This window comes from Streptomyces sp. NPDC104309 (genome assembly GCF_055584025.1).
This window is the reverse complement of sequence record NZ_JBVJMV010000014.1, coordinates 56,289-112,711: the sequence shown is the minus strand read 5'-3', so window position 1 is coordinate 112,711 and position 56,423 is coordinate 56,289. Positions and strand designations below refer to the sequence as shown.

The following is a 56,423-nucleotide window of genomic DNA, read 5'->3' as shown; positions in this document are numbered from 1 at the left end:
GGGCCGCCGGCCTGGACCACGGCATGGCGAACCGGCGGGTGATGTGCGCCTTGATCTGCGAGCCCAGACCGATCACGGCGCGACCGCCGGAGAGCTGTTGCAGTGTCCATGCGCTGGATGCCAGCGTCATCGGGGTACGGGCGAATGCGATGGCCACACCGGTGGCCACTTCGATGGCGGAGGTGCGGGATGCGGCTATGGCGAGCGGCTGGAAGGGGTCCTGGGTGGTCTCGGGTACGAGGACCCGGTGGACGCCGTGCCGTTCGGCGGTGACGGCGGCCTCGATCATCTGTGACGAGGTGCCGATCGCGGCGTCCAGCTTCAGAGGCTCGGGGGCGTGCGGAACAGCGGTCATCGAACGGGGTCTCCTTGGTTGTCCCGGTGTGGTGCGGGCAGCAATGGCGTGGCAAGCGGTGGGGCTGCGGGCAATGACGTCGGCGGGAGCGAAGCCCGGCGCAGATCGAGGGGCTCGGGGCCGCGAAGTCCCTGGCGGTGCCCGCCCCGAGGCCGGCGACAACCGCGATCGCGGCCTCGGTCGGCTCAGGGCGGCCGGCAGCCGCTCGGGGGCAGCGGGCCACAACCCGGGTGTGCCTGTTCACCATGCATGACTCGTCAGCGGTCGGCGTCGGCGTTCACGTCGCCGGACAAGGCCTCCGCACGCACCCTTCGGCGGTCGGGCTTGTTGTTCGCGGTGAGTGGGATCGAGTTGAGCAGCCGTAGGCTCTTGGGAATCTTGTAGCCGGCCAGACTCGCCCGGCACAATCCCCGTATCTCTTCCAGACCGACCGTCCTGCCGGGGACGGCCACAATGCCGACCTCGACACGCTCGCCCCAGTGGTCGTCGGGCAGGCCATAGACGATGGCGTCGACGACGTGCGGGTGGCGAAGGACGACTTCCTCCACCTCCCGTGGGTAGACGTTCTCGCCACCGCTTATGATCATCTCCTTTTTGCGGCCGGCGATGAACACCCATCCATCGTCGGTACGTGAGGCACGGTCACCGATGTGCACACCATCGGCTCGGAAGGTCTCCTCGGATTCCTTCGGCAATCCGTAGTAGCCATGGGTTTGCCAGGGGCAGGAAACCACGAGATCGCCGACGGTACCGACGGGGACGTCATGGCCGTCCTCGTCGAGTATCCGGACGATCGCCCCCGGCAGCGGCCGGCCCACACCGGTGGACCGACCTGCCAGAAGGTCTTCGTGATCGAACCCCATGACCGAGCCGAATTCGGTGGCGCCGAACCCCGCACGGATTCTCGCGTTGGGGAAGTCGCGCAGCAGGTCGCGCACGAAGCCGTCTGTCGACGGCGCGGATCCGAAGCGAATCGCCGTGACGTTCTCGCGGCGGGTGGTCGCGAAGGCCGGGTGGGCGCGGAGCGCGGAGAACATCGTCGGCGCACCCATCAGACGGCTGGCGCCTCGGTCGATCGCCGCGAGCGCCGAGCCGGCGTCGAACCGGCGCTGGATCCAGACCTCACCACCTGCGAGCAACGGAGCCAGCAGGTTCGTTCCCAGAGTGATGTGAAAGAACGGCGAGAAGAACAGTTCGATGTCGGTGGGCGTGCGTGGGTTGCCGTGTGCGCAGGTGTTCAGCCAGAGCCACAGGCTGCGATGTGTATGGAAGGCGCCCTTGGGCGTTCCTGTCGTCCCGCCGGTGGCGAAGACGACGGCCGGGGCGTCCTCGGCCGGGACCGGCAGGATTCCGCCGCGGCTGATCAGCGGGGCCATCCGGTCCGCGATGGGCATGCGGTCGGCCGCCGGCAGTTCGATGACTCGACAGCCGGTCTCACGGGCCAGGGCCGCGTGGGTGGGGTCGGCGATCACGACGCTCGGATTCAGCGTGGCGAGGTAGGCGCGCGCTTCCGGTCCGGTCAGGCGGACGTTGAGCGGTGCGGCGACCATGCCGGCGGCCAGGGCACCGAGGATGACCATGGCCTGCGGAATGGACGGCTCCATTGCCGTCACGACTCGGTCCCCTGTGCGCAATCCGGCCTGCCGCAGCCCGGCGGCCACGGCATCCATCGTGTCTACCAGCTCGGCAAACGTCAGTTGACCGAAGTCGTCCCGGAGCGCTCGTCGATGCACCCCGTGCCGTTGGGCACCGATCGTTCGCAGCCAGTTCGGCAGGGTCAGTTGATCACCCACGAAGTTGCTCCCTTGGTCGTCGGCCAGCGCAGTCCGTGCGAGGAGTTCCCTTGCAGGCTATCGCTCCGACACTGATTTGAGTACACTCATCCACTCATTTCATGGGTGATGCGGCACCGTTTCGAGGGGGCAAGCCGATGCGCGTCAACGCCGTGTCCGATCGCCGCGACCGGGAAGCGGGTGGCGGGGGGCGACTTGGTCCGGGCAGGCCAGGAGAAGCCCTTGAGGCCGTCCGGATCACCGCCGGCGCAGTGACCGACGGACGGTACGACAGGACGCACCCCCTCCCCCGCCGAGAGCGCGGTACACCTTGTCACCAACCTGAAAGAGTGTACTCTTTCAGGTTAGTTAGAGACTCCCTCGATTCGATGGGAGCGGCCAGCCCTGCTGCGCCTCTTCGCGGCGCCTTGCTGGAGACGCATGACCGCATCACACGGAGGAACTGATGGAGTTCGCCTTTAGCGAAGCGGACGCCGCATTTCGGAGCGACCTCGTCGACTTTCTCGACCACGAACTGCCCGACGCCTGGAACCGTTCCGAGTTCGGTCTCGGCAGTGCGGTGTACACCGACTTCTCACGAGAGTTCGTGCGCACGCTGGCAGCCAAAGGCTGGCTCACCCCCCACTGGCCGCAGGAGTACGGCGGCGGTGGCCAGGGAGCGTGGCAGCATTTCGTGCTCGGCGAGGAGATGTGGAAGCGGGGGGAGCCACGCGGACCGCAGTACATGAACGTGAACTGGGTCGGCCCCGCCGTCATCAAGTACGGTACGGAAGAACAGAAGAAGGCCCTCCTGCCACCGATAACCCGGGGCGAGGTCTTCTGGTGCCAGGGCTTCTCCGAGCCGGAGGCCGGCACCGACCTTGCGGCCCTGAGGACACGCGCGACGCGGGATGATCACGGTTACATCCTCAACGGCCAGAAGATCTGGACGTCATATGCCAACGCGGCCGACTACTGCTTCCTCCTTGCGCGCACCGGTTCGGTGTCGGATGGTCGGGATGGAATTTCCGTCTTCCTGCTGCCTTTGAAGACGCCGGGCGTCGAAGTCAGGAGAATTGACGGGTTCGTCGGCGAACACTCCTTCAACGAACTTTTTCTCACCGACGTCAGGGTTCCCAAGGACTGCCTGCTCGGGGAGGAGAACAAGGGCTGGGAGATTGTCCGCCGGACACTCGCCTACGAGCGGGTCGGTGCCCCGCGCTACGCACGTGCGGCCCTGGTTCTCGACGGACTCGCCGGCTGGTGCCGAGCGGCCGACCTGCTCACGGATGCAGGGATTCAGGAGCAGTTGGGCGACGCCCGAGCCCTGTGTGAGGCTGCTCGTGTCCTCGTCCACCGTGTCATCGACGAGCGAGCCAAGGCCAAGGAACCCTCTCCCATGGCCTATCAGGCCCGCGCGGCAATGGTTCAGGCCGAACGTGCGGTCGGCGACCTCGCGCTCGACGTCATGGGAAGCGAGGCACTGGCCGAGCAGTCGTTGGGCGATGCGCAGTTCCGCAACTCGCTCGGCGCCGGCATCGCAGCGGGCAGCTACGAAGTCCAGCTCAACCTGATCACCCGGCTGATCCTGAAACTCCCGAAGGAATAGACGTGGATTTCGAACGATCGGATACGCAACGCGCACTGCTGGAGGCGCTGGGAACGTTGCTGAGCCGGCACGCCGGGACGCAGCGATGCCGAGAGCTCGCCGAACGCGGGGCATACGACCAGGTGCTCGAGTCCGAGCTGCGCGCGGGTGGGTTCCTCGACCTGTTCGCTGACGCCAACGCGGGACCGCTGGAAGCCACCTTGGCCATCGAACAGATCGGCGCTGAGCTCGGCGCGATCACACCGGTACCGCATCTTCTGGTGCTGCCCGCACTCGGGCTGCCGGTTCCCGAAGGTCCGGTCGTCCTGGCCACCGGCAAGGACTCAAGCCCCGAACGGTACGGCAGCGAGGCCCGCCACATCCTCATATCCGGAGCGGATCGGTGCACTGCCGCGGAGCTGCGTCCACACGACGCGACGCCGGTTCCGTCAGCATACGGTTACCCGCTGGCTCGGGTGGTACCGCACCATGAGCAGGACCTGGCTCCCGGAACGTCGGCGAACATGCTGAACTGGTGGCGTGTCGGTGTTTCCGCCGAGGCGCTCGGGATGATGCAGAAGGCATTCGATCTCACCGTTCAATATGCGAAAGACCGCAAAGTGTTCGGGCGGTCCCTCGGTTCGTTCCAAGCGTTGCAGCATCGCCTGGCCGAGTTGAGCGTGCTCCTGGAAGGGGCACGCTGGCTCACCTATGAGGCTGCGTTCCGGGGCGCACCCAAGGAGTCCTCGGCTGTCGCCGCCGCACACACGATGGCCACACTGCACCGGTTGACGCGGGAAACGCATCAGATCATGGGGGCCATCGGGCTGACCCGAGAACACGATCTCCACCTCTGGACGCTTCGCTTGCAAGCGCTCAGAGCCGAGCTCGGGGGCCTGCGCGAGCATCGGCGTGCCGTGGCGGCATCGCGTTGGGGAGCATCAGCAGCATGAGCAGTGTTGGCTTCACCCCGGAGCAGGAGGCACTCGCCGAGTCCGTCCGACGCTACTGCCTGGCCAGGTGCACGGACGAAGTGCAGCGTGCGAGTTCCAGCTCGTTTCCGCGGGCCTTCTGGCAAGGGCTGGCCGGCCTCGGCGTGCTGTCGTTGGCGATGCCCGACGAGGGTGGCGGTGCGGGCGAGATTTCCGCCGTGGCCATGGAGTTGGGGCGTGCCTGCGCCCCCGGACCGTTGGCAGGGACCTTCTTCGCGACACACACTCTGCCCGCGACGCACGCACGTGCCGTCTCTCGTGGCGCGAGTCTGGTCTCGTACGGACGTCCGCCGCTGATGCCGTGGTCGCCGATCGCCGACCTGTTCGTCGAGTCGGACGGCGAGCGGGCCTGGCTCGCGCGGGCCACCGGGGCGGTGGACTCGGTGGAAACCCTGGGCAACGAGCCTTGGGGGCGTGTCTCGCTGGAGCGTGTTCTGCCGCTGGAACGTGTACGGGAGGGAACCAACTTCTCGAACATGGCGCTCGCGGGGTACCTGTGGGGTGCCGGGAAGCGCGTCCTGGACGCCGCGGTCGAGCATGCGCGCACACGGCGTCAGTTCGGTCGTGCCCTCGGCTCCTTCCAAGCCGTCGCACATCCGATCGTGAACGCCGGCCTCGGTCTGGAGGCCGCGGAAAAGCTGATCAAGGTGGCCGCTCAGGCGATCGACCACCAGCACCCTCAGGCCTGCGGTCTCGCGGTCGCAGCGCGGCTGTCGGCATCGCGAGCTGCGATGGAAGCGGCTTTCGTCTCCCATCAAACGCACGGTGCACTGGGCTACTCCGTCGAAGGACCGATCGGCCACATCGCACAGCGCATCAGGCAGCTCTCCCTGTTGCCGTCGCACGCAGACGACATAGCGGAAGAGGTACTGGCGATGTACTCGGAAAGAGGACAGGAATGACACATGGCCAAGAGCACACGGTGGACGCCGAGGAGCCCGAGGTGCTCTTCGAAAAACGCGAACACATCGCTTATATAACGCTCAACCGACCGCACAAGGGAAACTCCCTGACCGGAACGATGATGCCAGAGATGAAGGCGGTGTGGCGCGAGGTCCGGGAAGACCCCTGGATCCGTGCGGCCATTATCACCGGCGCCGGTGATCGGCACTTCTGCACGGGCGCGGATGTGAACGTCGTCGCCGGGCGGGGAGGTATGAGTACCGGCACGGGGCCCTTGACCGACGAGGTCTTCTGGTCGCCTCGACAGAACCGGGTGTGGAAGCCGGTCATCTGCGCGGCCAACGGCCTCGTGGCCGGAGCCGGGCTGCACTTCGTGGTCGATGCCGACATCGTGGTCGCCTCGGACCAGGCGAGTTTCATGGACACCCACGTCAATGTGGGCCTGGTGGGGGCCATGGAGAACATCGGTCTCGCCAAACGCCTGCCGCTGGGATCCGCACTGCGCATGACCTTGATGGGCAAGAGCTACCGGATGCCTGCAGAGCGCGCGTACCAGCTGGGACTGGTCGACGAACTGGTCGCTCCTGACCAGCTCATGGCCACCGCAGAAGAAATGGCTCGCTGCATTGCCAAGAACTCGCCGGCCGCGGTGTCGCTTTCGCAGCAGGCGATCTGGGGGTCACTGGAAATGGGATACACCCAGGCGTGCGAGTACGGGTGGGCGCTCCTACGGATGCACTGGGCGCATCCCGACTCCAAGGAAGGCCCCCGGGCATTCAGCGAGCGGCGCGAACCGAAGTGGACCACGGCTGCCCGCGAGGAAGACTGACATGGACTTCGGATTCACCCGCGAGGAGGAGGAGTTCCGCAGCGAGGTACTCGAGTTCCTGGCTGACCATGAGGGGCTGAACGGATACTTCCATCGTGGTGAGAACACGGCGGAGGGGGTGCGCAGGCTCTACCGGGCGCTCGGGGAGCGTGGTTGGCTCTCGCTCTCCTGGCCAGTGGAGTTCGGTGGCATGGGACTGCCGCCTGCCTATGAGTTCATCCTGTGGGACGAGATGGCCTATGCGCGGGTCGCCCGGCCACCGATGGGTCCGGGATTGGTCGCCAAGGCGCTCATGGCTCACGGTACGGCCGAGCAGTGCGAACGTCTTCTTCCAGGACTGCGACTCGGACAGATCAACTTCGCGCTCGGCTACTCGGAGCCGGATGCCGGCTCCGATCTGGCGGCAGTTCGCACCCGGGCCCGGGTGGTCATTGACGAGTACGAGATCAACGGCGCAAAGTGCTGGACGTCCAATGCTCACTGGGCCGACTTCATCTGGTTGCTCTGCCGGACCGGCTCGCCGGACAGCAGATCGCGTGGACTCAGCGTCCTGATCGTTCCATTGGACCATCCTGGGGTGTCGATCTCCCCGATCCCGACTCACGACGGCGGACGCCTGAACGAGGTTCGGTTCGACGGTGTGCGGGTGCCCGTCGAGAATCGCGTCGGCCTCGAGAACGAGGGATGGCAGGTGGTCGCATCCGCGCTCGCAGTCGAACGGCATGTCCAGTTCCCACCGAAACGGCTACGACGTGACCTGCAGGACCTCATCGCCTGGGTGGAGACGTCGGGCCTGGGCCGAGATCCCTTCGTCCGTCGGCGGCTGTCCGACCTCGCCGTGAAAGTGGCGGAGGTCGAGGCACTGGCGCTGGCATTGCTCGGTGACATCACCTCTGGGCAACCATCGGCGGTTCCGGCGGCCTATCACAAACTGGCCGGCACACTCCTCGTCCAGGAAATCGCGCGTGCGGCAATGGAGTTCGGATCGCCCGAAGCGCTCGTCAAAGGCACCGATGTCGAGTTCATGTGGCGGCAGGCGATCCTGGAAACCATCGGCGGCGGAACGTCGGAAATGATGCGTGGACTCGTCGCACGGCAGGCGTTCGGTCTTGAGAGCAAAGTCTGAAAGGTCATCGCGCAACCGCTGAACAGAGAAGAAACGATCTCGTTCGGCTGAGCGGCTCACTCTCCCGGATACCACTCCGGAGAACGAGCCCTGCACCACCGCGGAAGGTACCTCGCCGTTCACCAACCCACAACATCCCTACCGCTCAAGGGAGTCAGCCATGTCTGCTGCACCCTCCGCGTCGTCCCCGCAGAGCCCCCGGACATCCGGGGGCGCCGGGCAGCCACCCACAGCGCCGGACACCGCCCTGCTGCGCAAGGTGGCGCTGTCGAGCCTGCTCGGAACCGTCATCGAGTACTACGACTTCCTGCTCTACAGCACCATGGCCGCTCTGGCCTTCGGTCGGCTGTTCTTCCCCGATTCGAACCCAGTGGTCGGCACGATCGCATCGTTCGGGACACTGGCCGCCGGCTACGTCGCACGACCCATCGGGGGTGCCGTCTTCGGGCACTTCGGTGACCGGCTCGGCCGCAAGGCCATGCTCATCCTGACGATGCTCCTGATGGGGGCCGCGAGCTTCCTGATCGGAGTGCTGCCCACGTACGCGACCATCGGCGTCGCGGCTCCCGCCTTGCTGGTCCTGTTCCGCATCGTGCAGGGCGTCGCCATCGGCGGCGAGTGGGGTGGCGCCACGCTGATGGTCGTCGAGCATGCCGACGCACGGCGCCGCGGCCTGTGGAACGGCGTGATGCAGATGGGGTCACCGATCGGATTCCTCCTGTCCACCCTGGCGGTCACTGCGACCACGATGCTCCCCCAAGAGCAGTTCATGGCCTGGGGTTGGCGCATCCCGTTCCTGTTCAGTGCGCTGCTGCTCGGCATCGGCCTGTACGTGCGCATCAGCATCACGGAGAGTCCGCTGTTCCAGCAGGCGGTGGAGACTCGGAAGCAGCAGTCCTCAGCCGAACCGCCGCGCATCCCCCTGGCGCAGGTGCTGCGCAGGCCGCGGACCCTGGTCCTTGCCTGCGCGGTCGGCATCGGTCCCTTCGCCCTGACCGCTCTGATCAGTACCTTCATGCTCACCTACGCCACGGGCGTCGGGTACGCCACCTCCGACGTGATGTCCGGACTCACGGCCACCTCAGTCACCGGGCTGGTGGCCATACCACTGTTCTCCGCGCTGTCCGACCGCCTCGGACGCCGGGCGGTCTCGCTGGCCGGCGCCGTAGGCATCTCACTGCTCGCCTTCCCGATCTATGCCCTGATCAACACGAAGTCCGTTCCCCTGCTGATCCTCGGTATGGTCATCGGCCAGGTGGTACAGAACGCGATGTACGCACCGCTGGGCCCGCTGCTGTCCGAGATGTTCGGCACCAAGGTCCGCTACACCGGAGCCTCCATGGGCTACCAGCTGGCCGCACTGATCGGCGGCGGCTTCACCCCGCTCTTCGCCAGCAGCCTGCTCTCCGCGTCGGGCCACATCTCCAGCACCCCTCTCGCCGCCCTGGCCATAGGCTGCGGGCTGATCACCGCACTCGCCATCTGGCGCACCGCCGAAACCCGCGGGCGGGACCTGTCCGACGACCCGGACACCTCACCTGGGCCAGGGGCTGGGCGCGGTGGAAATCCCTGCTGACGTTGACCAAGTGCTCCGATCCCGGGGACGGGCGAGTCACCATCCATCTCGATGTGATCGACGCGGTGCCGGCCGACCACGAACGCTTCGCGTAACCCGGACCGACGCCGGCGCACCCCCACCGCCCAACGCCACCCTCCAGCAGACCGCTCCGTGTCCCATGAGACACACCGAAGCCTGGAGAACAACGGGCACTGGACCATGCTGCGGTCCGACCCGGAGACGCAGAATGACCGAAGGACGTGGGGGGGTGCACATGCAGCGAACGTCCGACCCGGGCGCCGGCCCGGTGGATACCGGTGTCAGTCCAGACGGTCGTATGCGCCCGGCTCCCAGTCGGCGACCAACGTCAGCGCCTCCGCTGTCTCGGTACGCTCCGGCGCCGCAGAGGTGGCCGGGCACCAGTTCTCCACCTGATGAGCGTCCACGAGAACGAAGCCCCGGTATCCGTTGCCGGTGGAGACACTGCTGCGCCCCGGGCCAGAGCACTGATCCGGGGGCACCGCGGACGCGATACGCAGTCGTGGCTGGTTGCTCGCCTCGGATCGGGAGGCGTGTCTGTCAGGCTGGTGACAAGCCGCTGGTGTCCAGGTCCACGCCGAACGGCTCCGGCAGACGGAGCACCACGCCGAGTGGGTGAGCAGCTGAGGTCGGCTGGACCATTCACATGCCCGCAGGGGTGCTTGGAGAAGAGGAGCACGGGGGGCTCCGACCTCACGGCTGCGCTTGCTTCGGCAAGGTGAGGATTTCGGCTCCGTCGTCGGTGATAGCGATCGTGTGCTCACTGTGTGCTGTCCGGCAGCCTGTCGCACTTCGGAGCGTCCACCCGTCGGCGTCAGTGACGAGTTCAGCGGTGTCCGCCATGACCCACGGCTCCAGTGCCAGCAGCAGTCCAGGGCGCAGTTTGTATCCACGGCCAGGCCGTCCGGTGTTCGAAACGTGCGGGTCCTGGTGCATCGTTGATCCGATGCCATGACCTCCGAACTCGGTGTTGATCGGGTACCCCGCCTCGCTGAGGACCGTGCCGATGGCATGGGAGATATCGCCGATGCGAGCCCCGGGCCCGGCAGCGGCAATCCCTGCGGCCAGCGCGCGTTCGGTCGCACTGATCATCGCGACGCTCTCCGGGGGCTTTGCGCCGCCCACGATGAAGCTGATGGCAGCGTCTGCAGCGACTCCGCCTTGGGAGACGGCGAGGTCGAGTGTCAGCAGATCGCCGTCGGCAAGCGTGTAGTCGTATGGCCTTCCGTGGAGCACGGCGTCGTTGACGGCCGTGCAGATGTAGTGGCCGAACGGGCCGCGTCCGAAGGATGGCGCGTAGTCGACGTAACAGGACAGCGCTCCCGCCTCGACGATCATGGTCTCGGCCCACCGGTCGATGTCCAGAAGGTTCGTGCCGATCGTGCTACGGCTCTTCAGCGTCTGCAGGATGTCAGCGACCAGGGCGCCTGCGTCTTTTGCTCGGGCCAACAGGGTGGGGTTCAGGATCTCGATCATGCGGCGCCCTTCTCAGCAACCAATAACTATACCGGCATTACTATACCGGTACGGGAATCGACATGGTCGGGTTGCCGCTCACTCCCGCAGAGGTCGAACGCGGACAGCGCCTCGGCGCCCTCCTACGCCGGGCCAGGGCAGAGCGCTCGATGCTCGATATCTGCCCGGCGGCCTGCGCCCCCTGCGCGACAAGGACGCCGCCGCCGACGAATGACCGCCAGTGCGCGGGGACGGCAGCGGGCCCGGTCAGTGAGAGGTGCGGCAGTTCGGGGCGGTACAGCCGCTGGCCGGCGCCAGCGAGCGGTCCTCTGGGCGGTCAGCGTACTGCGGGGCGTGTACGGCGTGCGGTGTGTACGGGCCCCTCCGTTGCGGTGTACCAGAGCAGGGCCGCGCACAGGAAGGCGGCTGCTGCGAGGACCAGCGGTCCTGTGACGGAGTCATCCCGTGCGCCGGCGGCGAGCCCGCCGGCCGCTGACAGTGCCAGGGCGATGGCCGGCAGCGCACGAGGGCCCCGCGTGGCGCCTGATGCGCCCGGCGGGGAGCAGCAGCCGGGCCGCGACTCCCCGAAGGCAAGGTCGTCGAACACATCCCAGGTGTCCTCGCCGCCACGCGCCCTGCCGAAACTGGATGAGCAGATGGTCCGTCTCGAACGGCACATGAAAGACTTCGTCACCTCCCCTGCGACGGCTGAGGGACGGAAAGTCCTGCAGCGTCAAGCGACTTGGCACCTCCTGCGTCGGCTTCACCGACGCGGCCGCGGAAAGGAGATCACGCACTACCAGCTCACTGTCGCCCGCCGGTATCTGCGGGGGCAGCCGTCTATCTCCTGAACCGACTCGAAGGACAGAACCTCACCCTTGCCACCTCCCGCCAGAGCAACCTCGAACGCTGGATGACCAGCGACGACGTCCGCCTCCGCCAGGAGGCAGGCCACTTCGTGCGCTGGGCCCTCGCCCAGAAGATGACCCGCGATCTCAGCTTCCCGGCCGAGCGACTGTTGCTCCTCCATGCCCAGTGGCTCGCAGCGATCTCCCGGCTGACCGTCAACCACATCGAGGAGACGGACGGAGCGGTCCACATCCACCTCGGCGCTGTTCCGGTTGAGCTGCCCACGCCCGTCGCTGACCTGGCCCGACAGCAGGTCGTGGCCCGCCGCAGCCATGCCGTCCTCGCCCCGACGGATGCATCCTGGCTCTTCTCCGGCGGCCAGCCCGGCCGCCCGATCAGCGCCTGGGCCATGGGTGAACGGCTCCGCAAGCTCGGCATCCGGCTCGCGGAGGCCCGCTCGACCGTGCTGTTCCAGCTCGCCACCGAGCTGCCCGCCGCGGTCCTCGCCCGCACCCTCAGCATCCGTATCACCGTCGCGTCAAGTGGCAGCGAGCCGCCGGCGTCGACCGGGCCGCCTACGCGGCTGAGGTCAGCCGCCGCCAGCCATGATGTCCATATCCAAAGGGAAGGGAACAACACAGATGCTGCTACGTGATGTTGAGTACGGCGACGTCGACGCCTACGTCCGGATGCGATGCGACCCGGTCATGATGGCCGAACTGGGCGGCCCGCTGCCTCGCGCAGGCATGGAGGCGAAGGTCCGACGTGATGTCCGACGGGCGGCGGTGGGCACCGACTGGACCAAGATGATCGTGCCCGATGCGGCCGAGCCGGACGTGGTCGCGGGAACCGTGACCTTGTGGCCCCACGACAGGGACGGCGAGCGCATCTCCGAGATCGGCTGGATGGTGCTGCCGGAGTTCCAGGGACGGGGACTCGGAAAGCAGGGCGTCCGCACGCTGCTCGAACTGGCCCGCGACGACGGCCGGTGGGGGCTCATACACGCGTTCCCGGCAACAACCAACGCCCCGTCCAACGGCATCTGCCGCACCCTCGGTTTCCGACTCCTGGGCAAGCAGGACGTGACCTTCGCCGGTCGAGTCCTGCAAACCAACCACTTGGTTATCGACCCTCGCACCGACCTGATCTGATGCCGGGCCGCAGCACGCCGGAGACCCCTGCGGAGCCCCGAAGGCGGGGGCATCAAATCCTGTCGCAGCGGATCTGCGCACCGTCGGCCTGCCAGCGCGAGACGGCCGGGCTCGCCACCGGCGAGTGAGCGGTGATCTTCGTGGACAAGTCGAGCGTGTCGGCGTTGTTCGCCGCGCTCCAGGTGTGGTCGATCTTCCCGACCGCCGAGTGCGAGAACGGATCCGCACCCAGCCACTCCAGCGCCCCGTCCCACTGCTGCGGACCGTTGGTGCACCGGTCGGGCATCATGCAGTCGAACCGCACGTCCAGTGTCACCGACACGAACTTCGCATCAACAGCCACCGGCACGAAGGTGAGTTGCCGGGTGAACGTCGCCGAGTTCCCTGACACCTTCACCTCCTGGCCAAGGGCCCACGAAGAGTTCAGGACTTCACCGGTGGGCTTACCGTCCTTGACGACCCACCGTTTTCATGGCGCTGGGTCCAGGCTCCGTCGCGACGGCGGCTGGTGTGAATCAGCCGCCGCCGAGCCGTGGTGGGCAACCGTGCTCGGCTGCGCCCGTGATTGCTTCAGAGGGGGTGCGTTGGATGGCGATCATGGCGGCGTCGTCGGCCAGGTCTCCGCCGACGTGGGCGAGCAGGTCGCTGCGCAGGTAGTGGACCAGCGCGGAGGGGCTGTGGTGGGCCAGCGCCGAGGGACTGTGGTCGGTCCAGGAGGCGGCGCGTTCGGCCAGCGGGTAGAACACGCCCAGGGGGTCCCGGGCCTCGATCACTCCGTCGGTGTGCAGCAGGAGCAGGTCTTCGGGCTCAAGCGTGAAGGTGTCTTCGTGGTAGGTGGCGGCGGTCAGTTCGCCCAGGCCCAGCGGTGGCGCGGGGTGGGTGGCGTGCAGCGTGGTGACCCGCCGGCCACGCAGCAGCAGGGGCGGCGGGTGTCCGCAGGTGACCATGTGGATGTGTGGCAGCGCGTCGGGGATGTCGAGGATCGCGGCGGTGATGAAGCACTCCCCGGCCTTCTCCGCCTCGGTGGGGTCGACCAGGTTCCAGCACACACTTTGATCCAGGTAGGCCGCGAGGTCGGCCAGGGTGGCCTGTCGGTGCGATGCCTCCCGGAAGGCGCCCAGCAGCAGGGCGGCGTCGCTGATCGCGGTCAGGCCCTTGCCCATCACATCGCCGATGATCAGCCGAGTGCCCGTGCAGGTGCGGGCTGCCGCGTACAGGTCACCACCGATCAGGGCCTGCTCCTGCGCCGCCAGATACATCGACGCCACCCGCAGCGGGCCGATCCTGTGGGGCAGAGGTCGCAGCACCACCCGCTGCGTGGCCTCCGACACCATCCGGACCAGTGCCAGCTCACGGGCATGCCGCTCCCGCAGATAGCGGAATACCGTGACGATCAACGAAACCGCCACCAGGGCGATGAACTGCGAGTCGAAGTCCAACGTGCCGAGCAGGTGGGCGTCCAGGCCGATGACGAGCATGCCCACCACCGCAACGGCGGCGACCGCCCCGGTGGCGAGGGTTGAGGCGAAGGACGCGGTGAGTGCGGGCGCCACGATCAGCAGCGACGGACCCAGTGGCAAGCCGATCGCCACTACGTCCACCAGCACGATGACCACGATCAGGCTGAGCGGAAGCACCAGCAGGGCATAGCTGGCCTGCCGCGAGCGATGGCGGAGCGAAAACCGCTGCCAGACGCGCATATTCCATGCTTACACCCGTCGGGGCAACCACGCAGGTGCAGGAGCACGCACACCCGTCACAGCTTTCCCGCCGCTGCCCGCCAGGTCCTTTGCCTCGGGCTGCTGTGGACCGCGATCAGGAGGGACGCCTCCGTGAGTGCGCAGTCGGGACGGCGGAGGATCCAGCCGGTGATCGTACAGAGTGACAGCGGCCGCGCGGTGACCCGGCGGGACCCGCGGTTCAGCGCGGGTCCTCGTAACGGGTGAGCTGAGCATTGATCGTCTCGTCGAGCTCTGCCATGGTCCGGCGGAAGGCAAGTTCAAGATCCACGTTGTGGCGATGGGCCAGGATCAACACCGACCACAGACAGTCCGCGAGCTCATGCTCCAGAGCTGCTCGACCGCCAGGGACGTCTCGTGCTCCTTCCTCCGCCATGACAAGCTTGGCCAGGTCGCCGACGTCTCCCATGAAGCCCAGCATGAACTCGTCGCGGGTCCAGACCCGTCCGTGTCTACGGCGGTTCAACTGGTCGTAGAGATCATGAATCCGGATCGCCCGGCTGTTCAGCTCGCCAAATTCCACAGGCCGTCCTTCCCGACTCCACGTGCGATGAAGATCCGACTCTCTGGTCAGGGCACCGATCATTACCACTACCACACCCCTGCCTGGACAGTCGGCACAGCCAGAGAGATCGGTCGGCCGACGGCAGACTCCCGGAGCCGCGTCGACTGCTGCTCTCTCGATGCTGGACGAGGCAGTCGGCCGAGGACCGAGGGCTGTGCGGGAACAGATCGGGTTGGAGGCTGCCGGCGGCTTCAAGGGCGTGGAACCGGGAGATTGCTGCCGCGCCGCGAGTGCGCGAACGGTCGGTGGAACGCCGGCGGCGTCCGTGGCAGGAGCGTGACAAGGCCGCTTTCCAGTCGAAGAGTTCTCCTGGGCGCGCATGCCGACCGAGCTGCGTGCAGCCGGCCCGCCGGCGATGGACGACGCCGCGATCGACGCCTCGCATGTCGGGCCAAGGCGCGGACGGGGACACGGACTCGGACGGGCCGACCGTGGTCCGGGCGGTTGCCGAACGGTCCGTGGATCCCGCGAGCAGTCCACCGGTGCCGAGCAGCAGTGAACGTCGGCCGGGTGGTTGCCGGATGCGATGCCCCGTTCCCGTTCGGAGTCCTCATCCACAGGGATTCGGACCCGTAGAGATTTCGATGGTCAGGCATGAATAGCTTCATCATCTTCCATTCACCCGGGCGCGACTGCCAGCATCGGCGCACCGCCACCCCGTGAGGGAGAAACCTGATGAATCGTCCCCGTTCTCTGCGCTGTCTGGCAGCCCTGGCCGTGGTGGCTCTCGCGGCCACCGCGTGTGGACGCTCCGGCCAGGGCGACGCCCCGTCCGGCAGTTCCTCGCAGGCCGGCGCCGGCCGGACCGCAGCCGAGCTGCTCCCCGCGCAGTACCGGCAGAAGGGGGTGCTGCGGGTGGCCACCGCGGTGGGGTATCCGCCGATGGAGATGTACGAGCCCGGGACCACCCGGCTCACAGGTGTCGACCCCGACCTGGCCAAGGCCATCTCCGAGCGGCTGAAGCTGAAGCTCGAACTCGCCAACGCCGCATTCGACGGGCTGATCCCCGGTCTGGAGTCCGGACGTTTCGATCTGGTCATGTCGTCCATGACAGACAGCGCCCAGCGGCGCCAGGCGGTCGACTTCGTCGACTACTTCCGTACCGGCGGCGTCATCATGACGAAGAAGGGCAACCCGCAGGGCATCAAGTCCCTCACGGACCTGTGCGGAAAGACCGTCGTCCTCGCCAAGGGCAGCTCGAACCTCCACATCGGCGAGGAACAAAACGCCAAGTGCAAGCAGAAGATGCAGATCTCGCAGAGCGAGGACGCGCCGACCGGGCTGCTGCAACTGGACAGCGGACGCGCGGTCGCGACCATTGTCGACTATCCCGTCGCCAGGATGTTCACAAAGAAGAGCAGCGCGTACGAGGTTCTGCCGACGCAGTACGGCACCGCCCCCTGGGGCATCGCGGCCGCGAAGAGCCAGGGCGGACTGCGCGACGCCGTCCGAAAGGCCCTGCAGGAACTGATCGACAACGGCGGCTACCGGAAGATCCTCGACACCTGGGAAGTCGGCGACAGCGCCGTGCCCGAGGCCACCGTCAACGACGGGCAGTGAGTGCGGACATGACCGACCGGAAGAAGCCAGGCGCCACCCTCGGTGCCGCAGCGGCAGCCACCACCGCCGTTACGCCACCGGAGGACGACCTCTCCCTCCAGGTGACCCGGCGCCCCCGTCCCGGACGCTGGCTGGCGGTCCTCGCCTCCGCACTGTTCGCGGTGTGGCTCGCCTACACCGTCATCGTCAATCCCAACCTGCACTGGGACATCGTCGCCAAGTACCAGCTCGACGGCGTGATCCTCAAGGGCCTCGGGGTGACCATTCAGCTCACGCTCGTCTCGATGGCCCTCGGCATCGTCATCGGGGTACTCGTCGCGGTGATGCAGCTTTCCGACAGTCCGGTCCTGCGTCTCACCGCCGGTGCCTACACCTGGTTCTTCCGCGGCACCCCGCTGCTGGTCCAGCTCATCTTCTGGTTCAATCTGGCCCTGTTGTTCCCGGTGATCAGCATCGGTGTTCCGTTCGACGGCCCGAAACTCATCAGCTGGCAGTCCAACCAGGTCATCACCGGCTTCGTGGCGGCCCTGCTCGGCCTCTCCATCAACGAGGGCGCCTACATGGCCGAGATCGTTCGAGCAGGCATGCAGAGCGTGGACCCCGGCCAGCGCGAGGCGGGTGCGTCCATCGGTATGTCGAACCGTCAGATTCTGTCCCGGATCATCCTTCCGCAGGCGATGAGGGTCATCATTCCGCCGTTCGGAAACCAGTTCATCTCCATGCTCAAGACGACCTCGCTGGTCTCTGTCATCGCGGGGGCCGACCTGATGACCGTCTCCCAGCACCTCTACCTCGCCAATTTCGAGGTGGTGGCGCTGCTGCTGGTGGCTTCCCTCTGGTACCTGGTGCTCACCACGATCGCCAGCATCGGCCAGCATGCCGTCGAACGCCGCTACAGCCCGGGCGCCGCCCGGCCGCTTCGGCGCAGGGTCCTGACGAATCTTGTACCCGGGCGTGACAGGAAGGAGGCGGCGGCATGAACGAGGTGATCCTCAAAGCCCGTGGGGTCCGTAAGCATTTCGGTGACACCGAGGTGCTGAAAGGCATCGATCTCGATGTCCGCAGCGGTGAGGTGCTGTGCGTCATAGGCCCTTCCGGGTCCGGGAAGTCGACGCTGCTGCGCTGCTTCAATCACCTTGAGCGGATCGACGCTGGGCGGGTATGGATGGACGGTGAGCTGATCGGCTACGAGCAGCACGGCCCGTCCGGGCGCGTCCTGCGCGAGCGGCGCCCCCGTGACATCCGACGCCAACGCGAGCGGATCGGCATGGTGTTCCAGCGGTTCCACCTGTTCCCGCACCGCACGGCGGTGCAGAACGTGATGGAGGGGCCCGTCGCCGTCAAGGGTCTCTCCCGTGCGCAGGCCGAGAAGCAGGCCCGGGAGCTGCTGGATCATGTCGGTCTTGCGGACCGGGCGGACCACTACCCGGGGCAACTGTCCGGTGGGCAGCAGCAGCGTGTGGCAATCGCCCGCGCATTGGCCATGGAGCCGGCACTCATGCTCTTCGACGAACCCACCTCAGCTCTCGATCCCGAGCTCGTCGGCGAGGTCCTGGGCGTCATGCGCGACCTGGCCCGCAGCGGTATGACGATGGTCGTGGTCACCCACGAGATGGGCTTCGCCCGCGAGGTCGCCGACCGTGTCCTGTTCATGGATCAGGGTGCCGTCGTCGAAGCCGGGAGCCCGAAACTTCTGTTCACCGACCCGCGGCACGAACGCACGCGGGCCTTCCTCTCGACGGTGCTGTGATGGGTCGGCCTGTGGATCTGCTGCTGCGCGGCGGCACACTGGTCGACGGAACCGGCGCGCCCGCCAGGGAGGCGGACATCGCGATGGTGGGCGGACGGGTCGCCGTGCTTCCCGCGGGCACTCCGGCCGCGGCGACGGAGACGCTTGATGTGACCGGCCAGGTCATCACGCCCGGCTTCATCGATGTGCACACACACTCCGACGCCCTCGCGGCATCCCACGGCACCGAGCGCACCGCGGAACCGGTCGACGACCTTCGCCTCGCACCACTGCTCCAGGGCGTCACCACGGAGATCTGCGGCAACTGCGGGACGAGCCTGTTCCCTTCGCTACAGGAACGGCTGCCCTCACTCACCGAGCATCTCAGGGTGACGTTCGGGCTCGGACCTGTCCGGCCCGCAGTGGACTTCGACTCATTCGCCGCCGGACAGGATCCTGCTCTGCGCCACACCCACATCGCCTCGCTCGTCGGCCATGGCACGCTGCGCGCCGGGGTGATGGGCTTCGAGGCCCGCCCGCCCCGGCCCGACGAGCTGGACACCATGTGCGCGCTGCTCGACCGGGCGCTCGGCCAGGGTGCGGCCGGCCTGTCCACCGGGCTGATCTACCCGCCCGGCACCTACGCCGACACCGAGGAGATCGTCGCGCTGGCCACAGTGGCCGCGCGTCACGGGAAGCCGTACGTCACCCATCTGCGCGACGAGATGTCACAGGTGGAGACCGCCCTGGAGGAAGCCCTGGAGATCGCGGTGCGCTCCGGCGCCCCGCTGCAGATCTCCCACCACAAGACCGCGGGCCGGCATGCCTGGGGCGCCACGCTTCGCACCCTGCCCCGGCTGGAACAGGCCCGAGCCGAAGGGGTGGACGTGCTGTGCGACGTCTACCCGTACACCGCGGGCAGCACCGTCCTGCACGCCATGCTGCCACCATGGACGAGCGAGGGCGGCGTCGGCGCCCTGCTGGAACGGCTGCGCCGGGCCGATACGCGCGACCGGATCCGTACGGACATCGCTCAGGGCGTCAAGGGGTGGGAGAACACCGTGGGCAACGGTGGCTGGGACCTCATCACCGTGGCCGCCGCGCAGGCTCACCCGGAGGCCGAGGGCCGCAGCATCGCCGACCTCGCCGCCGCTCGCGGCGTCCACCCGGTCGACTACGTGTGCGACCTGCTGCTGGCCGAGCAGGGCGAGGTGACCATCATCAGCCACTCCATGCGCGAGGACGACGTGCGACGGGTGCTTGCCAGCCCGCTGTCGATGATCGGCTCGGACGGCGTCCCCAAACCCGGTCGCCCGCACCCTCGTTGGGCGGGAAGCTTCGCCCGCGTACTCGGCCATTACGGCCGCGATCAGCAGCTGATCCGGCTGGAGGAGGCGGTGCACAAGATGACCGGTCTGCCGGCCCGGCGGTTCGGGCTCACCGGCCGCGGTGTGGTCCGCGACGGCGCCCTCGCCGATCTGGTCGTCCTCGACCCGGCGTCGGTACGTGACACCGCCACCTTCGACCGACCGCTGCTGGCCCCCGAAGGCATCGATACCGTCGTGGTGGCGGGACGGGTCGCGGTGAGGGGCGGTTGCCCGACCGCGGCGCGGGCGGGGGAAGTGGTGAGGATCCGATGAGTCTGGCCCAGGTGGCCGCGGCGGCGCGGCGTTCGGCCGCGCTGCCGCTCACCCTGGCCGTCGCCGCCGTCGACATCGACGGCGGCGAGACGGCGGGGGCCGACGAGTGCACGGTGCTGCCGGTCGCGTCCGCTTCGAAGCTGCTGCTGCTCGCCGAGGTCTCGCGCCGGCTGGACACCGGGGAGCTGCTCGCCGACCGGCCGGTCGAGGTCCTCGACGAGGACCTGGCGGACGGAACCGGGCTGCTGCGCCGGATGAGCAGGCGCGGCTGGACCGTCGAGGATCTGGCCTGGCTGACCGCTTCGGTCAGTGACAACACCGCCACCAACGCGCTGCTCCGCCTGGTGGGGCGCGAGTCCACGGCCCGGCTGGCGGAGGAACTCGGGCTCGACCACCTCACACTCCATGACAAGGTCCGTGACATCCGGGGCCCTGACGTGCCGCCCGTCTTCGCCACCGGCACCGCACGGGGCCTGGCACGGCTGGTGACACATGCGGTGCGCGGCACGCTGAGCTCCCCGGCAGCCTCCGCGCGACTCCTGCAGTGGATGCGCGCCAACACCGACCACGGCCTGGTCCCCGCCCTGGTGGACCACGACCCGTACGCCCCCGGCTTCCCGAATCCCCTGCCCGACGGGCTGCTGGTGGCCAACAAGACCGGCACCGACGCCGGGGTCCGCGCCGATGCCGGTGTCATCGTCGGTGTGCGCCGACTGGCGTACGCGGTGGTGGCGCACTGGGACCCGGTGCTGGGGCCCAGCACGGAGCGGGCCGCGGTGCACGCCATCCGGGACGTCGGGCGCACCCTCGCGGCGTGTGCCCGACGCCGCGCCGGCGAATGAGAGCGGTGCGCCCCGCCGGTCAGGACCACTGCATATCCAGCAGCGACCGGATCTCCTCGGCCGCCGACCGCAGCTCCGCGAGGAAGATCCGCAGCAGCGGGTTGCGGTTGGTGGGCCGGGTGGCGACCCCGATCCGCCGGTGCAGTCGGGGATGGTCCAGGCGGCAGACGTGCACACCCGTGGTGTCGCCGAGCCCGAGGGCCGGGACGAGCGCTATACCCATGCCCGCGCGGGCCAGGTTGATCGTGACCTGGTAGTGATCGCTGCGGCAACGGACCCGCGGCCGGAACCCCTCGGCCGCACATGCGCGTTCCAGGACCGGTTCGCCGGTGTGGCCACCGTGCGTACCGATCCAGCTCTCCCCCTCCAGAGCGGCGAGCCGGACCGCGGTGCGCCGCCCGAGGCGGTGCCGCAGAGGGAGGACCACCAGCTGCGGCTCGTCGAAGAACATCTCCACGTCCACGGCCGCATGCCGGCACCAGGGGTCCAGCGGATGTTCGAAGACGACCGCCGCATCCAGCCGGCCCGCCTCCAGATCGGGCACCAGCTCGTGCGGTTGCCCCAGGATCAGCTCCAGCTCGACCTGGGGCCGCTCGGCCGCGAAGACCGACAGCGCCCGAGGAAGCAGCTCCAGGCCCGATGAAGCGAAGAAGCCCAGCCGCAGTACCCCGGCGTCGCCTTGGGAGTGCGCCCGCAGATCGTCTTGTGCGACGGCCATCAGGTCTGCGACGGCCTGTGCGTGCTCGGCCAGTCGCACACCGGCCGCCGTCAGCCGCAGGCTCTGCGGCTGACGTTCCACCAACGCCACCGCGAGCTCCTGTTCCAGCCGGGCGAGTTGATGAGAGACCGCGGACGGGCTCAGATGCAGCGCCTGGGCCGCGGCCACGATGGTGCCCGTGCGGGCGATTTCCAGCAGGACGAGCAGTCGAGCACTGTTCAGCATCGGGTCAGGTTAGGCCGTGCCGACACACCGCGCCGCCCCGGCACCCGACGCTACCGTCGGCGGCGGCGCGACGGGCCGGGCGGGCTCGTCCACGTCCAGGCGCAGCAGGTCCTCCTCGGTCTCCCGGCGCACCACGGTGCGCGCACGGCCGTCGGACACGAAGACAACAGCAGGACGCGGCACCTTGTTGTAGTTGGACGCCATGGCATATCCGTATGCACCCGTGACAGGCGTGGCCAGGAGATCACCCACCGCGACCTCGGCCGGCAGGGCGGCGTCGTCGACGATCACATCGCCGCTCTCGCAGTGTTTGCCGACCAGCCGTGCCCGCAGCGGTCGCGGCGCGCGGGGGTGGCGCGGCAGGAACGCCTCGTAGCGGCTGCCGTACAGGGCGGGGCGCAGATTGTCGCTCATGCCGCCGTCGACGCTGACGTATGTCCGCACGCCCTCGATGCGCTTGATCGTGCCCACCCGGTACAGGGTCAGCCCTGCGCGGGCGGCGATGGACCGGCCGGGCTCCACTGTCACGTCGCCGCCCCAGCCCACATCGCGCACCGCGGTGCGCACCCGGGCCGCCCAGTCGGCGAACGAGGGTGCGGTCTGCCCCGCCTCGTACGCGACACCGAGGCCGCCGCCGACGGTGAGCCGGTGCACCTGTGCCTCCGCGGCGAACCGTGCGACGGCCGCGGCTCCTGCCGCGAGCTCCGCCGCGTCCAGCACCTGGGAGCCCACATGCGCGTGGACGCCCTCCAGGATCATCGCCAGGGAACCGGCGGCCCGGCGCACTGCGGCGGCGGCGGTTCCTCCGACGAGGCCGAAGCCGAACTTCGAGTCGTTGCCACCGGTGCGGATCGCCTCGTGTGCGCCTGCGGCGACACCGGGCGCCACCCGCAACTGCACCCGGACGGGTGGTAGTTGTTCCTCGGCATGCAGGCGCTCGATGCGGTCCATCTCGTCGAAACTGTCGACCACCACGTGCCGCACCCCGGCTGACATCGCCGTGCGCAGCTCCGCCTCGTCCTTGTTGTTGCCGTGCAGCACGATCCGTCCGGCCGGCACATCCGCGTGCAGCGCCACCCGCAGCTCGCCGCCGGAGGCCACATCGAGCAACAGCCCTTCCTCATGGGCCAGTCGGGCCATGGCCGTGCACAAGAATGCCTTGGAGGCGTACGCGACGTTGTCCCGGCCGAAGGCCGCGACCGCTTCCCGGCAGCGTAGGCGCAGGTGATCCTCGTCGTACACGAAGAGCGGCGTCCCCGAACGCTGCGCCAGTTCGGTGAGCAGGACCCCTCCGACGGCAAGCCCTTCCGGGCGGATCTCGGAAGTGAAGGGCAGCAGACCCGTTTCGATGGCTGACAACATGGTTCCTCCCCGCAGGCCGGTTCTCCGCCATCCTGCGGCCTGCGGGAGGGGTCACAAAAGCGCATTCTTCTGTGGCTGAGCCTCATGAATTTCGATGCTCAGGCCGCGTCGAGGGGCGCGGGAAGGGCCTCGTACCGGGCCGAGGAGGTTCCCGTCACAAGGTTGTGATCAGTCCTCCGTCGATGACGAAGTCCGATCCGGTGACGTTGCCCGACCGGCCACTCGCCGGCAGAACCACCGGATCGGCGACGTATCCGGCCGGGTGGACCTCTCGGTCACCGCATGGGCCGCGAACCCTGGGCGACAGTGTCCGGTGCGGTGCCGCCGACCGCCGCGGCGGCGGTGACCGCGATGTCTCCCTTCCCCAGCCAGGGATCCGTGGCAACGGGTCCGCTGCAGCGCCGTCACCGCCGCCCGCGCCACCGCCCAGGAGTGCGCCGCCGAACTGGTCGGTGGCGCACTCGTCCGGCTGTTTATCAGGAGGTGTTGTGCCCGGTCCCCGGTGAGCGCGGGAGATTCGCGGGGCGCCCGCGCCGGCGAGAGAAGTCACCGGCCGGGTTCACCGGCCGGGGGCCTGCGGCATCCACACGGCACCCCGCATGCCTGCGGGGCGCGCCGGCACGTCCTTCATTCCCCGCAGTCGGTCACTGGTTCCCCGCCGCGAAAGGGCCGTTGCCGAAGGCGAGGTGAGCGAAGCGTTCGCCGATGCGCTGGTGGGTGGCGGGGTCCGGGTGCAGATCGTCGGGCAGCGGAAGTTCGGCGTAGTCGGCCTCGCCGTAGAGATCGAGGCCGTCGAGGTAGTGCAGGTTCGGGTCGGTGGCGGCTCGCTGCTGGACGATGCGGGCCAGCTCGTCCCGGATCACGGTGAGGGTCAGTTTCCCGGCGGCGCTCTGCGCGGGATCGCCGGTGGCCACGAACCGCAGCCGCCCCTCGCTCACCGCGCTGAGGTCCGGGGCGCTGGGTCCGGGCGTGTTCTCGTGGATGGCGCAGTAGATGGGCGAGATGACCAGCAGTGGGGTGGTGGGGTGTCCGTCGCGGATGGTGTCGAGGAAACCGTGGACGGCCGGGCCGAACGCGCGCAGCCGCATGAGGTCGGCGTTGACGATGTTGATGCCGATCTTGATGCTGATCAGGTCGGCGGGGGTGTCGCGCATGGTGCGGGCGGTGAACGGGTCGAGCAGGGCGCTGCCGCCGAATCCCATGTTGACCAGCTCCACCTTGCCCAGGGCGGCGGCCAGGGCGGGCCAGATCCCGGTTGGGGTGGCGGCGTTGGAGCCGTGGCTGATCGAACTGCCGTGGTGCAGCCAGACCTTGCGGCCGCTGGGCGGTGGCGTGTGGACGGGGGCGTTGGTGCGCAGGGCGGCCAGCTGGGTGGTCTCGTCGTGCGGCAGCCAGATCTCGACATCCTTCTCGTCGTCCGGCAGGCCGGTGAAGCGCAGGGTCTCCACCGGCCCGGGACGGGTTTGCGTGGTTCCGGAGGTCATGTCGATGATCAGCGTGTCGCCCGCGGTCGCGCCGGCCCGGCCCGCGAGCCGCCCGTCGACGAGGAGCTCGTACACCCCGTCGGGACGTGGCGGCGCTCCGGCGTAGACCCGTTTGGTGGCCACGACGTCCAGCTCGACGGCGGTGGCCCGAGTGCGGAAGGCCAGCCGCACTCCGGAGGGCTGTGACTCCGCCATGGCCAGCTGGCCGTCGGGGATCTGCTGCCGGGCGCGCGCAGGCAACCGGTGGGGCAGTACGCCTCGTTCGGTGCGCTCCAGGTCGAGGGCGCCGCGGAGGAGGCCGGCGGTGATGGGAGTGGTGGTCCAGTCGTGCTCGGTGTTCATTTCTTCGGTCTCTTCGATCAGAAGGGTCGGTTGGCACAGGCGCCCCGAAGGGTTGGTCAGGAGCTGGTGGGCCAGGTGCGCAGCAGGGCGTCGAGCGCGTTGAGGATCTCGGTCCAGCTCTCCTGCGAGTCGGGGGCGCTGTGGCTGAAGCCGCCGGCGGTCTCCAGGCCGACGTACCCGCTGAAGACGCTGCCCAGCAGCCGCACCGCGTGTGTCTGGTGCGGTTCTGCCAGGTCGTATCCGCGCAGGATCGCCCGTGTCATCTGGGCGTGCCGGACGCCGGCGCTGGCGGCCGCCGTCTGCGGGTCGAGCCGGAACCGGGTTGCGGCGAAGCGCCCCGGGTGTTTCAGGGCGTAGTCGCGGTAGACGTTCGCGAAAGCGGTCAGGGCGTCTTTGCCGGCCCGTCCGGCCACCGCGGCGGAGACCTGGTCGGCGAGTTCCTCCAGGGCGAGCAAGGCGATCTTGGTCTTGAGGTCGTGGGCGTTCTTCACGTGCGAGTACAGGCTCGCGGTCTGCACGCCGAACCGCCGGGCGAGCTCCGCAGGGGTCGCCTGTTCGAAGCCGACCTCGTCGGCCAGCTCCGCCCCCGCCCGGACCAGGCGCTCCGTCGTCAGTCCTACCCGTCCGGCCCGTGCCATGTTCATCCTCCGAATCGCTCCTCATCCCTGACATCGACGATTATGCACTTGCCTAATTCTATTAGGCAAATTAGCGTGCCTATTATGAAACGGCTGACTGAGCAAGAGATTCGTGCCGCGTTCGTGAACTGCACCAAGGGCAAGGCCAAGCGCCTGAGCGTCCCCCGCGACCTGGCCGAGCAGTGCTGGGACGACCTGGACTTCCTGGGCCGGCGAGATCCCCAGGCCCCCGACCGGGCCTACCTCGTGACCGAGCTCGACGGCCGCTCGGTCGGCATCCAGCTGCGCTCCTGCGGCGTCGGCTCCTGGCAGATGCGACGCAGCATGTGCTCGGTGTGTGTGACCACCCACACCGGGGGCGTTTCCCTGATGGTCGCGCCGAGGTCCGGAAAGGCCGGGCAGCAGGGCAACTCGGTCGGCGTCTACATGTGCAGCGACCTGGCTTGCTCCCTCTATGTGCGCGGAAGGAAGGACGCGGGCATAGGCGCACGCCTCCACGAATCCCTCACCCTGGAGGAGAAGGCCCAGCGGACCGTGGCGAACCTCGCCGCGTTCATTGCCAAGGTGACGGCGTGAGCAGCGCTCCGATCCGGCCCTTCGGCGTCCTTGCCGGCACGTTGCCGCTCATCCTTGCCTTTCGTGAGTACCGCTCCGGGGAATCGACCCTCTGGATCGGGGCCGAAGCTGCGACCCTCCTCAGCGCCTTGCACACGCCGGTGCGGGACGTGCAGCGGCTCCGCACAGGGCCGACGACCTGACGAGCGAAACCGCTTCCGACCGACGCCTCCGGTCGTTGTTCAGGTGTGCCGTCGACTGACGCGCAGCGGGCGCGGATCGACCCGTTGCTTCCGGCTCGGACACCGAGCAGGGAGGGGCCCCGGCGGACGAACCGGACGACCACGCAATCGGCCGGCCCTGCGGCGGACCGACCGCGAAGAACCACCCTCAGCGCATCTCAGGATCTCGCCCGGATCGTGTACCCCCGGGCCTTCCGCCATGGCTCAAGCGCCGCCGATATCGCCGCCTCCAGACCGGTCTTGCGGACCGTCTCGACCAGCAGCACACTCCGACCTGTCGCGCGAGTGCGTCGACGGAGGGGTGGGCCAGTGACGAGCGCGAGCGTGAGGGCCTGAGCCCGGGTCGGGGCGGCCCGCCGTGCCCCGGCACCGGAGCACCGCTCGCCCGCCCCGGCCCCGGTGGCGGCGCGGACCAATGGGCCGGGCGAGGGCGGCACAGCGACCAGGTCGCTGTGCCCGAGCCCTCTCCTCAGTGCTCCCGCGCGTACGTCACGATCCAGGCAATGGCGATCGCAACCCCGAGAACCCCTACGCCGAAGATGCCAAGGGCCGTCCAGATCCCCTTTCCGTCCACCGCAGAGCGCACCCCGCCGGCGAGCCCGCCGACAGCCATGCAGATACCGAGGACGAACGTCCGCGAACTCCGAGGTCGTAGCCAGTGCCCCACGTTCGGGCGGCGGCGACCGGGCGGCGGCGGGCCTGCGGAGTGCTTCACCGGTACCTCACCTTTCCTGGTTCTGCTGGTGCTACCACATGGGTGTCACCGGGTTCCTTCTTCGACGGGGTGTAGTAGAAGTCGATTCCCGTCGCCACCACGGCCACCGGCGCGCCGAATATCTTCCCCCCGAACTTACCGATCGTGTTGATGAACGTGGGGCGATGGTGCTTCCCCTTTACCTCGCTCAGGATCGATCCCTTCTCAAGATGCTTGCTGGCCTCGCCGGCGGCGTACGCGGGCGTGCCGCCGATGAATCCCTGCACCGCGCCGTTGATGTCTCCGTGCAGGAGTGCCTCACCGCCGCCCATCCAGGATCGGTAGCTGAGGAACTCGGCAATGGGCTTGATGGTGCCGCTGCCCCACTTCTTGGGGGGCTCGTACTCTGTCTTGTCCAGCTTTGTTCGTTGTTCTTGCACCATGCCCGTCTTCGCGTCCTTCAGCGAGCCGTAGTGCATGCTGCTGAACTCGTGCGGGTCCTTGGTGAGATCCCTCAAACCCCAGGCACAGAGTGCGTCGGCGTCGACCGCACGCTGGAGAATGGCCTCCAGTCGATCGACGAGTGCGTCGACGTCACCCTGGGCCGCATGGGAGCCCTCCGGGTGCGTGATGACTCCGTCCGGGGCGATCCCGAGGCCGTGCGGCGGATTGTCGTAAATCGTTTCGAGGTCGGTCTTGGCTTTCGTCAACTCACCGTAGGCGTCCTTGAGTATGTTGGTGATGCTCTCGGCTTGGGTCACCGCATCACGGAACTCGGCTGCCGTCCTCGTGACGAACGGCTTCGTGACGGAAGCATTCTCGCCCTTCCAGGCCGTCCCTTCCGCATAGGAACTCATGTCTCCGGCATGCTTGGCGAGTTCCTTAAGCTTTTTGACCATGACAACCCAGTCGTCGATCGCCGAATCGAGTGGCTTGGTCTTCAGGTTGAGAAGCTGCTGGAAAACCAGCATCGGGCACCTCGCCTGGGTAGGGGAAGAAGGGAAGTAAGGAGGAAGGTGGATGAATGATCGGAGAAGGCTGGATCAGATGATGGGACCCTGAGCCTTCGGTATCGAGGGCTTGGTGTCTTCTTCGGGGACGTCGTAGTAATCGGCAATCTTGGACGCGCTGACCTGAGTGGCGACCCATTCGTCGTCCTTTTCCTTCGACGCCTTTGTGTAGTCGAGATGATTGGAAATGTGTGCGCAGGAATCGACCAGTGTCCCGACCTGCTTGTCCCACGCCGTGGATGCGGCGGTCAGTGCCTTGCCCATCTCGAACCCGTCCGACTCCAGACTCGTACCGGCAGCCTCGGTCGTGGTCCGGGCGTGCTTGCCGTCGGCCTTCAGGTTGTTGTGCAACTGGTAGGCGAAATGGCCGATCTTGCCCAGTTCGTCGTCGTAGATGACAAGGTCCCCGTCGGACGGTGCCGGGCCCGGGTCCGCCGTCGGCGCACTGTTCAGCTGCAGGCGGGCGGCAGCCTTGGCCTTGAGGTCGGCCCATTCTTCTTCGAAGGACATGAAGCCTCCTGTGATCGCGATGGCCGGTGCCACTGACGTACAACATCCGATTATTGACCGAACCTGCGGCATGCCGCGTCCAGCGTCTCGGGTCATAACCTCGGGAGTCCGGCATGCTGGCCTCGATCGTTTATGAGGGTCCGTCAGCTCGCTGGCGGACCCTTTGTGGTGAGTGTTGATGGGATGCTCGGAGTCTGGGCGGGTTGGGTGCCCGGCTGTCGCGTCGGGTTCCACGGCTCAGGTGGGCTCGTGCTGCTCGCAGGGATGGGAAGGTGCCGGTCAGCCGGGGTTCGGGAGGGCTTGCAGCCGATCCGGAGCGCGGGTGAGTACGTCGGTCCAGGGCCAGTGTCCGGCGAGGCAGGGAATGCGGCGACGGAACGAGTCGGGCGGCGGAGAAGAGGCGGAGCCGCAGGCGGCGGGGCTCCCGAAGCCGGGCGGCGCCGGTCGGGGCGAGCAGGCGCATCCAGGCGAGCAGGTCCAGGGCGATCTGGATGATCGCAAGCCAGATCCGGTTCTGAGCCGTATCGTGGAGAGGGGGGTTGCGCAGGCCGATTGCGCGGGCGGCGCGTTATGCGATCCTCAGCCCGGGCCCGCTGCCGGTGGCGCAGTTCGAAGGCGACGATCGCCTCGCTGGCCGTGTTGGTGGCTTTCTCGGAGTGCGCCAGGACGAGGAAGCCGTCGATGTCCACGATCACTTGCCCGTCCGCGTCCGGCGCCGCATCCCCGGCCAACCGCCGGACGTGTTCGCGCACTTCGGCGCGGGCGGTGCGGAACGCAGCCAAGACCCGCTTGCCGCCCGACGCCAGCCCGCCGACCAGGCGAGAGACCATCGGGTCGGAGGACACCGGCCCGAACACGGCCGACTCGGCCCGCAGCAGGCCCACATCGGCCAGGCAGTCCCCGCCCAACGCGACAGCGAGCGCCACATCCAGCAGGATCTCGCCCGGATCGTGTACCCCCGGGCCTTCCGCCACGGCTCAAGCGCCGCCCATATCGCCGCCTCCGACGTTGGCGAGGGGTTGACCAGACCGGCCCGCCCATCCCGAAGAACCGCGTCACCCCGGCGCCATGGAACTCCATGGTCATCCGAGCCGACACTCGGACCCCGCCACACCCGCACGACAGGACACGCCCATCCACAAAAGCCCGGGGCCCGCGTCAGCAAACTGACACGGACCCATGAACGATCGAGGCCGGCCCCGGTTCAGGCCCTGGCGATATTCCTGCCCGGCATCGGCTCCGCGAGTGCTGTCCGCCATTCAGGCGAACCGAAGCCATCCGCGAAGTACTGCGTCTCGTGCACTACATGCTCGTGGGCAAATTCCATCATGCTCACTGAGTAGGTGGGCACCCCGTCGTACGTGATGAGGCATTCGCTCACCCACAGGTTTCCGCTGCCAACGATCCGGTGGACGGTGAAGTGCCGGTTGGCAGGGTGCCCGCCACGTTGCGCCGAAATCGTCGCGCGGCCCCGGAATCGTTCACCTGACTGGGGGTAGTCGAGGATCGCGTCCGCAGCGTAGATGGCGTGCTCGGCTTCGGTATCCCCACGTTCCGATGCCCGCCAGTGTTCCTCGATTGCGGCCCTGGTCCGGATATCAGGATCCATTGCATTGTCCCTTCTGCAGGCGGTCGGAGCGATCCGGGGACCTCGGAGCGCTTCGCGGCTTCCTCCCCGGGCGCTGGGACCGTTGAACGTAATGGGCAACGGTGACAGCGTAGACGTTCCGAATTTACTTCTCCGGCGCCTGGAGGGAATTGCGGGTGTCGCGCCGCATCGGCTTGGCCGTCAGGAGCCGGAGCCACCGCTCGACCTGGTTGAGCCAGGAGGAACAGGTGGGGTCAAGTGCATGTGGAACCGGGGGTACCCGAAGCCGCTGCCTGACGGCCGGCGGTGCATGCATGCTGTCGTCGGACAGCTCGAACATGCCGACCTGGTGCTGCTTCAGGCCGAATGCCGTCCAGGTCCAGCCGACGCTGGAGCTCGACGTGCGCGGGCGGTGCGGTGAAGTCGTCGGCGGATCTGGCGCTGCTGCCCGAGCACCGTCGGCGGGCACGGGGCGATGTACGGCGGCTTGAACCACGTCCGGATCTATGTGGACCGGCTGCGAACGGTACTGGCTGGGTCACCCGTCGAAGCAACGCGGTGCCCCGCCCGCCTGGTGGTGGTCCTCGAAGACCGGCGTTGCCCCGACGATGTCGACCTTTGCCGTCAGGCATGTCTACGCCGCTTCGCCCCTGAGCACACCTTCCGCTTCGCACGACGGACCCTCGGCTGGACCACCCCGAACATCCGCACCCCAGAGGCGGCGGACCGCTGGACCGCAACCCTGATCGCCGCCCGCACCCAGCTCCGACTCGCCCGACCGCCGGCCGCGGACCTACGCCGTCCCTGGGTGAAACCCGCCGCCTCGAACAAGCTCACCCCCGGTCCGGGTCCGCCGAGGTTTCCGGGACATCCGGGCTCACCTCCCCTGCCCGACCCGTGTTCCCAACCCACCGGCACGGGCCCCGGACGACCACCCGGCGCGAAGAACGAGCGCCGGGCGCCCCGCTACAACGTCGGCAGAACCGTCAAGCGCGAACTCACGATCACCGCACATCGAACCGCCGGAAGACAAAGAGCACGCCGAGGAGGTGGCGGCGGAACCACTGGCCGCCCCGAGACCGGCGAGCGACGCCCGGCGAACGCCGCGGCACCTCGCGTCGGTCGCCGTCCGCCTCACCGAAGCCGGTGGGGCATTCCGGTACGCGAGGGGCCGCTCATTGCTCATCCTCGGCGGTCCCGACCTTGCCGACGGTCCGTACCGGAAAGAGCGCGGACCAACGGGCTTCCTCCTCACGCTGCTCCCGGCCCCGTCGCCGCCACGCCTGGACGGTCAGGGACCCCACGGCGGTGGTGGCCGCGACCGCCAGCAGCGCGATCGCACTCGGATCGACCGGCATGAGCAGCAGAAACATCGTGAGGGCCGCCGATCCCCAGCCGGTCAGCACAGCGGCCGCGGCCAGCCGCCGGGAGCGAGGCCGGTCCTGGCCCGCCCGCAGATCGATATACGCGGGCAGGTACCAGACGTTGCCGGATGCGAGGAGCACGACGACACCGACCGCCAGAACACCGTGGGACATCGGGCAACACTCTCCTGAGGGCGGGGCTTGCGGGGGGGGGGGGGGGGAGTTGGCAAGGTCAGTGCGGTACAGCGGGTTCGAGTTCGAGCGCGGCGATCTCCGGATGGTGCAGATCGAACGCCGGGGACTCGCTGCGGATGCGAGGCAGGGAAGTGAAGTTGTGCCGCGGCGGAGGACAGGACGTGGCCCATTCCAGGGAGCGGCCATAACCCCAGGGGTCGTCGACGGTGACCTTCCTGCCGTACTGGCTGGTCTTCCAGACGTTGTAGAAGAAGGGCAGGAACGACAGTCCGAGGAGGAACGAGCCGATAGTGGAAAGCGTGTTGAGCGCGGTGAAACCGTCAGCGGCGAGATAGTCCGCGTACCGGCGCGGCATTCCCTCGGCTCCGAGCCAGTGCTGCACGAGGAACGTGAGGTGGAAGCCGACCGTCAGCACCCAGAAAGTGATCTTGCCGAGGCGCTCGTCGAGCATCCTGCCGGTGAACTTCGGCCACCAGAAGTGGAATCCGGCGAACATCGCGTAGACGACCGTACCGAAGAGCGTGTAGTGGAAGTGGGCGACAACGAAGTACGAGTCGGAGACATGGAAGTCCAGCGGCGGTGAGGCCAGGATGACTCCGGTCAGACCGCCGAAGACGAAGGTGATCAGAAATCCGGTGGTCCACAGCATCGGTGTCTCGAAGGACAAGGATCCCTTCCACATCGTGCCGATCCAGTTGAAGAACTTCACTCCCGTCGGTACGGCGATCAGGAAGGTCATGAAGGCAAAGAAGGGCAGCAGTACCCCACCGGTCACATACATGTGGTGAGCCCAGACGGTGACGGACAGTCCGGCGATGGCGCTCGTCGCTGCGACGAGACCGATATAGCCGAACATCGGCTTACGGGAGAAGACCGGAATGATCTCGGAGACGATACCGAAGAACGGCAGAGCCAGTACATAGACCTCCGGGTGGCCGAAGAACCAGAAGAGGTGCTGCCACAGAAGCGCGCCTCCGTTGGAGGGATCGAAGATGTGTGAGCCGAACTTCCGGTCCATCTCCAGCGCGAAGAGCGCCGCGGCCAGGACCGGGAAGACCAGGAGGATGAGTACGGCGGTCAGCAGTACGTTCCAGGTGAAGATCGACATCCGGAACATGGTCATTCCTGGGGCACGCATGCAGATGATGGTGGTGATGAAGTTCACCGCTCCGAGAATGGACCCGAAGCCGGAAAGTGCCACCCCCATGATCCACATGTCGGCGCCGATGCCCGGTGAATGCGTGGCGTCGGACAACGGAGCGTAGGCGAACCACCCGAAGTCGGCGGCGCCCTGAGGAGTCAGGAACCCCGCGGCGGCGATCAGTGAACCGAAGAGGAACAACCAGTACGCCAGCATGTTCAGCCGCGGAAACGCCACATCGGGTGCGCCTATCTGAAGCGGCATGAGCCAATTGGCGAATCCCGTGAACAGCGGCATCGCGAACAGCAGCAGCATCACCGACCCATGCATGGTGAATGCCTGATTGAACTGCTCGTTGGAAATGATCTGCGTTCCGGGACGGGCGAGTTCGGCGCGCATCACGAGTGCCATCACGCCGCCGATCAGAAAGAAGACGAACGCGGTGACGAGATAGAGCGTGCCGATCTGCTTGTGGTCGGTCGTCGTGAGCCACGAGACGACGATCCGCCCGCGGGACGAACGGCCCGGCAGACGGGTGCCGGGGTGCGCCGCCGGCTCCTTCGTGTCGGCCCGGGTGGCCCGGTGGCCGTTCCTGGTGGAGTGCGCGTCGGCAATGGCGGCACCGGGGTCGGGGGGCATGGGCCCCTGTGCGGGGGCGGTCTGATTGCCCTGCGATTCCATTGCGTCCACCGGACCGTGTCCTCCAGCTGTTGCGGTTCTTCGAGCGCTCCCCCGGCCGGACGGGGCGAAGGGGAGCGGTCGGAAAGGTCCGGCGGATCACGAGGGGACGGACCGGACCTTCCCGGCCGCACCATCCTGGCCGTGCCCCTCGAAGCCCTCCAGGGACCGACAGGTACCTTCCACGGGGCCGACCGGCCCTACTTCGGATCCGTCAGACAGCCGACCGGCCTCACCCGAGCCGGTCCCCGCGGCAGGGCACCGGCGGGCCCTCGGTCCCGTGGCTGTCGTAGGCTGACCGTCCGTGGACCGGTCCCAGCCCTGCGGTGATCCGGTGAGCAACTTCCCGGCATACGGCACACGGACCCAGAGAGCGGCGCCCCGATGACAGAGACAGCACCTACCGCGCCCGACTCCTGTTTCGGAGTCTCGTCTCCCGGCTCCGTCTCCCCCGCCCTCGACGCGCCCGGCGCCTCCTGCCCCGCCCCGGCGACCTGGCCCGAGCCCAGTCGGCCGGACAGGATGCGCAGCCTGCTGGATGCCGTGATGAGTCTGGGGCGAGGCCTGGAACTGCCCGAGGTGCTCCGCGGGATCGTGGAGGCCGCAGTGACCCTGACCGACGCGCAGTACGGAGCGCTCGGCATCGTCGGGGACGGGCAGAAGCTGCTGGAGTTTCTGCCGGTCGGCATATCGGAGCAGCTCGCCGCCGTGATCGGCCAGACGCCGTGCGGGCGCGGAATCCTCGGCGAGCTGATCCATCACCCGGAACCGCTGCGGCTCACCGATCTGAGCAGCCATCCGCGCAGCTTCGGATTTCCGCCCCATCATCCCCCGATGCGCACCTTCCTCGGAGTGCCGGTGCGGGTTCGCGACGAGGTGTTCGGCAACCTCTACCTCACCGAGAAGCAGGGCGGGGTGAGCTTCGACGCCGAGGACGAGGCGGTGCTGACCACCTTGTCGATCGCGGCCGGGGTCGCCATCGACAACGCCCGCATGTACGACGAGAGCCGTCGCCGGGAGCGGCGTCTGGAGGCACTGGGCGAGATCACCCGCACCCTGCTCTCGGGGACGGACGCCGACGAGGTGCTGCATCTGATCGCTGAGCGGGCGATGGAGGTGGCGGGGGCCGACCGGGCCGCGATTCTGCTGCCGACGCCTTCCGCGCCCCTCTCCGGATCTTCGGAGACCCCCGGGGCTGAGGCACGTCTCACGGTTGCCGTCGCCCACGGCATGGACGCCGAACGCGTGACGGGACTGTCCGTACCCGCGTGGGGATCACTGGCCGGACTCGCCGCCCGCACCGGGACACCGGTGCACTGCGCCGATGTCCGTACCGATCCCCGGGCCCACCCGTTCGGCGACGGTGCCGAGGACGGTCTGGGTCCGGTGGTGACGGTGCCTTTGCAGGTCGACACGGGAGCGAGAGGCGCACTGCGCCTGGGGCGGCCGGTGGACCGTCCGCCGTTCGACGACACCGAGGTCGCGCTCGTATCGGGCTTCGCCGACCAGGCGGCCATCGCCCTGGAACTGGCGCGCAGGCGGGCGGAGTCCGAGGAACTCGCCGTCATGCACGACCGGGACCGGATCGCCCGCGATCTGCACGATCTGGCGATCCAGCGCCTCTTCGCGACCGGGATGACTCTCCAGAGCACCACGCGTGCCATCGCGGACCGGCCGGACGCGGCCGAGCGGGTCAGCCGGGCGGTGGATGATCTGGACACCACGATCCGGATCATCCGGTCCACCATCTTCGATCTGCGGACAGCGGACGGTTCGGGCCGTGGCGGGCTGCGGCACCGGATGACGGAGACCGCTCGCGCGGCGGCACACGCCCTTGGCTTCCGGCCCTCGGTGCGGATCGACGGGCCGGTGGACACCACGGTGCCGGACGAACTGGCCGAACACGTGGTGGCGGTCGCCGCCGAGGCGGTGTCCAATGCCTCTCGCCATGCCCGTGCCACGCGTATCGACATCGTGCTGTCGGCCGACGACGCGGTGACCCTGACCGTCACCGACAACGGCATCGGAATCCGGGACGGTGTCACGACCGCCCTCGGGACAGGGACAGCGGTCGATGCCGACGAACCGGCGGCCGGGCGCCTCGGGGGGCTGGCGAACATGCGTACGCGGGCGGAGCTGTGCGGCGGCACCCTTGCCATCGAACGGCCGGCGGACGGCGGCACCCGGATCGTCTGGCGCGTGCCGCTCCACGACTGACGCCTGAGCGCCTGTCAGCTCCCCCGGGCCGGGGTCAGCCCTGGCGGTCCTTGATCCGGCCGACGAGCATCGCGGCCTGGATCCGGCGGCCCACGCCCAGTTTGGCAAGGATCGAGGAGATGCGGTTCTTGACGGTCTTCTCGGCCAGGAAGAGGCGTTCCGCGATCTCACGGTTGGTGAGGCCCTCGCCGATGAGATCCAGGATCTGCCTTTCCCTGGGCGTGAGCGCATCGAGTTCCGACGCCTCCGACACCTCGGCAGGGGTTCGCTGGGTGCCGCGCAGCCGCGCCATCACGCGGGCGGTCGTCCGTGGATCGAGCATCGAGGTGCCTGACGCGACCGTCCGTACAGCGGCGATCAGATCGGCTCCGTTGATCTGCTTCAGCACGTAACCCGCAGCGCCCGCCATGATGGCGTCGAACAGCGCCTCGTCATCGTCGAACGACGTCAGCATCAGGCAGACGAGTTCGGGCATCAGGGCACGCAGTTCCCGGCACACCTCGATACCGGCGTGGTCACCGCCCCGGTCGTCGCCGAGGCGTACGTCCAGTACGGCGACCTGCGGTCTGCTGGCCGGTACGCGGGCCAGCGCCTCCCGGGCGTCGGACGCCTCGCCGACGACCTCGATGCCGTCCTCGGCTTCCAGCAGATCGCGCACGCCGCGCCGTACGACCTCGTGGTCGTCGAGGATGAAGACGCGTACGGGGGCCGCGGACTGCGACGGGGTCGTGCTCAAGGGGGACTTCGCGGACTCGTTCACATCATGCTCGATCGGTTGGGGGAGAGGGCCAAAACCAGTATGTGCCCGTCCGCGGGCCTGGCCCCGCCGGGGTCCCACAGCATGGCAAACAGTGTGTGAACAGGGCCGAAAGGCCCTGTGGCCGGGGCCGGTCAGCGGGCTGGACGCGGTGCCATACTGGCGCCGCCAAGATCGTCCGGGCATCACGGACATCTCCTATTCCCGGCCACCCCACTGCGCTGCACCGAGGAGTCACCGGCCCATGAACACTTCGAGCGAGGACTACCACGCACTGCTCGCACGGCATGACGCGATGCGGCTGCGACGACGCATCCTGACCCCGTTCGACAACCGTCCCGAACCGAGGAGCGCCCAGGCCCCGCAGGCGTACGACGGAACGGCCGACCAGCTGCTGATCAGCGGCTCCCTGCCACTGGTGAGCCCGCTGGAGGAGCTGATCGCCGAGCTGTACCGGCTGCTGTTCGAGCGGCATCCGTATCTACGGTCGTTGTTCCCCGAGTCGATGGCGTTCCAGCAGGTCCATCTCGTAAGGATCTTCCGCTATCTGATCGGCAATCTGCACCGTACGGACGAGATGATCGGCGTCTTCGAGCAGTTGGGGCGCGACCATCGCAAGCTCGGTGTGCGCCCCGCGCATTTCGAGGCCTTCGAGGCAGCGCTGATCGAGGCACTGCGTGTGCGCGCGGGCGCCCGGTGGACCAGTGCCCTGGAGCATGCCTGGCTGCGGATGCTGCGGCTGGCTGTTACGGCGATGGTCAGGGGCGCGGACGAGGCGATCGCCGAACCTCCCAGCTGGGAGGCGACGGTGACCTCGCACGAACTCCGCACGCCCGGTCTCGCGGTGCTGCGGGTACGGCCCCATCAGCCCTACGCCTTCGAGGCCGGACAGTACGCGTCCCTGGAGTCGCCGCTGCTGGAACAGGCATGGCGTCCCTACTATCTGGCCCGCGCGCCGCATCCGGACGGTGAGCTGGAGTTCCATGTACGGGCGCGGGGCGCCGGCGGGGTGAGCGATGCCCTGGTGCACGGTACGCGGGAGGGCGGCGTCGTCCGTCTCAGCGCCCCGCGCGGCGCGCTGGCGCTGCCCGATGACACCCCGTCCGCGGACATTCTGCTGATCGCCTCCGGTACGGGCTGGGCTCCGATGAAGGCGCTGCTCCAGCGGATCGACGCCGACCGGTCCCGTGCGCACCGGGTACGGCTGCTGCTGGGTCCCGCCGCGCCGGAGGACCGGGCAACGGCCGAAGAGATGTACGACGCGACGTATCTGGAGGCGTTCCGGCGCGGACGCCCCTGGCTGACCGTCATCGCGGCCGAGGCGACGGATGCCCGCTTCGCGGGAGCCGGGCTGCGGGCCCTGAACGGAATACTGACCCCGCGTCCCGGGGCCGCCGCCCGACAGCACGCCTTCCTGGCCCTGGCCCCCGAGGCCTCCACCACGGGGCCGGCGCGGGCCGTCTCCGAGCGGCTGGTCGCCGCCGGAGTACCGGCCGAGCACATTCATCACGAGACCACCGGCATCGTCGCGGTCACAGAAACGTCTGCCAGTACGACCAGAACCGGGTTGCTATCAGCATGACGATGGCCAGGCACCAGGTCACCGGCACCACGAGGGGGAACTCCAGCACCGCCGCGACCAGGGCGCGTGGGGCGGGCAGGACGCCATGGCGCAGATTGTGCACCGTGGTGTGCCAGAACATGAAGATGGTGGCCACCCACACGAGCACGCACCACAGGCAGAGCGCGCCTATGTCGTACAACGCCTGCGTCATCAGCCACATGCAGAAGCCGACGCCGAACAGCGTGCCGAGGTTCAGCCCCAACCAGTACCAGCGTCTGTAGCGTGCGCCTGCGAGCAGGCCCGCGCCGGCCCCCATCACCACCCCGAAGGCGACCAGCCCGATGAGCGGGTTGGGGAAGCCGAACACCGACGCCTGCTCGCTGCGCATCACATTCGTGCAGGACACCACGGGGCTCAGCGAGCAGGCGGGCACGAAGCCGGGGTCGGCGAGCAGTTCGAACTTGTCGATCGTGATGACGAACGAACCGAGCAGCCCGAGCGCGGCGGTGATCACCAACAGCCATCCGAACCCCCGCCTCGCCCCGGCGCACTCCAGGTCGTGGTCGGCCCCGGACGCACTGGCGCACTCGCGATCACGGCCCGTCCCGGACGCACTGGCGCAGATCCGGTCGTCGGCCTCGGGCCCTTGCGCCATCTGCCCGGCCTCACGCTCCGACAGTTTCATGTCCGCCTCCGTACGGAACCAACCGGCCAGACGACCTCCACCCGGATTCCTCGCGCACGCGCGAAGGCAACCAGATGTGCGGTGGCGTCCCGGCCGTCCGACGGCGATCCGTCCCATACGGCGAGCACGGTCCGGCACGTCTCCACCAGACGTTCATCGGCGCTGACACACGCGTTGCGGTCGGCCGGATCGAAAGCCAGCAGCCGTACGTGTTCGGCCAGGACCAGGAGTTCACCTGCGGCCGACCGGTCCCGCTCGGGCAGCACGGCGGGAACAGCGCCCTGGGCCGGCAGCAGCACTGTCAGCTTCCGCCCGGCCTCCCGGGCGGCCCGCCCGAACACCAGCGGCAGCCCCGCCCCGGCCCGCACCAAGGCGGCCGCACCTTCTGCCAAGCGGTCCAGCCGCGCTCTCAGTTCAGCTTCCACCAGTTCCAGGGTTCTGTTGTTGAGGTCTCTGTGCCCGACAACTGCGATCACCACGTTTCCTTCCTGCGCGCACCGCACCGTCCGAACGATCCCGCACGCCACGCCACGCCACGGCCCGGCCCGGGAACCGGTACTGGACCGGCCCTCAGCATGCGATGCACCGCAGTGAACCCATCGAAGGTCCGACGCCGCTAGGGCCGTTCGGCCCTGGGGCCGTTCGGCCCTGGCGTGGGGACGACACCACACGATGTACTCGTGCGGCAGGTGAGCAGACCAGGAGACGAGGCAGGCCCCATGAGCCACTCATGCCATCAGGCGCCCCAGCCGTCCGCGCGCACGGCGGTGACCACACCATCGGAGACGGCACCGATTTCGGGTCCGGTGGCCACCGGGCCACGCCGCACGGTCGAATTGACAGGTGCCCAGGCAATGAGCCTGCTCGGCAGGGCGCCGCTCGGGCGAATCGTCTTCACTCAGCGCGCGCTTCCCGCCATCCGACCGGTGAACCATCTGCTGGACCACGGTCAGATCGTCATCCTGACCCATGGGGACTCGGATCTGTACGCCCAGGCCGGCGACCATGGCGATCGGGGAGTCGTGGTCGCTTACCAGGCCGACGACATCGATCCTCTGACACATCTGGGCTGGAGTGTCGTCGTCACGGGGTACTGCCGCCCGGTCACCGATCCGGACGCGCTGACGCGCTACCAACGGCTGCTCCGCCCCTGGTCGGGCCCCGTGATGAACTGTGCGGTGCGCATCCGTCCGCATCTGATCACCGGAATCCGGCTGGCCGTCTGACATTTGATGGAGACTCATAGCCCTCGACATCTCTGACTATTCGTCAGCAAGGTCGGACGCAACCGGTTCCCAGGCACCGCTCCAGCGCTGGACGACCGACGAGCTCGCACCGGGCTCCGACTCGGCGGGGCCAGACGCGCCCTGGCGCAGCATCAGTACGAGGTGGCCCGTGCGGCGGCCGCGTCGCCACCCGCTACGGCACGGCCACCGAACGCAACGGAGCCACCCTCACCCCTCACGTGGGCATGACTTGTGGACGACACCTCCGGGCAGCACCCGCTCGCCCAGCAGCACCGCGTAGGCCACGACGGTCAGCAGCCCGCCCACAAGGAAGGTGCCGCGCACGTCGGCACGTGGCAGGACCAGTCCCCCGAGCGCGGCGCCGGCCGCGATACCGGCGTTGTAGGCACCGGAGTTGGCCGCGAGTGCGATATCCGTGCGGCCCGGTGCGCAGCGCAGCATCTCGTTCTGGGTTGCCATGAACACCGGCCCGAGCGCACCGCCCATCAGCACCAGGAACACCACCGCCGCCGACGGATCGGTACCGACCGCGTACAGGCCGAGCATGCCCACCGCCTGCACGGCCACGGCAGTGGTCAGCGCGGATTGCGGGAAGCGGTCCAGCAGCGCCCCGGTGATGCTCACCCCGGCCAGACACGCAACGCCGAAAGCCACGAACAGGGCGCTGACCGCGTTCTGGGAGAACCCGCTCACGTCGCCCAGGAACTTCACGATGTAGGTGTACCCCGCGAATGCCCCGGCGGCGGACAAGGCCCCTGCTGCCAGCACCGTCCCGAACCGGCGGGCGTCGGGACGTGTTCCGTAGGCGGCGCGCCCTTCTTCCGGACGGGAGGTCGGCAGCAGGGCCGCGATCGTCACGAGGGAGACGAGCCCGAGACCCGCCAGCACCGCGAGTGGCACCGGCCAGTCGCTCTGTCGGCCCAGCCAGGTCCCGGCGGGGACGCCGAGCACGAGGGCGAGCGAACCGGCGACGGACAGCGCCCCGACGACACGCCCGCGGACCTCGGACGGGAACAGGCCCACCGCGACCGGCCCCATCACGGCCCAGAACAGCGCCTGTGCGAGCGCGGTCAGCAGCCGTGCCCCGAGCAGCAGCCAGTAGGAGGTGGCCAGCGCCGCGACCAGACTGGATGTGATGAGCGCGGCCAGCAGTCCCGTGAGGACATGACGTCGGGGCATGGTCCGCGTCACGTGGGCCAGCGGCAGGGACGTCACGGCGACCGTCACACCGTAACCGGTGACCAGGTAGCCGACCGCCGACAAGGAAACCCGGAGGTCATCGGAGATGAGTTCCAGGAGGCCGATCGGCAGGTTCTCCGCGGTGTTGAAGGTGAAGGCGGCCAGCATCAGGGCCGCGAGCACCGCCTGCCTGTGCCATGGTGCCGGTTGTACCGCGACCATGCGGCCTCTTCCTGTCCTCGCCCGTCACGCCTGTGCCGTCCCCTCACGACCCAGCCGCCTTCAACCTACACACGATCGTGCCGATGCGGCTCGTTGCCGTGCGGCCGGCCACCTTGCGCACCTGGCAGCAAAGGGCTGTTGGCCCGGCCGGTACGTGAACGACGCCTTGGCCGGCCACCGGTGACGCGGGCCTCGCGGAAGGGGCCGACGTGCGCGTCCGCCGCGCCCGGCGCACGTGTACTTCGCCCCGGTCCGTCGGGCCGGTCGGTCGGGCCGGTCGGTCGGGCCGGTCGGTCGGGCCGGTCGGTCGGGCCGGTCGGTCGAAAACCTCGGCAGCGGCGCCGGTCCGTCCACTCTTTCCGGTGATCAACCCGGGGAACCGCTTTCCGGGGCCGACCGTCACGCTAACCAGGAAGCGACGGATCACCGGTCGGATCCCCGGAAGGGAACGGTATGAAGCTCCGCCGTTCGCTGTCCTCCGCTGCCGCGGCCCTCGCCGCCGCCGCTCTGTGCGTTGCGGCAGTCCACACTCCCGCCGTCGCCGCGTCCCACTGCAAGGGCAATGCCTGCACCGGCAAGAACCCGCAAGCGCAGGGATGCGGTACAGACGCGCACAATCTACCCAAGAGCACCGTCAGGGCACCGGGCGGCGGCCCCTCCGTCCGGCTGCGGGTCTCGAACCGGTGCAGCGCGGCGTGGGCCAAGGCGGACAAGGGCGGCCACGGATGGCTCTTCAAGATCGAGATCAAGGGAGGGACGTCGTATGACGGCAATCCCTCCCCGAAGGCGGAGACCTACACCGCGATGGTCGGGACGAGCCACTCCTACCGGGCCTGCATCCAGGACGTCGACAAGCAGTGGGAGTGCAGCCGCTGGTTCCAGGAACCGCCTGACGGCCCGGCAGCGCCCCATGGAACGGAGACGCGATCCCCACGGGGCCACCGGTCCCGTCGGAAGCACCCACGAGGACCGTCGTCGCATCCGGTCCTGACCGCTCGTCAGAGTCGGTGACACGGGCTGCTTCAGCGCCGCCGGGGCATCGTGACCCGTCACAGGCCGGGAACCGCTGAGGCTCTCCGTGCCGCATGCGCTACCGCGACGCGTCCGTTGGTCTCCTGAAACGAGTTGCTGGGGGTTGATACTGGTGGACTCGCGTATTTGACTGTCGCGAGTTGTCGATGCTGCTAAGCGTGGTAGTGACTTTCCGTGATCTCCAGCGGATTGTCTACCAGTCCCGCTGCTCCTGCGTCAGCTCGTGGTACCTCCGTAGTTCCGCAGGACGTTCACAGCCCTGTCGAAGGCCGAGTCCCTCTTCTTGTCGAACTCCTCCTTGGTGAAGACCGGCTCGGTGAGGTGCGGCGGAATGCCTGTGCCGTCGAAGGTCCTGCCCGACCGGGTCAGGAACTCCTCGTTCGGCAGCCAGGCCGACATGCCGTTGGGGAGCTTGCGCGGCATGACGTCCGAGAAGACGCCCTGCGTGGGCTGCCCGATCCGGACCGTCTTGCCGGGTCGGTCCATAAGGGCCTGAGTGAAGGTCTCCCCCGCGCTGAAGGTCGAGCCGCCGGTCAGCACCGCGACCGGTCCGGTGTGGCGGGGGCCCTGGGCGGGCGTGACGTACACGGGCTGGGGGCGAGTGTGCCGGGCGGGGTCGGAGGGGTCGTTGCGAGCCCGCTTGGAGTAGGCGAGGTAGGGGGTGTCGGTGAGGCGCTGGGCGATGTGGATGCCCAGGGCGTCGGAGCCGCCGCCGTTGATGCGCAGGTCGATGATCAGGCTCTTCAGGCGCTGGGTGCGCTCCTGGCCGAGGACCGAGTCCAGTGCCCTGTCGAGCTCGGCCAGCTGGGCAGCGTAGGAAGTGTCATCGCCCGCGTACCCGCCGAAGCCGGAGATCCGCAGATAGCCTTGCCCGCCGGGGAGGTCGGCGTAGGTGATCCGCCCGTGGGCGAAGTCCTGGAGGTTTCGGGCGTCCTTGAGGTCGCGCTCCACGATGAACTTCTTGACCTTGGTGTCCAGTTCCCCGGTGGGCACGACGGTGCCGGGGCGGACCTGGGCGAAGATGCGGTTGCCATCCTGGACGACGACGTGGGCGTCGTAGAGCGGCTCGACCATCTCGCTGAAGACGGCGTAGAGCTCGTCCCTCGTCGTCCCGGCGTGCACCTGAGGGCGGTACTGGTCGCGGGTCTTGTGCCAGTCGATGCCCTTGGACGCGAAGAAGGGGTAGTTCTCCTCGAAGGTCTGCCAGAAGACGTCGAAGGTCGTGCGGGGGTCCTTGGCCGTCGGGCGCGCGCAGGCGTTGGGCAGCGCCGGGATGCGCTGGAGGTTCCGGCTGCCGACGGCGTCGTCCGCGCGCAGGAACGCGTGGTCGCGGCTTTCTTGGGCGCGCACGGTCAGGACGACGCCGTCGGGCGTGGTGTAGGTGCCGGGACCGGTCCGCTGCGCAGAGTCTCCCTTGAGGCAGCTGACGGCGGTGGTCTGGTACTCCTGGAAAGTTCCGTTCCGGATGGATAACACTGTGCCGTAGCCGTCCATGCGCCAGATTCCGTCGGTGGTCGGCTGTTGGGCGTTGGCGGCCGGCGCGGCTTGGCCGGTGAGGGCCAGCACGACGGCGGTGGCCGTGATAATGCGCACGAATGTGCCTTCTCTGTGGGCGACTTGCTCGGGACAGCCCAACCGTCGCCGACGCGACGTTCTCCCGACCATCCGGCTGTCTGGTTGATCGGTGGTGGGGCCAGCCCCCCACCACCGGCAGTCCCCTGGACGATCGCGTTGGGGGGCCGACCAGCGCCGCGCTACTGGTGGTCGTGCGTATTCACCCGCTGCTAGTTCCCCGAGGAATCCAGCCCGCTGGTGACCGGCTGTGATCGCCAGCGGTGTATCGGCTCCAGGTCCCACCGGTTTCCCTGAGAAAGCGGCTGGTGGATTTGTCGTGGTAGCCGAGAGCGGGCCTTGACCCCGGATCTTGAACACGTCTATGCGGCTCGGGTCAGGGTAGTTGCTGTTGGGTGGAAGGTGTTCTCGTAAGCGATCGGGGATCGCTGGCCGAGCCGGGAATGTCGGCGTCGGGTGTTGTAGCGGGACAGCCATCGGAAGGCGTCGAGTCGGGCCTCACGTTCGTTTGACCAGCCCTTTCGCCTCTTCAACGTCTCCCTTTTGAAGGTCGCGTTGAACGATTCTGCGGCGGCGTTGTCCGCGCTGCTACCGACCGCGCTCATGCTCTGGCGGACGCCGGCGAGGCGGCAGGCGTCAGCGAAGGAGCCTCCTCGCCTTCAGTCCGAATGCAGATCAGTCGGACACGGTGAGAACGCTTCAGAAATCCCGAAGTTACGTCACAGCCGGGCAGAGCACCCGAAGGAGGAAGACCGAGTCGGCGACCGCCTCGCAGAGGAGGGAAGGATGGAGGCCTCACCCTCTGGCTTCGGCCGCAATCCAGTTCTGCCAGACGTGGACCGTGTTGGGCACGGCGGGGCGATCGAGGAGCCAAAGAACATAGCCGGCATGCCGCCGTGCCCATAGGTTGTCAGACCGAGCGGCATTTTCCAGCCTGCCGCGCAGATCCTCACCGTCAATGGCTCGAGCAACGCACAGGTACTCGCGGTCCTTGCAGCGGTAGGCCCTCTGAACGACGATCTCGACCAGGTCGGTGAGCTTCGTCCTGACTGTCTCGCCGTGGTCAGCGACCGCCACGGCCCGTATGAGGCTCTGCTTCGTGCCCCAATTCTTGGCATGCCGGGTCCACTCCTGCGGGTACCTTGCCTCCCACTCCAGGAAGAGGAGCGCATAGGGCAGCCCCTGCCATGTCCTGATGTCCCCGGGCGGGCGGTTCCACAACGCGTTGGGCAGCGAATACCTCCCGGCCTCGACGTACATCTCATGTGCCTGCAGAAAGGCCGGATCCTGCCACTGGTCCTGTCTGCCAAGCGCCAGCGTCAAGCGCCACAACTCATTGAACCGACCAAGAGCATCCCGCACGTTCCTCTGGACACCAGCAAGACGGACGAGCGCCGCAGCCCGTTCGGCGGGATCGTCGGCTATCAGCCCGAACGCCCAACCCAACCGCGCGTCCCACGCATGGGCTTCGTCAACGCCAGCACCCGTATCCGCTTCCTTCGTCACGCAGGAGATCATCCCCCAGTCACTACACTGAGGTGCATCGACCCTCGCCTTCATCCAGAGCATAGATCGCTCGGACAAGGCGAGAGTGATTCAAGAATGCCGAAGTTTCGTCAGTAGGCAGTCGTGCCCCCGACGAAGCAAGAGCCCCTGGCCACAGGGTCAAGGGCTCAGCGGAGGATCAAAGAACTCGCGGGATGTCGCACACGAGACCGGCGAAACATGGAGCCGATACGCCCCCGGGGATCACGCACGGTCACCAGCAGGCTGGGGTCCGCTGGGCACTGGCGCTGGGGCTCGACCTGGGTCTGCCGAGTGAAATCCCTTCGTCCCAGAAGGGCAAGGCGGGTGATACTCCGCGCCATGAACGAGATCATCTTGCGAACTGCTGAGCCCGATGAGGCGGGAGTGCTCACGGCGCTGACACGGCGGTCGAAGGGGCACTGGGGTTATCCACAGGCGATGCTGGATCGGATGGCGGAAATGCTGTCGGTCAGCTCCGCCACCATTCGTGACGGGCATGTCGTTGTCGCGGAGCGGGACGGTGCGGTGGCGGGCTATTACCAGATCACAGGCGAACCTCCGCACGGCGAGCTGGCAGACCTGTTCCTCGAACCTGAGGTGATCGGCACCGGGCTGGGGCGGACGCTCTGGGAACACGCCGTCGCCTCGGCCCGCAGCGCGGGCTTTCACACCTTGACCCTGGAATCCGACCCTCACGCCGAAGGGTTCTACCTGCGTATGGGAGCCAAGCGCATCGGCGAACGAGAGGTCGCCCCAGGCCGGGTGCTTCCGGTCTTGAAGGTCGCCATCCGCGCGACATGAGGGGGGACAAGTGCTTCACACTCTCGCCGAGCTGATCAACGACCTCGGCATCCCCACTCCCGGACTCAACGCGACCATCCGTCAGCATCTCCAGGAGGCCGACCCCGTTGCCGCACGCCGATACCCTGCCGGAGGTTACCTACGGTCACCATCCAGGCGGGGCTCCACGGGGAACCGGCGACAGTTGAATACGCGAGCCCACCAGTATCAACCCCCTTGCTCCGCGCCGCCATGTCCCGCGCTCGGTCCAGCGGCTCGGCGGATTCCCGGGCCGCGACGGTGATGACACAGTCGGCCGCCGACTTCCGTCGAGTGGAGTGGCCGCGGCGCATTCGACGCCCACCGTGAAACACCGTGCGGAAGCAGATCACGACCGTCCGTCGAGGGCCGCGCCACCACCGGGGGCTTCGCCGATCAGCAGGCCGACGAGCCGCTCCGCCTGATCGCGGGGTTCCGGCGTGTCGGCCCAGCCCGTCATCAGGAGGTGGTGGACGGTGCCGACCAGCGCGAGCGCGATCGAGGCGGCGTCGGTAGAGGTCCCGAGCCGGCCGAGTCGGACCTCGGCGTCCAGGTAGTCGGCGATCGAATCCTGGATCGCAGCGAAGCCCGGTGCTCCCGCTGCCAGCGCCTCGCGAATGCGCAGCGAGGTGGCGGGACGCGTCATGGCCAGGCCGGCGACCGCGGGGTCCAGGGAATCAAGCAGCGCGAGCGCGACTGCGCTGAGGTTCTCGGCGATGGTGGCCCGGCCGACTCGTCCGTGGAGTTCGGCGGCCTGTCGTGCGCTGCGTGCGAACCGGTCCAGGACCAGCTCGGCGACGAATTCGTCCAGGCCGTCGAAGTGCTTGTGCAGCATGCCCTTGGCGCAGCCCGCCTCACTGGTGATGGCTCTGCTGGTCAATGCGGCCGGGCCCTCACGGGCCAGGACCCGCACCGCCGCGTCGAAGAGCCGCTCGCGAACATCGGGGATCGCTACTCCGCGCGGTGACATGGGTCCTCTCCTGGTACGAGTCCGCGGCGCACCCCGCAGCCAACAAGGGGATTGCCAGTATGGGCGTGCGCCCATACTGTTTGGGCGAGCGCCCATTCTAGTCTGCCGGGCGGCGCGTCCGGCAGGGGGCCATGCCCAGAAGGGGCCATGTCCAACAGGAGCCACGTCCAACAGGGGGTAGTCACATGCGCGTCGTCAACACCGCACAGGCGCAGGCGTGGAACGGTTACGAAGGGGACCACTGGGCCCGGAACCAGAAGCGCTGGGACGCGGTGAACGGAGGTTTCGACCAAACCCTGATCGCCGCCGCCTCGATCGCGGAGCACGACCGGGTTCTCGACATCGGCTGCGGGGCCGGCTCCACGACACGGCTGGCCGCCCGCCGCGCAAGCCGCGGCAGGGCCTCGGGGTTTGATCTGTCGGCGCCGATGCTGGCGCGGGCCCACGAGAGTGCCCGGCACGAGGGTTTGGCCAACGTGGACTTCGAGCAGGCCGACGTCCAGATCCACGACTTCGCTTCCCACGCGTACGACGTCGTGATCAGCCGGTTCGGAGTGATGTTCTTCGCCGATCCCGTCGGCGCCTTCGCCAACATCGCCCGTGCGCTGCGTCCCGGCGGCCGCTTGGCGTTCGTCTGCGCCGCCGAGGCCGAAGCCAACGAATGGCTTCGTGCCCTCGCGGAGTTGCACGACATCCTGCCCATCGGAGGCTTCGGCGCACCCGGCAGCCCCGGCATGTTCTCCCTCGCGGCCCCGGAGAGCACCCGTGAGGTGCTGACGGCCGCCGGATTCGAGCACATCGAGGTGGCGCGTGTGGAGGCGTACGGGACTTGGGGCCGCGACGGGGAGGACGCGGCCGACTTCCTGCTCGGCTCGGGCCCTGGACGTCACCTGACGAGCCAGGTAGACGAAGACGCCCGGAACCGCGCCCGCAGGAAGCTCGCCGGCATCCTGCGCACACACGAGAGGGACGGAGCAGTACGCATGCGCAGCACCGCCTGGCTCGTCACGGCCAACCGCCCGAACTGACCCCGCCCGCGCGGCGAACCCGATCGCGATGACCCCGCCCTGCGGGAGCCGGACCGCCCTGCCGGCGCCACTGATACGTTCGATGCCGCACCCTTCACGCACCGTGATGGACCCCCTCGGTACGGGCGCGGCGGCAGCACAGCACCGATTCCCGCATCCGCACGCTGCCGGAAAGGCCAGTGACGCGGTTCTGCGCCGAAGTCCGGCTCCGCCGTGCCGGTCGCCGAACGACAGCCCGGGCCGAGCGGCTCAGTCCCGGCGGATGATCGACGAGGTCCTCCGGCCGAGTCGTGCGTGGCCGGGGGTCGGTGCACTGTGGAAGACGTGGGCCTCAGTGAACGGTTTACGGATCTGCGAGAACCATGGCGGCCGAGCCATGCGCTGCTGGCGATTCCCGTCGTGCTCATCGTCGTGATCGCCGCAGTGGACATCCTCGCGCCGCAGGACATCCGGCTGGGACCGCTGCTGGTCATCGCTCCGGCGATCACCGCCTCGTTCGCCGGCGCTCTCCCGACCGGTGTCATCGGTCTCCTGGCCGTGACGGCCCAGGCGTACATCGGCCGGCAATTCGGCGTGCTGTCCTCCCGGAGCATGGTGGTGCAGATCGTTGCTCTCGCTCTGCTCTCGGCGCTCACGGTGTGCTTCGCCCTGATACGCGAGCGGCGCGGACGGGAGCTGGCGCGCGTGCGGTCGGTGGCCGAAGCCGCGCAGCACGTCCTGCTGTGGCCGCTCCCGGACCGGATCGGCCCACTGAGGGTCGCATCGCTGTATCTGCCAGCGGAGGACGAGGTTCTGATCGGCGGAGATCTGTACGCGGCCACCCGAACGGGGGGCGGAACGCGGGTGATGATCGGGGACGTGAGGGGCAAGGGTCTGGCCGCCATCGGAGAAGCCGCCCTCCTGCTCGGCGCCTTCCGCGAGGCCGCCCCTCAGCACACCGGCCTGCCCGAACTCGCCGCCGCCCTCGAACAGAGCGTCTGTCGCTACGAGGACGACTTCGAATCGCAGGAGGCGATCGGGGAGTGCTTCGTCACCACACTGCTCCTGGAGATCTCCGACGAGGACCACATCATCCGCATGATCAGCTGCGGGCACCCCGCACCCCTGCTCCTTGGCCCGGGGCGTTCCGTCAGAGTACCGAGTCTGCGCCCGGCGCCCCCGCTGGGAGTCGGCTGTATGGGGCCGGCCGACTACACCGTGGACACGTTCCCCTTCGAGGACGGTGACACCCTCCTCCTCTACACCGACGGCGTCACCGAAGCACGTGACCGGGGCGGGGACTTCTACCCGTTCGCGGAGCGGGCCGCCCGATGGACGGAGAGCTCTCCGGAGACGCTCCTGAACCATCTGCGACGCGACCTCCTCGCCCACGCCGGTGGGCGTCTGGCCGACGACGCCGCCCTCATCGCGATCCACCGCGACCCCACCCCACCCCGTCCCGGACGCCATCCCGCGAGGACCAACCGCCACGTCGGTTTCCGGCACAGCTCCGGAACAACCGGCCCACGGCATTGACCGGCGTGGTCCGGCACGGGCGGTGATGGGGAACACCCCTGCTGTCCCGGGGTCCCCTGTTGCCTCTGGGAGACTCCTTCCGCCCCGGGGCCCCTGTCGTCCAGGGGACCACGTCTGCCGCAGAGTGCACCCAGGCATCGGGCACGGCCGAGCCACCCGAACCAGACATTCATGATCGCTTCACCGGGGAGTCGATCGGACCCCACCACGGCCTGACGCACACCACCTAACGTCTTTGGTTCAGACCGGTTATACAGCCGTTACATGACCGGACCAGAAATCCCGGACCGCATTTCCCGGGCCAGAGAACAGGGACCCCTGTGAGACTCACCCCTCTCGTGATCGCCGCGACGTCCGTCGCGCTCGTCTCCCCGACCGCCGCGCAAGCCCACTCCCCCGCCACCCCCGGCGCGCCCGGCGCGCCCGGCGTCAGCGTCCCGGGCGGACGGTACGAGCACTCGGTCGAGCTGAGGTTCCGGGCCGAGCGCGGGACCACCGTCCGCTACACGCTGGACGGCACGACCCCGACCCGCGACAGTCGCGTCTACTCGCCCGGCCGTCCACCGCGGATCGAGAAGGACACCAATGTCACGGCCGTGGCCTTCCGCGGCAGGCAGAGCAGCGTCCCGGCGTCCTACGGCTATCTGATCAAGTCGCGCGAGAAGCCGCTCGCCCGCCTCGTCGTCATGTCCGATGTACACGTCGGCAGCCACGCGAGCGCCGACAAGAAGTATGAGAGCTTCTTCGACACCATCGGATCGATCTTCCCGCAGCCGGACGCGATCCTGTCCAACGGCGACATGATCAACGACAACGGCGACGGCAAGGGCCCCGACCACAAGATCGTCTCCGAGATCTTCCAGGCCAACCTCGCCCGCAAGGGCATGGCCGACACCCAGTTGCTGATCTCCAACGGCAACCACGACGCGAGCCTCGCGGCGATACGGTCCGGATACCCCAAGGCGTGGTTCCCCGACTCGGGCGGCGGCTACTACGAGTCGGAGGTGAAGGGCCTGCACGTCCTCACGGTCAACACCGAGACGTACAACTCCGACACCGCGCAGCGCACCTGGCTGAAGCAGCGGCTCGCCGCGATCACCACCGACCCGGCCTACGCGGGCAAGCCCGTCCTGGTCCAAGGACACCGTCCCACCACCGGAACGACCATGGACGGACAGCAGGCTTCCAACCCGCGGCTGGCGGAGGATCTCAGCGCCTTCCCGCAGGCCATCCTCTTCTCGGGCCACTCGCACCTGAACATCAACGACGACCGATCGATCCATCAGCGCGACTTCACCTCGGTCAACGACGGCTCGATGTCCTACGTCGAGATCGACCACGGCTACCAGATGGTCACCGAGGACGGCCTCGCCAACCGTTTCGAGTCACCGACCGCGCAGGCGCTCTTCGTGGAGGTCTACCAGGACCGTACGGAGATCGCGCGGGTGAACATGGCCGCGGACAAGCACGACATCTACACCGGTGGCCAGTGGTCGGCGAGCTGGCAGCCGCCGTACGCCAGCGCGGGCACCCTGAGCGGCGCCAACTGGACCGTGCGTCTCAAGGGCTCGACGAGCCGGCAGATCAAGGACAACTTCCGCTACACGGACGCCGAACGCAACACCGTGGCGCCGGAGTTCACCACCCGTCGGCCGTTGTCCCGGGTGCACGACGCGAAGGGCGGCACCGCGCTGCGGATCGCACAGGCCGAGGACGACCAGATGGTGCACCACTACGACGTCGACATCACCGACGGGAGCACGGGCGCCTCGGTCGTCTCGTCCAAGGTCCTCTCGGACTTCTCCTTCGTGCCCCGGCCGAACACCCTCGACATCCCGGTGCCGGGCGCGGTCGAGGGCAGGCGGTACGTGGCGCGGGTCGTCGCCGTCGACGCGTACGGCAACGCCTCCCCGGCCGCGTCACTGACGTTCCTCAAGTAGCGCGGCCGGGACCGGGCGGCTCCCTCCCTGGGGTGCCGTCCGGTCCCTGTCCTTCGGGTGGGTCAGGTCGCGTCGGGGTCGACCGCGGCCCGGCCCCTGGCACGCCTGCCGACGACCGCCGCCGCCGCGACCGCGCTGCCCGCGAAGGCGAGGGCGACCATCCAGGGCTGGTTGAAGGTGTGCCGGGTGGCATGGTCGACGGAGTACCGGCCGGGTCCGGTCAGGCCGATCGCCGCGGCGGTGAAGCCGAGGAAGGCCGGGTACTCGTAGCCACCGCCCTGTGCGAAGAATCCGGCGGGTGCGTGGACGGCCACGGCGCCCGCCATCGCTCCTGCCGCGGCCGCGCCCGCCGCGGGGGTGGCGAGGCCGAGGGCCAGCAGCGCGCCACCGCCCGCCTCGCCGAGCCCGGCGGCGACCGCGCTGTACTTCGGCGGATGGAAGCCCATGGCCTCCATCGCGGCGGTGGTTCCTTCGATGCCTCCGCCGCCGAACCAGCCGGCCAGCTTCTGGGTGCCGTGCGCGGCCAGTACCGCGCCGGTGCCGACGCGCAGGACGAGCAGGCCGAGATCACGCCGGTCGAGGCAGGCCATGGGAGCCTCCGCAAGGGTTCAGGGGTAGCGGGTCGGAACGCCCCGCCCCACGCCGTGGCGGCGGGTGTCGCGTTTCCACTCTCGTCGGCGCGGAGCGTCGGTGTGCCCTGGTGTTAGGCCGTCCGGGGGATGGCCCGCCATGCGCGGCTCTGTCACGCACGCCATTATGCAACTTGTTGCACAATGGCGTTCAGGTGGTCTACAACTGGCGCGACGACACTGCGCGAGGAGCCCCCGCATGAGCCCGTACCCGAATCTGCTGAGCCCGCTCGACCTCGGGTTCACCACCCTCCCCAACCGGGTGCTGATGGGGTCGATGCACATCGGTCTGGAGGAGGTGGAGCGGGGCTTCGAGCGGATGGCCGCCTTCTACGCGGAACGTGCCCGGGGCGGCGTGGGCCTGATGGTCACCGGTGGTATCGCCCCGAACGCTCGGGGCTGTTCCTTCCCCGGCGGCGCCAAGATGAGCGACGGGGCGGAGGCCGAGCAGCATGCGCGGGTCACTGCCGCCGTCCATGAGGCGGGCGGCCGGATCGCCATGCAGATCCTGCATTTCGGCCGGTACGCGCACCATCCCGAGCTGGTGGCGCCGAGCGCGATCCAGGCTCCGATCAGTGCCTTCACCCCGCACGCCCTCACGGACGACGAGGTCGAGGAGACCATCGAGGACTTCACCAGGGCCGCCGAGCTCGCCCGGCACGCCGGGTACGACGGTGTCGAGATCATGGGTTCCGAGGGCTATCTGATCAATGAGTTCATCGCCGCCGCGACCAATCGGCGCACCGACCGCTGGGGCGGCTCGTACGAGCACCGCATCCGGTTCCCCGTCGAGATCGTGCGCCGGGTCCGTGAGCGGGTCGGCGACGACTTCATCCTCATCTACCGGCTCTCCATGCTGGATCTGGTCCCCGATGGTTCCTCCCTGGAGGAGGTCGTGCGGCTCGCCCGCGAGATCGAGGCGGCCGGAGCGACGATCATCAATACGGGGATCGGCTGGCACGAGGCCCGGATCCCCACCATCGCCACCTCCGTGCCGCGCGGCGCCTACACCTGGGTCACCGAGCGGGTGCGCGGCGCCGTCTCCGTACCGCTGGTGACGAGCAACCGCATCAACACGCCCGAGGTCGCCGAGGAGATCCTCGCCTCGGGACGGGCGGACATGGTGTCGATGGCCCGGCCGTTCCTCGCCGACCCTGATTTCGTCGTCAAGGCGGCCGAGGGCCGCGCCGGCGCGATCAACACCTGCATCGGCTGCAACCAGGCCTGCCTGGACCACGTCTTCAGTGGCCGGGTCACCTCCTGCCTGGTCAATCCGCGCGCCTGCCACGAGACCGAACTCATCCTGTCGCCGAGTCGCACGGTCAAGCGGGTGGCGGTCGTCGGTGCCGGTCCGGCCGGGCTCGCGTGCGCCGTCTCCGCCTCGGAGCGCGGACACGAGGTGACGCTCTTCGACGCGGCCGAGGAGGTCGGCGGGCAGCTGAATGTGGCGCGCAAGGTCCCCGGCAAGGAGGAGTTCAACGAGACGCTGCGCTACTTCCGTACCCGGCTCGCGGAGGAGAAGGTCGCGCTGCGGCTCGGTACGCGGGTCACGGCCGATGCGCTCGACGGCTACGACGAGGTCGTCCTCGCCACCGGTGTCACGCCCCGCTCCCCCGCGATCCCGGGCCTGGACCACCCCTGCGTGGTCAGCTATCTCGACGTCCTGCGCGACGAGGCACGCGTCGGTGAGCGGGTCGCGATCATCGGGGCGGGCGGCATCGGCTTCGACGTCGCCGAGTTCCTGACCGACTCGGGGGATGCCGCGAGCCTCGACCCCGAGGTGTTCTTCCGGCAGTGGGGCGTCGACCCCGACTACCGCGACCGGGGCGGTCTCCGCGCCCCGGAACGTCCGAGGGCGCCGCGCACCGTGCACCTGATCCAGCGCAAGGCCGGCAAGGTCGGTGCCGGGCTGGGCAGGACGACCGGGTGGATCCACCGCACCGAGCTGCGGCACCGCGGCGTCACGATGATCGCGGGCGCCTCCTACGACCGGATCGACGACGACGGACTGCATCTCACCGTCGACGGCGAACAGCATCTCCTGCCGGTCGACACGGTGGTGCTCTGCGCGGGCCAGGAGCCGCGTCGCGAGCTGTACGAGGAGCTCGTCGCCGCGGGCCGCTGCGCGCATCTGATCGGCGGCGCCGAGGTGGCCGCCGAGCTGGATGCCAAGCGCGCGATCCGCCAGGGCACGGAGCTCGCGGCCTCGCTGTGACACATCCGGAAACCCCTGGCCCGGGGAGTTTCCGCCGGCCCGGCCCCTTGGTCATGGGGCCGCCGCCCGGCCGTCCTTAGGATGCACCCCATGTCACTCCCGCACGCGATCCTCACCGCCCTGCTCGAAAAGCCTTCGTCGGGGCTGGAGCTGACCCGCAGGTTCGACCGGTCGATCGGCTACTTCTGGTCCGCCACGCACCAGCAGATCTACCGCGAGCTGGGGAAGCTGGAGCAGGCCGGGCAGATCCGGGCGCTGCCGTCGGAGCAGCCCGCCCGTGGGCAGAAGAAGGAGTACGAGGTGCTGCCCGCGGGCCGGGAGGCGTTGTCCGCGTGGGTGGCCCGTTCCGAGGACCCCAAGCAGATCCGCGATCCGCTGCTGCTGCGGATGCGGGCGGCCGCGGTCGTCGGAACACCTGGTCTGGACGCGGAGCTGCGCCGTCATCTGGGACTGCACCGTCGGCAGCTGGCGGAGTATCTGGAGATCGAGGAGCGCGACTTCCCGCCCGAGCGGAACTCCGACGAGGACCGGCTGCGACGTCTGGTGCTGCGCGGCGGCATCGATCTGGAGAACTTCTGGATCGGCTGGCTGACCCGGGCACTGGCCCCGGACGAGGACCAGGTGCCGGGTCCGCCGGACCATTGAGACCGGCATCTCGGGTCCGCCGGGCGTCCGGACGAGTGAGCCGGGCTCGTGCGTGACGGGTCGGCGGGTGGGTGGATCGGGTACATGACACCTCGGCCCGGTGCATGTCACGTCACCGCGGGACGTCCCCGGCGGCAGAGCCACTGCGGCGCGTCAGGGTCCGCCCACCGGGGTCCGGCCCAGTTCGGGGCGCAGCATCGGCTGGTCCATCGGCCCCCGGCTCCCGATGACCACCCGCGACGGTGATCCGGCCACGGACTTCGGATCGGGCGGGGCCAGGTCGGCGACGGCCGAGGTCTGTGACTGCGCCTGCGCACGGCTGAGCAGAATCACGCCCCGCACCGCCGCGACCGTTCCGAGCAGCGCCGGGACCAGGCTGATCGTGCCGCCCTGGAGACGTTCACCGAGCAGGGCCAGACCGATGGCCGCCGCAGCCACCGGATTGGCGAGGGTGACGACGGCCAGTGGCGCACCCAGACCGCCCCGATAGGCGGTCTGGGAGAGCAGCAGCCCGCCCATCGCGAACGCGGAGACGAGGAGGGCGACGATCACCAGACGCAGACTGAGCAGCGGGCCGGTGTGGTCGGTGACGGAGACGGTCAGGGTCTGGGTGAGTGCCGAGGCGACTCCCGAGGTGATGCCGGAGGCCGCCGCGTGCCGCAGTCCGGGGCGTGTTCCCGGGCGGCTCAGTCCGGCGACGACGGCCATGGTCGCGGCCCCGACGGCCAGTGCTTCGGGGAGACTGAGCGTCTCGTGCGGGGCGGTGCCGCCCGCGGTGATCAGCAGGGCACCGAGGCCGAGCAGGGTCAGGATCGTGCCGCGCCATTCGATCCGGGTGACCCGGCGTCCGGCGATCCTGGCACCCAGCGGGACGGCCGCGACGAGGGTGAGGGCGCCGAGCGGCTGGACGAGGGTGAGCGGCCCGTAGTTGAGGGCCGCGACGTGCAGCAGCGCGCCGCCCGCGTTCAGTCCGACCGCCGACCACCACGCGCCCCGCCCGAGCAGTCTCAGGCCCCCGGCGTCCGGCTCGGTGCGCCCGGCGAGCCGGGCCTGCGCCACCGCGGCCGAGGCGTACGCGGCGGCGGAGACCAGGGACAGCGCGACGGCGATCAGGGTGGCGTTCATTGCCGCGCTCCGGACGACGCGTACGAGGACGCGGGGTGGGCCCGCGGTGCGGCGTACGCGGTCGGCGGGGCGGGATCGGCGGGGCGGGGCAAGGCCG

The 56,423-nt window shown here is 68.6% G+C and carries 52 protein-coding genes and 4 pseudogenes (2 of these 56 cut by a window edge); 27 read left to right on the top strand and 29 right to left on the bottom strand.

Going from position 1 to position 56,423, the window contains the following annotated elements; translation table 11 throughout:
• Together ACZ68L_RS21805 and ACZ68L_RS21800 are read right to left on the bottom strand one after the other, a co-directional pair.
• On the bottom strand, positions 1–355 hold the 5' portion of the coding sequence (locus ACZ68L_RS21805) for a TIGR03617 family F420-dependent LLM class oxidoreductase (RefSeq protein ID WP_469579328.1). It extends 701 nt beyond the left edge of the window; only the first 355 of its 1,056 coding nucleotides appear in the window; it begins with the start codon at positions 353–355; its stop codon lies beyond the left edge, outside the window.
• Between the two features lie 257 nt (positions 356–612).
• Positions 613–2,148 (bottom strand): class I adenylate-forming enzyme family protein, encoded by a 1,536-nt coding sequence (locus tag ACZ68L_RS21800; RefSeq protein WP_469579326.1) that lies wholly within the window; start codon positions 2,146–2,148, stop codon positions 613–615.
• 445 nt (positions 2,149–2,593) lie between these two features.
• Here ACZ68L_RS21800 and ACZ68L_RS21795 point away from each other — a divergent pair, with 445 nt between their 5' ends.
• The 6 genes from ACZ68L_RS21795 to ACZ68L_RS21770 all read left to right on the top strand — a co-directional run bounded on the left by ACZ68L_RS21795 (position 2,594) and on the right by ACZ68L_RS21770 (position 9,141).
• Entirely contained in the window at positions 2,594–3,736 is a 1,143-nt protein-coding gene (locus ACZ68L_RS21795; RefSeq protein WP_469579324.1) for an acyl-CoA dehydrogenase family protein, read from the top strand.
• A 2-nt stretch (positions 3,737–3,738) separates the two neighbouring features.
• Positions 3,739–4,668, top strand: coding sequence for an acyl-CoA dehydrogenase family protein (locus ACZ68L_RS21790; RefSeq protein WP_469579322.1), 930 nt, complete (start codon positions 3,739–3,741; stop codon positions 4,666–4,668).
• A complete protein-coding gene (locus tag ACZ68L_RS21785) occupies positions 4,665–5,609 on the top strand; it encodes an acyl-CoA dehydrogenase family protein (RefSeq protein ID WP_469579320.1) in 945 nt (314 codons plus the stop codon). The genes ACZ68L_RS21790 and ACZ68L_RS21785 overlap by 4 nt, the downstream gene beginning before the upstream one ends.
• Before the next feature lie 20 nt (positions 5,610–5,629).
• Positions 5,630–6,439, top strand: coding sequence for an enoyl-CoA hydratase/isomerase family protein (locus ACZ68L_RS21780; RefSeq protein ID WP_469579318.1), 810 nt, complete (start codon positions 5,630–5,632; stop codon positions 6,437–6,439).
• 1 nt (position 6,440) lies between these two features.
• The gene (locus ACZ68L_RS21775; protein ID WP_469579316.1) at positions 6,441–7,565 is read left to right on the top strand and encodes an acyl-CoA dehydrogenase family protein; all 1,125 of its coding nucleotides are present in this window, start codon (positions 6,441–6,443) and stop codon (positions 7,563–7,565) included.
• A gap of 160 nt (positions 7,566–7,725) precedes the next feature.
• Entirely contained in the window at positions 7,726–9,141 is a 1,416-nt protein-coding gene (locus ACZ68L_RS21770) for an MFS transporter (protein WP_469579315.1), read from the top strand.
• A 302-nt stretch (positions 9,142–9,443) separates the two neighbouring features.
• On the opposite strand, the gene ACZ68L_RS21765 is transcribed toward ACZ68L_RS21770, so the two are convergent.
• Complete coding sequence (locus tag ACZ68L_RS21765; RefSeq protein ID WP_469579314.1) at positions 9,444–9,644, bottom strand: DUF6225 family protein; 201 nt, start codon at positions 9,642–9,644, stop codon at positions 9,444–9,446.
• 211 nt (positions 9,645–9,855) lie between these two features.
• Entirely contained in the window at positions 9,856–10,638 is a 783-nt protein-coding gene (gene map, locus ACZ68L_RS21760; RefSeq protein ID WP_469579312.1) for a type I methionyl aminopeptidase, read from the bottom strand.
• Positions 10,639–10,700: 62 nt separating this feature from the next.
• Between map and ACZ68L_RS21755 the strand changes: the two are divergent.
• The 3 genes and pseudogenes from ACZ68L_RS21755 to ACZ68L_RS21745 all read left to right on the top strand — a co-directional run.
• Positions 10,701–10,796, top strand: a pseudogene (locus tag ACZ68L_RS21755) (transcriptional regulator); the annotation flags it as partial.
• A 734-nt stretch (positions 10,797–11,530) separates the two neighbouring features.
• The gene (locus ACZ68L_RS21750; protein WP_469579311.1) at positions 11,531–12,121 is read left to right on the top strand and encodes a hypothetical protein; all 591 of its coding nucleotides are present in this window, start codon (positions 11,531–11,533) and stop codon (positions 12,119–12,121) included.
• Entirely contained in the window at positions 12,108–12,617 is a 510-nt protein-coding gene (locus ACZ68L_RS21745; RefSeq protein WP_469579309.1) for a GNAT family N-acetyltransferase, read from the top strand. The genes ACZ68L_RS21750 and ACZ68L_RS21745 overlap by 14 nt, the downstream gene beginning before the upstream one ends.
• Positions 12,618–12,669: 52 nt before the next feature.
• On the opposite strand, the gene ACZ68L_RS21740 is transcribed toward ACZ68L_RS21745, so the two are convergent.
• The 3 genes from ACZ68L_RS21740 to ACZ68L_RS21730 all read right to left on the bottom strand — a co-directional run bounded on the left by ACZ68L_RS21740 (position 12,670) and on the right by ACZ68L_RS21730 (position 14,879).
• On the bottom strand, positions 12,670–13,008 hold the full coding sequence (locus ACZ68L_RS21740) for a hypothetical protein (protein ID WP_469579308.1): 339 nt from the start codon (positions 13,006–13,008) through the stop codon (positions 12,670–12,672).
• A 124-nt stretch (positions 13,009–13,132) separates the two neighbouring features.
• Positions 13,133–14,317, bottom strand: a complete 1,185-nt coding sequence (locus ACZ68L_RS21735) for a PP2C family protein-serine/threonine phosphatase (RefSeq protein WP_469579306.1) — start codon at positions 14,315–14,317, stop codon at positions 13,133–13,135.
• Between the two features lie 220 nt (positions 14,318–14,537).
• A complete protein-coding gene (locus ACZ68L_RS21730; protein ID WP_469579304.1) occupies positions 14,538–14,879 on the bottom strand; it encodes a nucleotide pyrophosphohydrolase in 342 nt (113 codons plus the stop codon).
• Positions 14,880–15,596: 717 nt separating this feature from the next.
• Here ACZ68L_RS21730 and ACZ68L_RS21725 point away from each other — a divergent pair.
• The 5 genes from ACZ68L_RS21725 to ACZ68L_RS21705 are packed head-to-tail and all read left to right on the top strand — an operon-like array spanning position 15,597 to position 20,692.
• Positions 15,597–16,481, top strand: a complete 885-nt coding sequence (locus tag ACZ68L_RS21725) for an ABC transporter substrate-binding protein (RefSeq protein WP_469579302.1) — start codon at positions 15,597–15,599, stop codon at positions 16,479–16,481.
• An 8-nt stretch (positions 16,482–16,489) separates the two neighbouring features.
• Positions 16,490–17,461, top strand: a complete 972-nt coding sequence (locus tag ACZ68L_RS21720) for an amino acid ABC transporter permease (protein ID WP_469579301.1) — start codon at positions 16,490–16,492, stop codon at positions 17,459–17,461.
• Positions 17,458–18,231 carry an amino acid ABC transporter ATP-binding protein gene (locus ACZ68L_RS21715; protein WP_469579299.1) on the top strand — a complete coding sequence of 258 codons (774 nt, stop codon included), beginning with the start codon at positions 17,458–17,460 and terminating at the stop codon, positions 18,229–18,231. Before ACZ68L_RS21720 ends, ACZ68L_RS21715 begins: the two co-directional genes overlap by 4 nt.
• On the top strand, positions 18,231–19,850 hold the full coding sequence (locus tag ACZ68L_RS21710; protein ID WP_469579297.1) for an N-acyl-D-amino-acid deacylase family protein: 1,620 nt from the start codon (positions 18,231–18,233) through the stop codon (positions 19,848–19,850). Before ACZ68L_RS21715 ends, ACZ68L_RS21710 begins: the two co-directional genes overlap by 1 nt.
• Positions 19,847–20,692, top strand: a complete 846-nt coding sequence (locus ACZ68L_RS21705) for a serine hydrolase (protein WP_469579295.1) — start codon at positions 19,847–19,849, stop codon at positions 20,690–20,692. The genes ACZ68L_RS21710 and ACZ68L_RS21705 overlap by 4 nt, the downstream gene beginning before the upstream one ends.
• Before the next feature lie 19 nt (positions 20,693–20,711).
• On the opposite strand, the gene ACZ68L_RS21700 is transcribed toward ACZ68L_RS21705, so the two are convergent.
• The 4 genes from ACZ68L_RS21700 to ACZ68L_RS21685 all read right to left on the bottom strand — a co-directional run bounded on the left by ACZ68L_RS21700 (position 20,712) and on the right by ACZ68L_RS21685 (position 25,461).
• Positions 20,712–21,635 carry a LysR family transcriptional regulator gene (locus ACZ68L_RS21700; RefSeq protein WP_469579294.1) on the bottom strand — a complete coding sequence of 308 codons (924 nt, stop codon included), beginning with the start codon at positions 21,633–21,635 and terminating at the stop codon, positions 20,712–20,714.
• A gap of 9 nt (positions 21,636–21,644) precedes the next feature.
• Positions 21,645–22,997 (bottom strand): diaminopimelate decarboxylase, encoded by a 1,353-nt coding sequence (lysA, locus tag ACZ68L_RS21695; protein WP_469579292.1) that lies wholly within the window; start codon positions 22,995–22,997, stop codon positions 21,645–21,647.
• Between the two features lie 644 nt (positions 22,998–23,641).
• On the bottom strand, positions 23,642–24,823 hold the full coding sequence (locus ACZ68L_RS21690) for a GDSL-type esterase/lipase family protein (RefSeq protein ID WP_469579291.1): 1,182 nt from the start codon (positions 24,821–24,823) through the stop codon (positions 23,642–23,644).
• 56 nt (positions 24,824–24,879) lie between these two features.
• Complete coding sequence (locus tag ACZ68L_RS21685; protein ID WP_469579505.1) at positions 24,880–25,461, bottom strand: TetR/AcrR family transcriptional regulator; 582 nt, start codon at positions 25,459–25,461, stop codon at positions 24,880–24,882.
• An 84-nt stretch (positions 25,462–25,545) separates the two neighbouring features.
• Between ACZ68L_RS21685 and ACZ68L_RS21680 the strand changes: the two genes are divergently transcribed.
• Together ACZ68L_RS21680 and ACZ68L_RS21675 are read left to right on the top strand one after the other, a co-directional pair.
• A complete protein-coding gene (locus ACZ68L_RS21680; RefSeq protein WP_469579289.1) occupies positions 25,546–26,037 on the top strand; it encodes an FBP domain-containing protein in 492 nt (163 codons plus the stop codon).
• Positions 26,034–26,219 carry a hypothetical protein gene (locus tag ACZ68L_RS21675; RefSeq protein WP_469579287.1) on the top strand — a complete coding sequence of 62 codons (186 nt, stop codon included), beginning with the start codon at positions 26,034–26,036 and terminating at the stop codon, positions 26,217–26,219. The genes ACZ68L_RS21680 and ACZ68L_RS21675 overlap by 4 nt, the downstream gene beginning before the upstream one ends.
• Positions 26,220–26,727: 508 nt before the next feature.
• On the opposite strand, the gene ACZ68L_RS21670 is transcribed toward ACZ68L_RS21675, so the two are convergent.
• From ACZ68L_RS21670 to ACZ68L_RS21650, 5 genes and pseudogenes are all read right to left on the bottom strand, one after another.
• On the bottom strand, positions 26,728–26,973 hold the full coding sequence (locus ACZ68L_RS21670) for a hypothetical protein (protein ID WP_469579285.1): 246 nt from the start codon (positions 26,971–26,973) through the stop codon (positions 26,728–26,730).
• Positions 26,970–27,923 (bottom strand): hypothetical protein, encoded by a 954-nt coding sequence (locus ACZ68L_RS21665; protein ID WP_469579283.1) that lies wholly within the window; start codon positions 27,921–27,923, stop codon positions 26,970–26,972. Before ACZ68L_RS21665 ends, ACZ68L_RS21670 begins: the two co-directional genes overlap by 4 nt.
• Before the next feature lie 72 nt (positions 27,924–27,995).
• Positions 27,996–28,505: a hypothetical protein gene (locus tag ACZ68L_RS21660; RefSeq protein WP_469579281.1), complete on the bottom strand. Its 510-nt coding sequence runs from the start codon at positions 28,503–28,505 to the stop codon at positions 27,996–27,998.
• 246 nt (positions 28,506–28,751) lie between these two features.
• Positions 28,752–29,475, bottom strand: a pseudogene (locus ACZ68L_RS21655) (transposase); the annotation flags it as partial.
• Positions 29,476–29,676: 201 nt separating this feature from the next.
• On the bottom strand, positions 29,677–30,081 hold the full coding sequence (locus ACZ68L_RS21650; RefSeq protein ID WP_469579279.1) for a nuclear transport factor 2 family protein: 405 nt from the start codon (positions 30,079–30,081) through the stop codon (positions 29,677–29,679).
• A 518-nt stretch (positions 30,082–30,599) separates the two neighbouring features.
• Here ACZ68L_RS21650 and ACZ68L_RS21645 point away from each other — a divergent pair.
• A pseudogene (locus ACZ68L_RS21645) lies at positions 30,600–31,090 on the top strand (NF041680 family putative transposase); the annotation flags it as partial.
• A 145-nt stretch (positions 31,091–31,235) separates the two neighbouring features.
• On the opposite strand, the gene ACZ68L_RS21640 reads toward ACZ68L_RS21645, so the two are convergent.
• Together ACZ68L_RS21640 and ctaD are read right to left on the bottom strand one after the other, a co-directional pair.
• Positions 31,236–31,598: a hypothetical protein gene (locus ACZ68L_RS21640; protein ID WP_469579277.1), complete on the bottom strand. Its 363-nt coding sequence runs from the start codon at positions 31,596–31,598 to the stop codon at positions 31,236–31,238.
• 58 nt (positions 31,599–31,656) lie between these two features.
• Positions 31,657–33,450, bottom strand: a complete 1,794-nt coding sequence (gene ctaD, locus ACZ68L_RS21635; RefSeq protein ID WP_469579276.1) for an aa3-type cytochrome oxidase subunit I — start codon at positions 33,448–33,450, stop codon at positions 31,657–31,659.
• Positions 33,451–33,960: 510 nt separating this feature from the next.
• Between ctaD and ACZ68L_RS21630 the strand changes: the two genes are divergently transcribed.
• Positions 33,961–35,655, top strand: coding sequence for a sensor histidine kinase (locus ACZ68L_RS21630; RefSeq protein ID WP_469579504.1), 1,695 nt, complete (start codon positions 33,961–33,963; stop codon positions 35,653–35,655).
• Between the two features lie 34 nt (positions 35,656–35,689).
• Here ACZ68L_RS21630 and ACZ68L_RS21625 read toward each other — a convergent pair whose 3' ends face one another.
• On the bottom strand, positions 35,690–36,391 hold the full coding sequence (locus ACZ68L_RS21625; protein WP_469579274.1) for a response regulator transcription factor: 702 nt from the start codon (positions 36,389–36,391) through the stop codon (positions 35,690–35,692).
• Between the two features lie 265 nt (positions 36,392–36,656).
• Between ACZ68L_RS21625 and ACZ68L_RS21620 the strand changes: the two genes are divergently transcribed.
• Entirely contained in the window at positions 36,657–37,994 is a 1,338-nt protein-coding gene (locus ACZ68L_RS21620; RefSeq protein ID WP_469579272.1) for a globin domain-containing protein, read from the top strand.
• On the opposite strand, the gene ACZ68L_RS21615 is transcribed toward ACZ68L_RS21620, so the two are convergent.
• Entirely contained in the window at positions 37,945–38,631 is a 687-nt protein-coding gene (locus ACZ68L_RS21615; protein WP_469579502.1) for a vitamin K epoxide reductase family protein, read from the bottom strand. The two genes, ACZ68L_RS21620 and ACZ68L_RS21615, sit on opposite strands and share 50 nt — an antisense overlap.
• A 26-nt stretch (positions 38,632–38,657) precedes the next feature.
• Positions 38,658–39,137, bottom strand: coding sequence for a hypothetical protein (locus tag ACZ68L_RS21610; protein WP_469579270.1), 480 nt, complete (start codon positions 39,135–39,137; stop codon positions 38,658–38,660).
• Positions 39,138–39,380: 243 nt separating this feature from the next.
• On the opposite strand from ACZ68L_RS21610, the gene ACZ68L_RS21605 reads away from it, so the two are divergent.
• Positions 39,381–39,887 carry a pyridoxamine 5'-phosphate oxidase family protein gene (locus tag ACZ68L_RS21605; protein ID WP_469579268.1) on the top strand — a complete coding sequence of 169 codons (507 nt, stop codon included), beginning with the start codon at positions 39,381–39,383 and terminating at the stop codon, positions 39,885–39,887.
• A 228-nt stretch (positions 39,888–40,115) separates the two neighbouring features.
• Here ACZ68L_RS21605 and ACZ68L_RS21600 read toward each other — a convergent pair whose 3' ends face one another.
• On the bottom strand, positions 40,116–41,309 hold the full coding sequence (locus tag ACZ68L_RS21600; protein WP_469579266.1) for an MFS transporter: 1,194 nt from the start codon (positions 41,307–41,309) through the stop codon (positions 40,116–40,118).
• 453 nt (positions 41,310–41,762) lie between these two features.
• On the opposite strand from ACZ68L_RS21600, the gene ACZ68L_RS21595 reads away from it, so the two are divergent.
• Complete coding sequence (locus ACZ68L_RS21595) at positions 41,763–42,320, top strand: DUF2690 domain-containing protein (protein WP_469579264.1); 558 nt, start codon at positions 41,763–41,765, stop codon at positions 42,318–42,320.
• Positions 42,321–42,557: 237 nt separating this feature from the next.
• Here ACZ68L_RS21595 and ACZ68L_RS21590 read toward each other — a convergent pair whose 3' ends face one another.
• The 3 genes and pseudogenes from ACZ68L_RS21590 to ACZ68L_RS21580 form a co-directional block, all read right to left on the bottom strand.
• Positions 42,558–43,934 carry a S41 family peptidase gene (locus ACZ68L_RS21590; RefSeq protein ID WP_469579262.1) on the bottom strand — a complete coding sequence of 459 codons (1,377 nt, stop codon included), beginning with the start codon at positions 43,932–43,934 and terminating at the stop codon, positions 42,558–42,560.
• 341 nt (positions 43,935–44,275) lie between these two features.
• Positions 44,276–44,557, bottom strand: a pseudogene (locus ACZ68L_RS21585) (integrase core domain-containing protein); the annotation flags it as partial.
• A gap of 151 nt (positions 44,558–44,708) precedes the next feature.
• The gene (locus tag ACZ68L_RS21580) at positions 44,709–45,419 is read right to left on the bottom strand and encodes a hypothetical protein (RefSeq protein WP_469579260.1); all 711 of its coding nucleotides are present in this window, start codon (positions 45,417–45,419) and stop codon (positions 44,709–44,711) included.
• Between the two features lie 360 nt (positions 45,420–45,779).
• Here ACZ68L_RS21580 and ACZ68L_RS21575 point away from each other — a divergent pair, with 360 nt between their 5' ends.
• Positions 45,780–46,241 (top strand): GNAT family N-acetyltransferase, encoded by a 462-nt coding sequence (locus ACZ68L_RS21575; protein WP_469579259.1) that lies wholly within the window; start codon positions 45,780–45,782, stop codon positions 46,239–46,241.
• Between the two features lie 367 nt (positions 46,242–46,608).
• On the opposite strand, the gene ACZ68L_RS21570 is transcribed toward ACZ68L_RS21575, so the two are convergent.
• Complete coding sequence (locus tag ACZ68L_RS21570; protein ID WP_469579257.1) at positions 46,609–47,229, bottom strand: TetR/AcrR family transcriptional regulator; 621 nt, start codon at positions 47,227–47,229, stop codon at positions 46,609–46,611.
• 185 nt (positions 47,230–47,414) lie between these two features.
• Between ACZ68L_RS21570 and ACZ68L_RS21565 the strand changes: the two genes are divergently transcribed.
• From ACZ68L_RS21565 to ACZ68L_RS21555, 3 genes are all read left to right on the top strand, one after another.
• Positions 47,415–48,257 (top strand): class I SAM-dependent methyltransferase, encoded by an 843-nt coding sequence (locus ACZ68L_RS21565; protein ID WP_469579255.1) that lies wholly within the window; start codon positions 47,415–47,417, stop codon positions 48,255–48,257.
• Positions 48,258–48,581: 324 nt separating this feature from the next.
• Entirely contained in the window at positions 48,582–49,772 is a 1,191-nt protein-coding gene (locus ACZ68L_RS21560) for a PP2C family protein-serine/threonine phosphatase (protein ID WP_469579253.1), read from the top strand.
• Between the two features lie 320 nt (positions 49,773–50,092).
• Positions 50,093–51,712: a chitobiase/beta-hexosaminidase C-terminal domain-containing protein gene (locus ACZ68L_RS21555; RefSeq protein WP_469579252.1), complete on the top strand. Its 1,620-nt coding sequence runs from the start codon at positions 50,093–50,095 to the stop codon at positions 51,710–51,712.
• 62 nt (positions 51,713–51,774) lie between these two features.
• On the opposite strand, the gene ACZ68L_RS21550 is transcribed toward ACZ68L_RS21555, so the two are convergent.
• Positions 51,775–52,302: a DoxX family protein gene (locus ACZ68L_RS21550; protein WP_361444445.1), complete on the bottom strand. Its 528-nt coding sequence runs from the start codon at positions 52,300–52,302 to the stop codon at positions 51,775–51,777.
• A gap of 238 nt (positions 52,303–52,540) precedes the next feature.
• Here ACZ68L_RS21550 and ACZ68L_RS21545 point away from each other — a divergent pair, with 238 nt between their 5' ends.
• Complete coding sequence (locus ACZ68L_RS21545; RefSeq protein ID WP_469579249.1) at positions 52,541–54,556, top strand: FAD-dependent oxidoreductase; 2,016 nt, start codon at positions 52,541–52,543, stop codon at positions 54,554–54,556.
• A gap of 90 nt (positions 54,557–54,646) precedes the next feature.
• Complete coding sequence (locus ACZ68L_RS21540; protein WP_469579247.1) at positions 54,647–55,201, top strand: PadR family transcriptional regulator; 555 nt, start codon at positions 54,647–54,649, stop codon at positions 55,199–55,201.
• A 153-nt stretch (positions 55,202–55,354) separates the two neighbouring features.
• Here ACZ68L_RS21540 and ACZ68L_RS21535 read toward each other — a convergent pair whose 3' ends face one another.
• Both ACZ68L_RS21535 and ACZ68L_RS21530 read right to left on the bottom strand, forming a co-directional pair.
• The gene (locus ACZ68L_RS21535) at positions 55,355–56,326 is read right to left on the bottom strand and encodes a DMT family transporter (RefSeq protein ID WP_469579245.1); all 972 of its coding nucleotides are present in this window, start codon (positions 56,324–56,326) and stop codon (positions 55,355–55,357) included.
• Positions 56,323–56,423 carry the 3' portion of a phosphatase PAP2 family protein gene (locus ACZ68L_RS21530; RefSeq protein WP_469579243.1) on the bottom strand. The gene runs 781 nt beyond the window's last position, so 101 of the gene's 882 nt are visible here — the last part of the coding sequence; the start codon falls outside the window, past its right edge — the gene reads right to left on this strand; its stop codon occupies positions 56,323–56,325. The genes ACZ68L_RS21535 and ACZ68L_RS21530 overlap by 4 nt, the downstream gene beginning before the upstream one ends.

Bases quoted from the DNA above. Each gene is read 5' to 3' on its own strand.
- ACZ68L_RS21565 (WP_469579255.1), top strand. From the start codon at position 47,415: ATGCGCGTCGTCAACACCGCACAGGCGCAGGCGTGGAACGGTTACGAA.
- ACZ68L_RS21725 (WP_469579302.1), top strand. From the start codon at position 15,597: ATGAATCGTCCCCGTTCTCTGCGCTGTCTGGCAGCCCTGGCCGTGGTG.
- ACZ68L_RS21775 (WP_469579316.1), top strand. From the start codon at position 6,441: ATGGACTTCGGATTCACCCGCGAGGAGGAGGAGTTCCGCAGCGAGGTA.
- ACZ68L_RS21545 (WP_469579249.1), top strand. From the start codon at position 52,541: ATGAGCCCGTACCCGAATCTGCTGAGCCCGCTCGACCTCGGGTTCACC.
- ACZ68L_RS21770 (WP_469579315.1), top strand. From the start codon at position 7,726: ATGTCTGCTGCACCCTCCGCGTCGTCCCCGCAGAGCCCCCGGACATCC.
- ACZ68L_RS21550 (WP_361444445.1), bottom strand. From the start codon at position 52,302: ATGGCCTGCCTCGACCGGCGTGATCTCGGCCTGCTCGTCCTGCGCGTC.
- ACZ68L_RS21570 (WP_469579257.1), bottom strand. From the start codon at position 47,229: ATGTCACCGCGCGGAGTAGCGATCCCCGATGTTCGCGAGCGGCTCTTC.
- ACZ68L_RS21685 (WP_469579505.1), bottom strand. From the start codon at position 25,461: ATGGCACGGGCCGGACGGGTAGGACTGACGACGGAGCGCCTGGTCCGG.
- ACZ68L_RS21535 (WP_469579245.1), bottom strand. From the start codon at position 56,326: ATGAACGCCACCCTGATCGCCGTCGCGCTGTCCCTGGTCTCCGCCGCC.
- ACZ68L_RS21720 (WP_469579301.1), top strand. From the start codon at position 16,490: ATGACCGACCGGAAGAAGCCAGGCGCCACCCTCGGTGCCGCAGCGGCA.
- ACZ68L_RS21615 (WP_469579502.1), bottom strand. From the start codon at position 38,631: ATGGCGCAAGGGCCCGAGGCCGACGACCGGATCTGCGCCAGTGCGTCC.
- ACZ68L_RS21710 (WP_469579297.1), top strand. From the start codon at position 18,231: ATGGGTCGGCCTGTGGATCTGCTGCTGCGCGGCGGCACACTGGTCGAC.
- ACZ68L_RS21630 (WP_469579504.1), top strand. From the start codon at position 33,961: ATGCGCAGCCTGCTGGATGCCGTGATGAGTCTGGGGCGAGGCCTGGAA.
- ACZ68L_RS21745 (WP_469579309.1), top strand. From the start codon at position 12,108: ATGCTGCTACGTGATGTTGAGTACGGCGACGTCGACGCCTACGTCCGG.
- ACZ68L_RS21690 (WP_469579291.1), bottom strand. From the start codon at position 24,823: ATGAACACCGAGCACGACTGGACCACCACTCCCATCACCGCCGGCCTC.
- ACZ68L_RS21705 (WP_469579295.1), top strand. From the start codon at position 19,847: ATGAGTCTGGCCCAGGTGGCCGCGGCGGCGCGGCGTTCGGCCGCGCTG.
- ACZ68L_RS21680 (WP_469579289.1), top strand. From the start codon at position 25,546: ATGAAACGGCTGACTGAGCAAGAGATTCGTGCCGCGTTCGTGAACTGC.
- ACZ68L_RS21620 (WP_469579272.1), top strand. From the start codon at position 36,657: ATGAACACTTCGAGCGAGGACTACCACGCACTGCTCGCACGGCATGAC.
- ACZ68L_RS21600 (WP_469579266.1), bottom strand. From the start codon at position 41,309: ATGGTCGCGGTACAACCGGCACCATGGCACAGGCAGGCGGTGCTCGCG.
- ACZ68L_RS21575 (WP_469579259.1), top strand. From the start codon at position 45,780: ATGAACGAGATCATCTTGCGAACTGCTGAGCCCGATGAGGCGGGAGTG.
- lysA (WP_469579292.1), bottom strand. From the start codon at position 22,997: ATGTTGTCAGCCATCGAAACGGGTCTGCTGCCCTTCACTTCCGAGATC.
- ACZ68L_RS21595 (WP_469579264.1), top strand. From the start codon at position 41,763: ATGAAGCTCCGCCGTTCGCTGTCCTCCGCTGCCGCGGCCCTCGCCGCC.
- ACZ68L_RS21605 (WP_469579268.1), top strand. From the start codon at position 39,381: ATGAGCCACTCATGCCATCAGGCGCCCCAGCCGTCCGCGCGCACGGCG.
- ACZ68L_RS21700 (WP_469579294.1), bottom strand. From the start codon at position 21,635: ATGCTGAACAGTGCTCGACTGCTCGTCCTGCTGGAAATCGCCCGCACG.
- ACZ68L_RS21795 (WP_469579324.1), top strand. From the start codon at position 2,594: ATGGAGTTCGCCTTTAGCGAAGCGGACGCCGCATTTCGGAGCGACCTC.
- ACZ68L_RS21540 (WP_469579247.1), top strand. From the start codon at position 54,647: ATGTCACTCCCGCACGCGATCCTCACCGCCCTGCTCGAAAAGCCTTCG.
- ACZ68L_RS21785 (WP_469579320.1), top strand. From the start codon at position 4,665: ATGAGCAGTGTTGGCTTCACCCCGGAGCAGGAGGCACTCGCCGAGTCC.
- map (WP_469579312.1), bottom strand. From the start codon at position 10,638: ATGATCGAGATCCTGAACCCCACCCTGTTGGCCCGAGCAAAAGACGCA.
- ACZ68L_RS21650 (WP_469579279.1), bottom strand. From the start codon at position 30,081: ATGGATCCTGATATCCGGACCAGGGCCGCAATCGAGGAACACTGGCGG.
- ACZ68L_RS21735 (WP_469579306.1), bottom strand. From the start codon at position 14,317: ATGCGCGTCTGGCAGCGGTTTTCGCTCCGCCATCGCTCGCGGCAGGCC.
- ACZ68L_RS21750 (WP_469579311.1), top strand. From the start codon at position 11,531: ATGACCAGCGACGACGTCCGCCTCCGCCAGGAGGCAGGCCACTTCGTG.
- ACZ68L_RS21715 (WP_469579299.1), top strand. From the start codon at position 17,458: ATGAACGAGGTGATCCTCAAAGCCCGTGGGGTCCGTAAGCATTTCGGT.
- ACZ68L_RS21640 (WP_469579277.1), bottom strand. From the start codon at position 31,598: ATGTCCCACGGTGTTCTGGCGGTCGGTGTCGTCGTGCTCCTCGCATCC.
- ACZ68L_RS21665 (WP_469579283.1), bottom strand. From the start codon at position 27,923: ATGCTGGTTTTCCAGCAGCTTCTCAACCTGAAGACCAAGCCACTCGAT.